The sequence below is a fragment of the Stieleria sedimenti genome (genome assembly GCF_025060895.1).
Lineage (GTDB): Bacteria > Planctomycetota > Planctomycetia > Pirellulales > Pirellulaceae > Stieleria > Stieleria sedimenti.
Window position 1 is genome coordinate 1 of sequence record NZ_JANZKV010000020.1, and the last position, 51,708, is coordinate 51,708.

Annotated in this window: 28 protein-coding genes; 11 read left to right on the forward strand and 17 right to left on the reverse strand. The window is 60.4% G+C overall.

Features of this window, described 5'->3' with window-relative positions; all coding sequences use genetic code 11:
* Window positions 1–90: 90 nt before the first annotated feature.
* The gene (locus NZK35_RS03285; RefSeq protein WP_259631174.1) at window positions 91–666 is read right to left on the reverse strand and encodes a hypothetical protein; all 576 of its coding nucleotides are present in this window, start codon (window positions 664–666) and stop codon (window positions 91–93) included.
* A 319-nt stretch (window positions 667–985) separates the two neighbouring features.
* On the opposite strand from NZK35_RS03285, the gene NZK35_RS03290 reads away from it, so the two are divergent.
* The gene (locus NZK35_RS03290; protein ID WP_259631175.1) at window positions 986–1,219 is read left to right on the forward strand and encodes a hypothetical protein; all 234 of its coding nucleotides are present in this window, start codon (window positions 986–988) and stop codon (window positions 1,217–1,219) included.
* Window positions 1,220–1,421: 202 nt separating this feature from the next.
* Window positions 1,422–2,783 (forward strand): threonine synthase, encoded by a 1,362-nt coding sequence (gene thrC / locus NZK35_RS03295; RefSeq protein ID WP_259631176.1) that lies wholly within the window; start codon window positions 1,422–1,424, stop codon window positions 2,781–2,783.
* Window positions 2,784–2,852: 69 nt separating this feature from the next.
* Here thrC and NZK35_RS03300 read toward each other — a convergent pair whose 3' ends face one another.
* Together NZK35_RS03300 and NZK35_RS03305 are read right to left on the reverse strand one after the other, a co-directional pair.
* Window positions 2,853–3,542, reverse strand: a complete 690-nt coding sequence (locus NZK35_RS03300; RefSeq protein ID WP_259631177.1) for a class I SAM-dependent methyltransferase — start codon at window positions 3,540–3,542, stop codon at window positions 2,853–2,855.
* Window positions 3,543–3,620: 78 nt separating this feature from the next.
* Window positions 3,621–4,085: a hypothetical protein gene (locus NZK35_RS03305; protein WP_259631178.1), complete on the reverse strand. Its 465-nt coding sequence runs from the start codon at window positions 4,083–4,085 to the stop codon at window positions 3,621–3,623.
* A gap of 253 nt (window positions 4,086–4,338) precedes the next feature.
* Between NZK35_RS03305 and NZK35_RS03310 the strand changes: the two genes are divergently transcribed.
* From NZK35_RS03310 to NZK35_RS03320, 3 genes are all read left to right on the forward strand, one after another.
* The gene (locus NZK35_RS03310) at window positions 4,339–5,964 is read left to right on the forward strand and encodes a PQQ-like beta-propeller repeat protein (protein ID WP_259631179.1); all 1,626 of its coding nucleotides are present in this window, start codon (window positions 4,339–4,341) and stop codon (window positions 5,962–5,964) included.
* A 142-nt stretch (window positions 5,965–6,106) separates the two neighbouring features.
* Complete coding sequence (locus NZK35_RS03315) at window positions 6,107–8,155, forward strand: protein kinase domain-containing protein (protein WP_259631180.1); 2,049 nt, start codon at window positions 6,107–6,109, stop codon at window positions 8,153–8,155.
* 202 nt (window positions 8,156–8,357) lie between these two features.
* The gene (locus tag NZK35_RS03320) at window positions 8,358–10,502 is read left to right on the forward strand and encodes a sodium:solute symporter family protein (protein ID WP_259631181.1); all 2,145 of its coding nucleotides are present in this window, start codon (window positions 8,358–8,360) and stop codon (window positions 10,500–10,502) included.
* Window positions 10,503–10,511: 9 nt separating this feature from the next.
* On the opposite strand, the gene NZK35_RS03325 is transcribed toward NZK35_RS03320, so the two are convergent.
* Together NZK35_RS03325 and NZK35_RS03330 are read right to left on the reverse strand one after the other, a co-directional pair.
* Window positions 10,512–11,909, reverse strand: a complete 1,398-nt coding sequence (locus tag NZK35_RS03325; RefSeq protein ID WP_259631182.1) for a DUF1501 domain-containing protein — start codon at window positions 11,907–11,909, stop codon at window positions 10,512–10,514.
* Window positions 11,910–11,917: 8 nt separating this feature from the next.
* Window positions 11,918–14,863 (reverse strand): PSD1 and planctomycete cytochrome C domain-containing protein, encoded by a 2,946-nt coding sequence (locus NZK35_RS03330; RefSeq protein WP_259631183.1) that lies wholly within the window; start codon window positions 14,861–14,863, stop codon window positions 11,918–11,920.
* A 115-nt stretch (window positions 14,864–14,978) separates the two neighbouring features.
* Between NZK35_RS03330 and NZK35_RS03335 the strand changes: the two genes are divergently transcribed.
* From NZK35_RS03335 to NZK35_RS03345, 3 genes are all read left to right on the forward strand, one after another.
* A complete protein-coding gene (locus NZK35_RS03335) occupies window positions 14,979–15,857 on the forward strand; it encodes an alpha/beta hydrolase (protein WP_259631184.1) in 879 nt (292 codons plus the stop codon).
* Between the two features lie 522 nt (window positions 15,858–16,379).
* A complete protein-coding gene (locus NZK35_RS03340) occupies window positions 16,380–19,079 on the forward strand; it encodes a PSD1 and planctomycete cytochrome C domain-containing protein (protein ID WP_259631185.1) in 2,700 nt (899 codons plus the stop codon).
* Between the two features lie 2 nt (window positions 19,080–19,081).
* Window positions 19,082–20,479 carry a DUF1501 domain-containing protein gene (locus NZK35_RS03345; protein WP_259631186.1) on the forward strand — a complete coding sequence of 466 codons (1,398 nt, stop codon included), beginning with the start codon at window positions 19,082–19,084 and terminating at the stop codon, window positions 20,477–20,479.
* Window positions 20,480–20,666: 187 nt separating this feature from the next.
* Here NZK35_RS03345 and NZK35_RS03350 read toward each other — a convergent pair whose 3' ends face one another.
* The 5 genes from NZK35_RS03350 to hypF form a co-directional block, all read right to left on the reverse strand.
* Window positions 20,667–22,559, reverse strand: coding sequence for a sulfatase-like hydrolase/transferase (locus NZK35_RS03350; protein ID WP_259631187.1), 1,893 nt, complete (start codon window positions 22,557–22,559; stop codon window positions 20,667–20,669).
* Between the two features lie 543 nt (window positions 22,560–23,102).
* A complete protein-coding gene (gene hypE / locus NZK35_RS03355) occupies window positions 23,103–24,215 on the reverse strand; it encodes a hydrogenase expression/formation protein HypE (protein ID WP_259631188.1) in 1,113 nt (370 codons plus the stop codon).
* The gene (gene hypD, locus NZK35_RS03360; protein WP_259631189.1) at window positions 24,215–25,342 is read right to left on the reverse strand and encodes a hydrogenase formation protein HypD; all 1,128 of its coding nucleotides are present in this window, start codon (window positions 25,340–25,342) and stop codon (window positions 24,215–24,217) included. The genes hypE and hypD overlap by 1 nt, the downstream gene beginning before the upstream one ends.
* On the reverse strand, window positions 25,339–25,572 hold the full coding sequence (locus tag NZK35_RS03365) for a HypC/HybG/HupF family hydrogenase formation chaperone (RefSeq protein WP_259631190.1): 234 nt from the start codon (window positions 25,570–25,572) through the stop codon (window positions 25,339–25,341). Before NZK35_RS03365 ends, hypD begins: the two co-directional genes overlap by 4 nt.
* A 441-nt stretch (window positions 25,573–26,013) precedes the next feature.
* Complete coding sequence (gene hypF, locus NZK35_RS03370) at window positions 26,014–28,371, reverse strand: carbamoyltransferase HypF (protein ID WP_259631191.1); 2,358 nt, start codon at window positions 28,369–28,371, stop codon at window positions 26,014–26,016.
* A gap of 216 nt (window positions 28,372–28,587) precedes the next feature.
* On the opposite strand from hypF, the gene NZK35_RS03375 reads away from it, so the two are divergent.
* Window positions 28,588–29,556 carry a 3-keto-disaccharide hydrolase gene (locus NZK35_RS03375; protein ID WP_259631192.1) on the forward strand — a complete coding sequence of 323 codons (969 nt, stop codon included), beginning with the start codon at window positions 28,588–28,590 and terminating at the stop codon, window positions 29,554–29,556.
* 58 nt (window positions 29,557–29,614) lie between these two features.
* On the opposite strand, the gene NZK35_RS03380 is transcribed toward NZK35_RS03375, so the two are convergent.
* Window positions 29,615–30,994 carry a Gfo/Idh/MocA family protein gene (locus NZK35_RS03380; protein WP_259631193.1) on the reverse strand — a complete coding sequence of 460 codons (1,380 nt, stop codon included), beginning with the start codon at window positions 30,992–30,994 and terminating at the stop codon, window positions 29,615–29,617.
* Between NZK35_RS03380 and NZK35_RS03385 the strand changes: the two genes are divergently transcribed.
* A complete protein-coding gene (locus NZK35_RS03385) occupies window positions 30,993–31,460 on the forward strand; it encodes a hypothetical protein (protein ID WP_259631194.1) in 468 nt (155 codons plus the stop codon). The genes NZK35_RS03380 and NZK35_RS03385 overlap by 2 nt on opposite strands.
* 294 nt (window positions 31,461–31,754) lie before the next feature.
* A complete protein-coding gene (fusA, locus tag NZK35_RS03390) occupies window positions 31,755–33,803 on the forward strand; it encodes an elongation factor G (protein ID WP_259631195.1) in 2,049 nt (682 codons plus the stop codon).
* Between the two features lie 21 nt (window positions 33,804–33,824).
* Here the strand turns inward: fusA and NZK35_RS03395 are convergent, their stop codons facing one another.
* From NZK35_RS03395 to NZK35_RS03420, 6 genes are all read right to left on the reverse strand, one after another.
* A complete protein-coding gene (locus NZK35_RS03395) occupies window positions 33,825–35,300 on the reverse strand; it encodes an isoaspartyl peptidase/L-asparaginase (protein WP_259631196.1) in 1,476 nt (491 codons plus the stop codon).
* 131 nt (window positions 35,301–35,431) lie between these two features.
* A complete protein-coding gene (locus NZK35_RS03400) occupies window positions 35,432–36,424 on the reverse strand; it encodes an aldose 1-epimerase (protein ID WP_259631197.1) in 993 nt (330 codons plus the stop codon).
* Window positions 36,425–36,523: 99 nt separating this feature from the next.
* Window positions 36,524–44,527 (reverse strand): type I polyketide synthase, encoded by an 8,004-nt coding sequence (locus NZK35_RS03405; RefSeq protein ID WP_259631198.1) that lies wholly within the window; start codon window positions 44,525–44,527, stop codon window positions 36,524–36,526.
* Window positions 44,528–44,626: 99 nt separating this feature from the next.
* Window positions 44,627–45,391: an SDR family oxidoreductase gene (locus NZK35_RS03410; RefSeq protein WP_259631199.1), complete on the reverse strand. Its 765-nt coding sequence runs from the start codon at window positions 45,389–45,391 to the stop codon at window positions 44,627–44,629.
* On the reverse strand, window positions 45,388–46,122 hold the full coding sequence (locus NZK35_RS03415) for a 4'-phosphopantetheinyl transferase family protein (RefSeq protein WP_259631200.1): 735 nt from the start codon (window positions 46,120–46,122) through the stop codon (window positions 45,388–45,390). Before NZK35_RS03415 ends, NZK35_RS03410 begins: the two co-directional genes overlap by 4 nt.
* Complete coding sequence (locus NZK35_RS03420; protein WP_259631201.1) at window positions 46,119–51,434, reverse strand: aminotransferase class I/II-fold pyridoxal phosphate-dependent enzyme; 5,316 nt, start codon at window positions 51,432–51,434, stop codon at window positions 46,119–46,121. Before NZK35_RS03420 ends, NZK35_RS03415 begins: the two co-directional genes overlap by 4 nt.
* Between the last annotated feature and the right edge of the window lie 274 nt (window positions 51,435–51,708).

Consider the following 51,708-nt stretch of genomic DNA (forward strand, 5'->3'; position numbering starts at 1 on the left):
ACGACGGCCCTTCCGGGCGGTCGCGTGTCGCTGCTTTGCAGCGACCGGGAGATCGCCTAAAGGCTAAACGCCAACGTACGCTACGATCGATCAACCATTTTCCCCCTGCCCATGCCACAGCGAATCCTCCGTCGTCAGTCCCGAGAGGGCTCGGGCGACGATGGCGGTGCGGCGAAGGGCGTCGTGCAGCGGTTCGGCCCAGGGGCCGTGGTGGGCTCGTTGCCAAGCGTCCCTGGCCAAGGCGATCGCTTGAACGTCGCCGTCGCCGTCGAGCGGATCGGCCGGAAGCTGGTCGTAATAGGATCGAAACATGGTCGTTGCGGCAAAGAACGAACGCATGCCGTATCGGTCGGCCAATGCCGCTTGAAGCCTGAGGCAGGCGTGCTCGTGGAACTTTTTGGACGGATCAAAACTTTGCAGCCCCCAGTCCGGCTGGTGCACACATTCGGGGCCTTCGCAGAGGGCGTGGCAGATTTCGTGCAGAATCATCTGCGCCAGCGAGTCGTCCGGGTCCAAGGTTTCGGGCGTCCCGATCGTCAGCACGCCGCACCCATCCCACGATGCGTTCACTTCCGCACTTCGCTCGATCCGTATGCCCATGCGGCCGGCGGCGTGAATCCAGATCAGCCCCAGGGGGTCGGCGTAGCTCTTGTCGATCTTTCGCAACGGGCACTCGTCTGGTCGGGTGGCACAATCAGGCCTGCAGTCGGACCGCCATCGTGTGCCGAAACCTGCGGCCGCGTCAACGGGAGCGCTAGCCAGCAACGGTTGTTCGTTTCGTTCACGACCGTTTTCAGTTTGTCGATCGATTCGCTTGTGGTCGCGTTGGCCACGCAAGCGACGCTGTGGGGCGGCAATTCAACACGTGTAGTGAAAACGACTACATGAAAATCGCCTTTTTTGAGACTTTCGGCTGCTTCAGACAGCGGTAGTTTCCTTCGGTATTCGCTCGACCTCGCCGTTTCCCAGTCACAAGAGGGAATTCATGAGACAAGAAAAAGCAGCATTGCCGCGGAACAAGACGATTGCGCAGCTCAGGCGATTGCGAAAAATGGGTTGTGAATTCATCCGGACCGACGACGACGGTGAATCCTGGATCGGGACCACGGACGCGGACGACGGGGTTCCAATCGACTTGCTGATCATCAGCGGGGGATTCCGAGGGAAGATCGTGATGCCATGCGAAACGTTGCTCAAATTATCCGAGACGTTTGACTGAAGGTCGTTTCTGCGACGACAGCGCTCAGGCGACAGCGCCGCGTCTGGGAGGGCATCAGCCGGGATCGTCTTGTCTCGCCCAAGCCACGCTGTGGGGCGTGCAACACGGCTGATCCGGCGGTCATTCAATTCACTTGCCCTTTGCCAGATCTGGTCGGTTTGGACATAATGCGGTCTTATTCTGCACTTACCGGGATTTCACCATGTCGTCCGCTGTCGAGTCCAAGTCGGATCTAGAGAACCAGACTGTTTATTTTCGATGCATCGCGGGTTGCTCCGCCAAGCACTCGATCTTCGACGTCATCTATACCTGCCCGTCCTGTGGCAGTCTGCTGGAGGTGCATCACGAGCGAGAGCCACTGCGGAAACGCAACCCCTACCAGTGGCAGCAACTGTTCGACTCCCGCGCCAGCACCTCGGATTGGCCCTACGGCAGCGGCGTCTGGGGCATGCGTGAGTGGGTGATCCCCTCGCTGGCTGACGAAAACGTCGTCAGCATGTTCGAAGGAAACTCCAATTTATTCTGGGCCGAGCGATTGGGTCAGCAGTTGGGCGTCCCGGACTTGTGGATCAAGTTGTGCGGCAACAGCCACACCGGAAGTTTTAAAGACCTCGGCATGACGGTCTTGGTCAGCGTCGTCAAGCAGATGATGGCACAGGGCAGTCCGGTCAAAGCGGTCGCCTGCGCCAGCACCGGGGACACCAGTGCCGCGCTGGCCGCCTACGCGGCCTATGCCGGAATCCCCGCGGTCATCTTCTTGCCCGCCGGCAAGGTCAGCACCGCACAGCTGATTCAGCCGGTCGCCAACGGCGCCCACGTCCTGGCACTGGACACCGACTTTGACGGCTGCATGAAAATCGTCCAGGAAGTGACCCAGGACAATTCGATCTACCTGGCCAATTCGATGAACAGTCTGCGGATCGAAGGCCAAAAGACGGTGGGCATCGAAATCGTTCGGCAATTCGATTGGGAAGTGCCCGATTGGATCGTGATCCCGGTGGGCAACCTGGGCAACATCAGCGCACTCCACAAGGGATTTCGGTTGATGCTGGACTTGGGGTTGATCAGCCGCATGCCCCGCCTGGTCGCCGCCCAAGCGGCCAAGGCGAATCCGTTTTATGAATCCTACAAGAACGGATTCAAAGAGAAGATTCGCGTGACGGCCCAGGACACACTGGCCAACGCCATCCGGATTGGTGACCCGGTCAGTTACGCCAAAGCGGAACGGGCGATCGTGGAAACCGACGGAATCGTGGAACAAGCGACCGAAGACGAGTTGGCCGCGGCGGCCGCCCACGCGGACTTGACCGGCATGTTCACCTGCCCCCATACCGGCGTCGCACTGGCCGTGCTGAGTAAGCTGATCAAGCGGGGCGTGATCAAGTCGGACGACAAGACGGTCGTGATCAGCACCGCCCACGGTCTAAAGTTCACCGATTTCAAGGTCGCCTATCACGAATCCCGGCTCGACGAGGTGACCAGCCAATACGCCAACCCCGCGGTTCATCTGCCCGCCGACGCCGACGCGGTGAGAGCCGAAATCGAAAAACGCCTCGGTCATTAACCCAGTGGCGTAAGCTTCCAGCTTGCGATCCGTGGTGCAAGCTTCCAGCTTGCGAGTGCCATGAAACGGCTACTGCGTTGCCGCTTTCGTCGCGACGACGATGTAGTGTGGCGTTCGGGCGGTCTGGTTCCAATGATGAGTCATCTGAACCGACTCGATCGTGAACCCCACCGATTCCAGTAAATACGGGATCGTCGCCATCGACTGGCTGGCCGACAACGGCAACACGTCGACTTCGTCGGTCCAGTCGCCGACATAGGAATCGCGTCCGAACAGGCCGTCGATGATCACCACGTGACCGCCCGCGCGTAACCAATGGTGCCAGTTGCGAAACGCGGCCAGCGGATCAAACAAGCTGCTGACCACTTTTCGGGAAGTGATGACGTCAAAACTTGAGTCGGCGAACAGCGCTCGGTCGTCGTCGTGGTCGCAGGAGCCAACGATTGGTTTCACACGTTTGAGTTTCGGTTTCGTTTTTAGCCGCTCCAACATCGATGGAGATGGCTCCAACGCCGTGATCGCTCCGACCGGCAATTCGATCAACGCAGCACACATGGCGCCCGTGCCTGCCCCGACGTCCAAGACATCAGCGTTTTCGGGCAACGTGCAAACGCATTGCAAATCCGCCAACAAAACAGACTGCATCTCCGCGGACAAGGTTCCCAACCCGAGGAAGTGATCGTATTCCTCTGCAGCCGATCGGTCGTACCTGCCTACACTGCGGCCCCGTGCGGCCTGTCGATCGTTTTTCCAATCCATTGCATCGAAGTGTTGGCTGAGGCGGCTGACTCTGCACGGACAGGCTGGAAGCCTGGTCCGTTTGGCATCCCTTCGATGTCACTTGGCCGAGAGTGCCGGTTTGGGAGTGTAGCCGCGCAGGGCCGGCCGGGGCGTGTAACCGCGGAGCGCGGGTTGGGGTGTGTAGCCGCGCAGCGCGGGACCGGGAGCGTAACCATAGAGTGCCGGTCGGGGCGTCCAGCCGTACAGTGCCGGTCGCGGCACGTAACCCTGCAGTGCGGGGCGAGGTCTGTAGCCGCGGAGCGCCGGTTGCGGCACATAGCCACGCAGCGCCGGTTGCGGCACGTAGCCATCGAGTGCGGGACGAAACCGATTGGTCTGGGCCGACTGCGTAGCCTGCGTAGCCGTCTGCTGAGACAGCCGTTGTTGCCGGCGCATTTCCAACGCATCCTCGCGACGCTGCTGGAGCCGAGCTCGATATTCAGCAAACTTTTGTGGATCTCCCTCGGCCCAGGCGTCCTGGCTGAGGATTGCGAGTGCAGTGATCAATAAAATCGATCTCATGGCTCAATTCCAGGGTCGTTTGGGGGGCGGGGCGGGACGAGGCTGCAAGGTTGCCGCAGCCCGTAGTGGGGGATCGAGTTTGTTCTATTGTAGGCGCGCGGCCAGTCCGGGATCCACTCCGAAAAGCCGGCGATCACCGAAACACGGGGCCGGCAAACGCGGCGCACCCCACTCGAGGGCATGTAGAATACGACGATTGCTGTCGTTTTTCATGCCCCGATGGCACTCACGTATCACTCGCTTTGGACCTCCGATGATTGTCAGAACCGGATGGCTGATCGCTGGACTTTTACTTTTTGGGGACGGTCTGCTGCGGGCCGACGATCTCGGGGGCGACGACCACTGGCATCAAGCGGCCGGGCCAAACGGCAACTGGCAGACCGACGGCCGCGCACCGTTGCGTTGGAGCGTGACGCGGGAGGAGAGCATTCGCTGGCGGACCGCTCTGCCCGAGGCCGGGATGAGCAACGTCACCGTTTGGGGAGACCGCTTGTTTGTGACGACCCATGTGCCGATTCAAACGCCGGAGCAGAAGAACGCGGTCACCGACATCATCGGTTTCTGCCTGGACGCAGACACGGGCAAAAGGCTTTGGCAGGCGACGTTGCCGGGTAGCGTCTTCATCTCGCTGGCCGGCGGATTCACCGACGGAACGGTGTTTGCCCCGATCACCGATGGCCGACACGTTTGGTTTTTCAATCGATGCGGATCGATGGCGTGTTTCGATTTCGAGGGCAACCAGATCTGGATGCGGGAGTGGACGCCGCGTTTCAAGCACAACAATCGCCAGGCGGAACCGTTTCTGGTGGGCGACACGATCTTGTACGTCGAGGTCGCGAACAAAGAGGCCGGGGCGAAGATTCAGAAATGGATCGCACCGGGGAAAAAGTCCGCCGGAACCGCGGTGCCCGCAGGCGTCGATGAGAAAGACGTTTGGACGTATCTGCACGGCATCGACAAACGAACCGGCAAGGTGCTTTGGCGAGAACAGGTCGGGACCTCGGTGCACAACACGCCAACGGTTGGCTTGACCGCCGAAGGAAAATGGGCCGTCGCCCATGCCCGCGGTGGGCCCCACGGTCCATTGGAAAAACCATTCGGCCAAAGTCTCACCAGCCTAGCACCCGGTGAAGCGGGGAAGACGCTTTGGAGCACCGAACTTCAGGGGTACGATCCGTCGTTCGCCTGTCACTGGAACGACCGTTATGTCTTTGGATTCCAAAAGGGCAATCATCTGGTGATGGATGCGTCCTCCGGTAAACTGCTCCGCACGCAGCCCTTGTACGACGGTGCGACGGTTTGGAAGTTCGAGCCGGAACGCGGAAGCTGGACCAAACAAACCGATGTGGCGGTCAAGGCCGGCAAGGGGCATCCGAACACGAATCAGGCCAATCTGGCGGTCGGCCAATGGCATTGGTTTCTCTCGCACAACGTTCACTACCTGGGGCGGGTGAACGTCGAAACCGGCGCCGTGGAATATCTGGAATTGCCGGCGCAGTTGATGCCCAGTCCGACGTCACGCCAACAGGATGTGTTGTTGTGGGGAAAGGGGAATCCCAACAATCGGCCCACCAATGCGTCTGGATTTGTCGTTGGCGACAAAGGGCACAACGGAACGGGCTGGGGCCACATTTCGGCGGCCAGTCCGACATTGGTGGGTCGCTATTTGTTTTTACCCGTCGTGACGGGGACGGTCTACGTGATCGACACTCAGGTCGAACAACTTTCGCCGGATGCCCTCGTCGCCGTCAATGACCTCGGCCCTGGCGGAGAAACCTGGACGCTGGCATCACTGACCTATGCAACGGGGCGTCTTTACGCTCACACGATGAAAGAGATCGTCTGCATCGAAGCCGACGATGGATCGCTGGGGAAATGAGCGGGGACGGGAAACGCAGTCCGCTCGCGTCGGCCACGCCGGATTCTTCGTAACACCCACGAAGTCTGGCCGCTTGGTGCATCGTACGGGAGCGTTCGGCGACGCTCATCTCTCCAAAACCGACGATTGCAGGCCCGGCGATATGGTCATACTCCAACAAGGCTGCGAGCCGATTCCGGGCTACGTTCTCGCTGAAAAGCTCGGTGAAGGTTCGTTCGGCGTGGTCTGGGCGGCCGATGGACCCGGCGAAACCCGCGTCGCGCTCAAGTTTCTCGATCTGCACCAAGCCGGCGGTGCCAAAGAATTCGAGTCGATCTCGGCGATCAAGAACGTTCGCCATCCCAATTTGTTGCCGATCACCGGTTACTGGCTGTTGGATCAGACGGGAAAGCCGATCCGTGATGGACGAACGAACCGGTTTCGAATGACGCCCTGTGAGCCGGCGACGTTGGTCATTGCGATGGTGGTCGGCGAAAAAAGTCTGGACGACGTGCTGCAAGACTATCGATCGCGGGGGCAGGCGGGGATTCCCCTGGCGGAGCTGCTCGACTACGTGGAAGACGCGGCACGCGGATTGGATTTCCTCAATGCGCCCCGCCACGATCTCGGCGACGGACGACGGGTGTCGATCGCCCATCGCGACATCAAACCCGACAACATCTTGCTGGTCGGTGACGCCGCGGTGCTCTGCGATTTCGGTGTCGCCCGACCTTGTTATGCCGAATCGATTCGCTCGACGGGCATGATCGGTTCACCCGCCTTCATTTCACCGGAAAGCATTTCAGGACATGGTTCGGTCGCCAGTGATCAATACTCCTTGGCGCTGACGTATTACTACCTGCGCACCGGCGACCATTCGGTCCAGGCGATCAATCAAGCCACGGCGATCCATTGTCACGTCAGCGGCGAACTGGATTTTTCGAAGGTCGGTGTTGACGAACAGAAAGTGCTCGAGCGGGCCACCAGCCTGGACGCGGCATCGCGTTTTGATTCGTGTCGCCAAATGGTTCGCGCCTTGCATCAGGCCGTCGCACAATCGTCTGCTGCCGGATCAACGGATCCGGCGTCCCCGATCGCCAAACCCGACGCGATTGCCACCGCGATCGATCCGCGGTTTCAGTCGACGACAGCGGCCGAAGGTAACGAATTCGCAGCGGTGTCGCCGTTGCCGGGTTCGCACGTCGCACGGACGGGTTCCTGGCGGAAACGAAAGACGGTCAAGCGTCGGCGTTCCCGCCGCCTGGTCGCGTCGACCGTCATGATCGCACTCGCAGCCCTCTCCATCCAACTTGTCTCGCGCGGTCCCCTGCTGCAAGGTCAACCCCACGCGGGCGACAAGCTGCCGATCGCCACTGAACATCCGCCGGTCGACGTAAGTCCCCGTGCCTCCATGCCGATCGATGAATCCGAGACGGGCGAGCTGCTTCTCGCCGATGACAGCGCTGCCGTTTTCGCAGTGCCTGTCGTGAGCGAGGACCGCGAGGTGACGCCGCAGAAAGAAACTGACCCTGCCATCGCCGATGCCGATGCCGATGCCGATGCCGATGCAGAGCAGATCGCGGGTCGCGATCCGACGGTCCTTCAGGTCGTCACCCACATCACGGCTGAGCCAGACGGCGCCACCACCGCCACCGCGGCCGCGACGGTTGTCGAGCGCTTGCCAGAAACGCTTGCTCCCGCCACATCGACCGACCCTGTCAACGAGACAGATCGAACCATCATTGCCTATCAAAAGCTCGGCGGGGCATTTTCCCATGATCAGACGGAATTGGATTTATCAGGAACCAAGGTGACGAACGCCGATCTGTCCCGCTTGCGATCCTTGCCGTCGCTGATTTCGTTGTCACTCGAAAACACCGCGATCGACAATGAAGGCTTGGCGACGATCGTCGAGCTGCAACCGAATCTGGAAAAACTATTTCTCAGCCACACGAAAGTGACAGATTCGGGACTGAAGTGTTTGGGGCGGCTTGGCGAATTGGTCTGTTTAGACCTTGCCGGTTGCAAGATCAACGACGCCGGACTGGTGTATTTGCATTCGCTGGACGAATTGAAAGCCGTCGGACTGAAATCGACGCGGGTTTCCCGCACCGGGATGGAGCGACTGAGCGAAGCCTTGTCACACCGGGCGGTGATTCAAGGACCCGAGTTCAGCCTGTTGGGTGGCAAGCGATTCGATGTGATGCACTGAGTATCGCATACGTCAGCGTTTGTCGAGGAGAAACAATGGAACTGACAAAGGGGCTCCTGATGTGCCGCTGATCATCGCACCGGCGCGTCGGAAGAGTGTATTCTGTGGGCCCTTCCAAACGATTGCTCACGGTTCGGCAGCAGCGTCACTGCGTCTTGCTCAACCGCGACGGGTTTGGACAACGCCCACCGGAGTAGAGCTGATGACCTGGATCGACTACGTCGTTGTTGCCGTTTATTTCATCGTGATGATCGCCATCGGATTGTGGGCGATGGGGCGTGTCAAAGGGCAGGAAGACTACTTCATGGGCGGGCGTGGGTTCGGCAAGTTGTTGCAGACCTTCGCCGCTTTCGGTGCCGGGACGGGGGCTCATGAACCGATCCAGGTCGGCCGTACCGGTTGGACCAGCGGGCTCAGCGGGGTGTGGTCGGCGCTGATGTGGTTGTTCGTCACTCCGGTCTATTGGATCACCGCGGTGTGGTATCGGCGGATGAGGCATTTGACGCTCGGGGACTGGTTCGTCGAGCGTTACGAGTCCAAGGCCTTGGGCGCCGCCTACGCCGTCTTCGCCATCATTTTCTACATGTTCTATCTGTCGACGATGTTGTCGGCGATCGCAAAATTCGCGGTGCCGTTGATGGGGCTCGATGAGATCGCTGGGTTGGACTTGAAGTACGTGTTGATCCCCGGCTTGGCCGGAATTGTGATCGTCTACGGCGTGTTGGGCGGTCTGACGGCGGCCTACTGGACCGATTTGATTCAAGGGATCTTTATCATCTTGTTGAGCGTGTTGTTGATTCCCTATGGACTTTGGGCGTTGGTCAAAGAGTTCGGCGACCCGTCAACGCAGGGGGTCATGGACGGATTCACGATCATGCACCAGCGGGTTTCGTCGGATTATTTCAGCCTGTTTGCCGGACCGAGTGCGGGCGAGTTTCCGCTGCAGTACATCGTCGCCTTGACGCTGTTGGCCCTGGTCGGAATCGTCGTCCAACCGCACTTCATCGCCACCGGCGGCGGTTCGGCAAAAAGTGAAAACGAAGCACGAATCGGGCTGGTGGTCGGCAACTTTCTCAAGCGTCTGTGCACCGTCGGTTGGGCGATCACGGCGTTGATCGCACTGGCCCTGTTGGCCAGTCGCCCCGAGTTGGCCGTGGATCCCGACCTGGTGTGGGGAATCGCGGCCCGCGAGATCCTGGGGCCGCTGAATCTGGGGCTGGTCGGTCTGATGCTGGCCTGTCTGATGGCCGCGATGATGAGTTCGGCCGACACGTACATGATTGTCAGTTCCGCGCTGATCACCCGCAACCTGTATGCGGCCTATGTGAATCCGTCGGCGACGGACCGCGAGAGTGTGAAGGTGGCCCGCGTGACGGGGTTGGCCATCATCGTGGGAGCGTCGATCGTGGCAATCACCATGGCAGACGTGTTCGCTCAATTTACCTTCGCGATCGAGTTGCCGATCCTGTTTGCCGCTCCGTTCTGGATCGGAATGTATTGGCGGCGTGCCAATGGCACTGCGGTGTGGATCACGATCGCGTTTTCGGCGTTGTTCTTTTTTATTCTGCCGCTGGTGATTCCAATGCTTTCACCCGAGATGCGGACCGATCCGGCATGGACGACCACGACCAACCGCATCGTCAAGTCGATCAAGCGGACGGCGACGCCGGCCGATGTGGCTCGCCATGAAGCTTGGGTCGAAGCGATGGAGCAGGCGAAGGATGATGAAACAGTGCGTCAGAAGCTCGGCGCCGAACCGCAGCGGTGCGAGGTCGGCGATCCGATCGAGGTTATCTTGATTTCCGGCGACAAATCGATTTTTTGGAGCGGCGGCGTGAAGCCGGTCGGCGAAGAGTCGCTGCAGATGATCAGCACGGTGCAAGACGGTCCCACGTCCATCTTGACTCAACGACGCACCGGTGAGTTGCAGGGTGAGGGACAATTGAAACTCGATTTCGTGCTCTATCACTACATCGGAGTCGATCTGGCGAATGTCTCCAAAGCGACGCTGGAAACCTTGCGGCTGCCGACCCGCGTCTTGTTGCCGTTCCTGGTGCTGATCGTGGCCAGCTTCCTCACGCCCCGCACGAGCGAGTCGGTGTTGGATCGCTATTACGCCAAGATGAAAACGGAAGTGGATCCCGACCCGGAAACCGATCGCCGCAACCTGGAAGAGTCGTACAGCAATCCGAAACGCTTCGAGGACCGCAGGCTATTTCCCGGCACGGACATCGAAGCGCTGCGACCGCGCAAGTCCGACGTGTATGGATTTGCCATCTCCGTCGCGGTTTGCTTCGTCGTCATCGCCCTGCTGGTCTGGCTGGCCGGCATCGGCAGTGTGGGATAGGCTTCCAGCCTATCCCACGTGACCTGCGAAGACTTCCCCAACGGCCTCGCCTCCGAACACCGTCGGTACTTCATCGCGGCCGTGATGGTTGTAGGTCAATCGGTTTGCGTCGATCCCCAACGCGTGCAGAATGGTCGCGTGAAAGTCGTGTGGGGACACGGGGCGTTCGGTCGCGACGTAACCAAGCGGGTCGGTCGCGCCGATGATCTGCCCGCCTTGAACGCCGCCGCCGGCCATCCAGATCGAGTAGCCGGCCGGAGAATGATCGCGGCCCTTGCCCCGGCCTTCCATCGTCGGCGTGCGGCCGAACTCGCCGGCCCAGACGACCAGCGTCGATTGAAGCAAGCCGCGTTGCTTGAGATCCGCCAGCAGCCCGGCGATCGGAACATCGGTCCGCGCAGCCATTTTGGAATGGTTGCCCTTGATGTTTCCGTGGGCGTCCCAGCCGCCGACGCGGACTTGCACGAACCGCACGCCGCGTTGGACCATGCGTCGGGCAAGCAGGCACGCGCGGCCGACCGTTTTGCCGTCGGGATGGTTCAAACCATACAGATCTCGCGTCTGCTGCGTTTCCTGTCCGATGTCAAACAACTCCGGCGCCGACGTCTGCATTTGAAACGCTGTTTCATAGGAATCCAATCGCGCCCGCAGTTCGCTTTGGCCTCCGGATTGATCCAAGTGCCGTTGGTTGAACCAACGAATCAATTCAAGCTGATCGCGGCGTTGTTGCTCGGACGTCTGTTCCGGCATGTTCACATGCCGAATCCCCTTCGCCGGGTCGATGATGGTGCCTTGGAACCCCGACGGCAAAAAGCCCGATCCCCATCCGGCACCTTGGGGAAACTGCATGCCGTCGGTGTGCAGGTTCATTCCGATAAACGCGGGCAGGCTTTCGTTGGCCGTTCCCAGACCATACAGCGACCAGCTGCCGATGCTGGGGCGATCGCCGGCGGCGGTGCCCGTCAGCGCGACGCATTCACCGGGCCCGTGCACCGGATTGTTGTGCTGCATCGATCGAATGACACACAAATCATCGACATGTCTCGCCGTTTTGGGCAGCAAGTCGGAAACCGGAATTCCGCTTTCGCCGTACGGTTTGAACGACCACGGCGAACCCATCAAGTTCTTCAGCCCGGCTCGTTTGATTTTGGGGATCGTTTTGGCAATGCTCTCGGGAACGTCCTTTCCCTCCAGAACACCCAGATCCGGTTTGGGGTCAAATGTGTCGACTTGGCTCGGACCGCCGGACATGAACAAGAAGATCACGCTCGATGCGGTGGCGGGGTGGTGCGTCACATTGGCTCCTTCCGCTTCGGCGTGACGCAACAGCTGCAGCGCCATCGCACCGGCGCCGAGTCCGCCGCCGTACAGGAATCGTCTTCGGTCGATCCAAGGGTTTGACGTCATGCGTCGCTCTAATTTAGGTACAAAAACTCGCTCAAGTTCAGGATGACCAGGCACAACGATTCGAGCGAATGATCGTGCAGGTATTGTGTCATCTTCTGCGCCTCCTCATCGGACGCGTCTCTGCCGAGCGTGAGTCGCAGCGCGGTCTCGGCGTATTGGTCTTCTGTGGCCATGTTGCGGACGCGATCGGCAAAACGTTGGCTGATCGTATTCATGAATTCGCTGTTGAGCAGGTACAGCGGCTGCAGCGAGACGGTCGACACGCGTCGCCGCGAACAGGTTGCCACGGCCGCAGGGCTATCGAACAGCATCAACGATTCTGCGATCCGTTCGCGTTGCTGTGGCAGGTAGACGCTGCGCCGGTAGGCCTCGTCCGCATCCTCGTCGCTTACACTCGGGCCTCCCATGGTCCTGTCCAGCCGGCCGGCGACGGACAACGCCGAGTCCCGAATCGCTTCGGATTCCAGTCGTCGCGGGGTCCAACGCCACAGGGATTGGCAATCGGGATCCGAGTCATGGTTTGGCTGTGAGAACGCCGCGGATTGTCGATAGGTGTTCGAACGGAGGATCAGACGATGGATGTGCCGCGTGCTCCAGCCGCTGGCGACCAATTCGTCGGCCAGCCAATCGAGCAGTTCGGGATGTGTCGGGGCAGTGCCCTGAGTCCCAAAATCCCCGGAGGTCGCAACCAGACCGGTGCCGAAATGCCACTGCCAAATCCGATTGACCCAGACGCGCGCGGTCAACGGGTGGTCCGGCGACGCGATCCAGTCGGCCAAGTCGGTCCGTGAAGTCGCCTCGTCAGGTGTCGGTCCGAAAACCGCCGGCCAGCCGGCGCGAACTTCCGGGCCGACCGACTTGGCATCACCGCGCAACCGCAGATAGGTTTTCATCTCCGCGACCGTTTGAAGATCACGCGGCAACGGCCAGCGCATCTCGTGGGGCGCAACGATCACTCCCGCATCGCTTCCGCTCCAGCCCCAGACTTGTGGGATTGACGCGATCGCCGAATCGAGTGCGGAAAACGCTTGGCGTTCCTGGGCATTCATTCCGCCGATCACCGACTTGGGAATCACCAAGACAGGTTCGGGCACGCCGGCACTGCGTTTCTGGGCGACCATCCGCGAGTGAACGGAGTCGAACAATTGCCAACGCGCGTCGATCCAAGATTCCGTTTCGGCGGGGGCATCGGCCAGCAACAGGTTCCCCGGTTGCCCGCGCGTAAAGAACGCTTGCAATCGGTAGTAGTCGCGAATCGTAAACGGGTCGAACTTGTGCGTGTGACACTGGGCGCATTCGAGCGTGACGCCCAAGAACGTTTTTGCCGTGGTGTTGACCACGTCCACCAGAATGTCCTGGCGTTGAATCTCTTTGTCCAGCTCATTGCCGCTGTATCGGGCGGCGGCCAGGAATCCCGTCGCCTCCAAACAACGCGATTCCTCCGGCAATTCGTCGCCGGCAAGTTGTTCACGAATGAACTGGTCGTACGGTTTGTCGTCTTGGAAACTCTGGATCACATAGTCACGGTATCGCCACGCGTGCGGCCGCGGTCGATTGTGTTGATGGCCGTTGCTCTCGGCCCACCTGGCCAGATCCAACCAGTATCGTCCCCAGCGTTCGGCATAGGCCGGTGAACACAGCAATTGATCGATCCAGCGATCGAGTGATTCGTGACTGGTCGCTTGCTCCAGCCCCGGGAACGCAGATGATGGAAGCCCCGTCAGATCCAATGCCATTCGACGTTGCAGCGTCGACCACGAGGCCGTTTCCGCCGGTGTCGTGCCCAGGTCTTGTTGTTTGCGGGCAGTGAACGCATCGACGGGTGTCCGAAACGGTCGAGCCGACGGTACCACAGGGATCTCAGGTCGACGGACGGGTTGTAGCGCCCAATGATCCGACTGCATCGCGGGAGTCGGCAGCAACTGATGGTCCCAGACGACGCCTTCATCGATCCAATCACGAAGCACGCGGATTTCGTCCGCACTCACTTGCGCGTGGTCATCCTCTGGCGGAGGCATCTGCTTTGCCGGATCGGAAGATTCGATCAACGCAATCAAATGGCTGGCATCGGCATCGCGAGGAGACAGGTGATTGAGGATCTCGTCGTAATGGTCCAATCGCAAGCCGGATTCCGGATCCTCGCCGCTGTGACACTCAAAGCAATGTCGGTGGAGAATCGGATAGGCGTCATCGGCAAAATTGACGGTTGCGGTGAGCGTCTGCACCGTCGCGGGTTTCGGCGTCGTCGGCGTGGGCGCAACCGGGGCGGGCAACCCGAAGGATTCCAGCCAGGTGGTCGCCAGCGATACCTCGGAGACCAAGATTCGATCGTCGCGTTCGGTCTTCATCCCCGTCGAAAATCCGATCCAGCCGATCGACCCAATCGCATTTTTTGCAGCGACCTCGATGGCGGGAGCCTTCGCGTCAAGGATTTCAGGATCGATCCAGACGCTCAACCGGTCATAGGGTTGTCCGCTGCCCGAACGCGATCGCGAGGCTTTGGCCAGGATCGTGTAGACGCGATCGCCTTGCAGTTCGATGTCGGCAAAGTGCTGGGACGAGGAAACGTAGCGTGCCATGAAGGCGTTTTTGTCTTCGTCGACATGCAGCCCGATGTTCGGCACACCGCCGTTGTGTCCCGCCGCGTCGCCTCCGTCCTGCTCGTCGAGCCATAAAACCAGAAACTCACCGTTTCCGTTCGAAGGCGTGTCGAGACTGGATGAATCGTAGCGCAGCTCAAAACGAACGAACAGCTGGTCGCCATCAAAGGGTGCCTCGAGCCGTCGGCGCAGCGGATTGTTTCGCCCGCCGGTCCCGCGGATTTCGAACCACTGCGCCGACCCGCCGGAACGCGACCGTGTCCAATCGCCCGACCAGCCGATCGGATCTCCCGCCATGACCGGCGTGTCATGCCAGATACAGGTGAGTAGCAATGCGATCGCGAGAAAACGCATTTTGGTGAATCAACGGTGGGCGAGTGACTGAGGGGGCCGCTAGTATAGCCCATTCCAAATCACCGCGGTCATGAATTTGGTTTGTTCCACCACCGACGCCCTTTCGGAGACTCCGATGCGAATTAACTTTCCGATGCGACTAAGGTTCTTGTCGATGATGCTGATCGCTGGCTGCGTCATCGTTTCTCAGGGCCGTCATGCGCAAGCCGGCGACTTCACGGTCGTGCAGGGCTTGCATTTCAGCGAGGCCGCGGCATCGCTGACACTGGATCTGTACCTTCCCCCAGCGTCTGCCGATCGGTCGCCCTGTGTCATCGTTATTCAAGGCGGTGGCTTTCGTCCGCAGAACGGACAGCGATTCAAACCCTTTGCCGAGCACTTGGCGAAGCACGGTTTTGCAGCCGCGTTGATCTCGTATCGCGGCAGTCCCGAGCATCGGTATCGCGACACCCTGGCCGACGTGAAAGCCTCCGTCCGATTCATCCGTAAGGTGGCCGACAAATATCAAATTGATGCCGAACGGATCGGCGCGACGGGCCGGTCGGCCGGCGGAACCCTCGCCGCGCTGCTGGCGGTCACCGGCGACGACGACGATCCCGACAGCCGTATCCGAGCCGCCGTTTGTTTCGCCGGCGTGTTCGATTTCGTATCGCGGTTTACCAAACAAGAACAGCTTCACCTCCAACCGAACTCCAAGAATAAACTCAAAACCAACGGAGAGTGGATCGGCCCCGCTTTTTCAACCGACGATCCGGAATGGTTGGCCGCTTCGGCGATCACGCATGTCGATCCGAGTGATCCGCCGATTTTGTTCCTGCACTCCCGCGATGATTCCACCGTGCCCTGGCTTCAGTCACGCGACATGCACCGCGCGATGACGGACGCCGGACTCGCCGCGGAGATCCGGGTCTATGAAACGGGAGGCCACTCGGTGTCACCGAAAGACAGGAACTCACTCGGTGACATGGTCGAGTTTTTTCGAACGCGACTTTGAACCTCACCCCAGCGGGACGCGTCAGCGACCGGCGCGTGCCTTTCGCTCTAAGGGTTTTAGCGGAACGGCGCGAGCCGTCCGGTCGCGTTTCAAAAACACCGTGAACGACCGGAGGGCTCGCGCCCTACCGCTAACAAGCACTCCCACCGTTTTAGCGGAACGGCGCGAGCCGTCCGGTCGCGCTTCAAAAACACCGTGAAAGACCGGAGGGCTCGCGCCCTACCGCTAACAAGCACTCCCACCGTTTTAGCGGAACGGCGCGAGCCGTCCGGTCGCGCTTCAAAAACACCGTGAAAGACCGGAGGGCTCGTGCCCTACCGCTAACAAAAACACCCCGCTTGGCGTCAAAGTAGGTGGCATTGGGCTGACGCCCAATGCTGCAGTGCATCTCCCGGCACGCACCCCCTCTTGCACCGTGAGACGCCGTCTCCGTGGCGGGGGCGGGATTTAAGGTACAATACTCCATTCGTCACTTGAAATCCGAACTCTCAAATTTGAGATCACCCGCTTGGGTGAATGACCATGAGGACCATCGTCGTTATCATCTTGATCCCGTTGTGGATCCTCTCACCGCTCGTCGCCAACGATGACGTCAGCGAAGGTGAGAAACTGTTTGCGTTGCATGTCAAACCGCTGATCGCCGAGAAGTGCTTGGCGTGTCACGGCGCGGAACCCGATGACATCCAAGGTGGGCTGGACCTGCGAACGCGAGAAACCTTGATCGCCGGCGGCGACTCGTTCGAGGCTGAAGTGCTGATCCCCGGCAAGGGGAACGAAAGCTACCTTTACCGGACCGCCAGCCGATCGGAGGAAGGCTATGAAATGCCTCCCAAGGAAGCCGACCAGCTGACCGAAGCTCAAGCGTGGTGGATACGTGATTGGATCGATGCCGGAGCGCCTTGGCCCGATGAGCAACGTACCGCAATGATTCAGCAGCGATACGCCGAAGGTGAGCAGGTGGCGACGTCCAAGGCGTTGTCGGAGGATTGGCAGAACCGACGTTACCAGCCTCAGAAGCTGTGGGCGTATCGGCCGCTGCAGCCCGTCTCGGTGCCCGCCGGCAAACACCCGGTCGACTGGTTCATCGACGAGAAACTGACCGCGGCAGGACTCGCGCCCGCGCCACCAGCCCCGGCCGGTGAATTGGTGCGGCGGATGAGCTTTGGTTTGACGGGGCTGCCGCCGTCACCGGAGGACGTCAAACACTTTACCCGCGAGTATGCCAAGGACCGCGAAAACGCCGTGCGGACGCTCGCGCAGCAATTGATGGCGTCGCCGCACTACGGCGAACAGTTCGGCCTGCGTTGGTTGGACGTCGTCCGTTACGCAGACACTGCCGGATTTGCAAACGACTACAGTCGCCCCAACGCCTGGCGTTACCGTGACTATGTGGTCCGCGCGTTCAACGACGACCAACCCTACGACGTGTTCATCCGACAACAGATCGCCGGAGATGAGATTGACCCCGATGATCCAGAGAATCTGATCGCGACGGGTTTCTTGCGGATGGGGCCGTGGGAACAGACCGGCATGAGTGTGTTCAAGGAAACACGTCAGCAATGGCTCGACGACATCACCGATTCGGTCGGCCAAACGTTTCTCGCACACGCCTTGCAGTGTGCCAAGTGCCACGATCATAAATTCGATCCCGTGCCGACACGCGACTACTACAGCATGATGGCGGTGTTTTCCACGACCCAGTTCGCCGAGCGCGACGCACCCTTCCTGGACGTGGAAAACAAAGCGGGTTTCGAAGCGTCCGACGATTGGGTCCAAGCCAAAGTCGACGCCTACCAGCAACAGAAAAAGGAACTCAATCAGAAAGTCGCCCAGGCACGGAAGCAGGAAACCGGCGACGCGAAGGTCGGCGACAACGGGCTGGATCCCGGCGACGAAGCCTCGTTGGCAAGAATGTCGAAGAACATCGCGCGCCACAGCTGGGAACTCGACCGCACCCGGCCGATCGCGTTTGCCGTTTACACCGGTAAGACGATCCAACGCAACAACGTCGGCAATCGGATCGAGTTGCCCGAGAACCCTTGGGGCAAGGGGCAACTCGAAACCGACGCGATCTTGGCCGGCGGCAATGTCTATTCACCGACCGACCCAGTGCAACCGGGACCACTCAGTGCCGCGGTCGCACTCGGTCAGATGCAGCCCCCTTCGTTTCCCGCCGGCAAGGGGAAACGCCGCTTGGCGTTGGCTCAGTGGATCGCCGCCGAGGACAATCCGTTGACCGCCCGCGTGATCGTCAATCGTGTCTGGTCGTGGCACTTCGGCAAAGGACTGGCCGGCAACCCGAATAACTTCGGCGGCACCGGAGCCCTGCCGACACACCCACAGTTGCTCGATCACTTGGCACGCCGGTTCATGGATCAGGGGTGGAGCATCAAGAAGCTCAATGAGCTGATCGTCACTTCCCAAGCCTATCGCCGCAGCAGCCGTCATCCGCAGCCACAACGCCAAGCCGCTCTGGATCCGAAAGGGAATCTTTACGCCTCCTTCCTGCCGCGTCGCTTGACCGCCGAAGAGATCCGCGATGCCATGCTGGTCGCCAGCGGTGAACTCAATCGCAGCGTCGGCGGGGTTCCGGCGCGACCGGACGTGAACCTGGAAGTCGCGTTCCAACCACGGCAAATCATGGGCGGGGCGGCCTCGGTTTATGAACCCGATCCGACTCCCAGGCAACGCAACCGCCGCAGCCTGTACGCCGAAAAGATCCGTGGGTTGCGGGATCCGTTCCTCGAATCCTTCAACCAGCCGGGACCGGACAAATCGTGTGAGTTGCGGGAGACGTCGACGGTCGCACCCCAGGCGTTGACGCTGCTCAATTCCGAAGAGGTCTTCGACCGATCGATCGCGTTCGCCAAACGGTTGGTCGATCAACAGCTCGACGATGAAACGACAATCGATCGTGCCTTCCAATGGGCGCTGGGACGATCGCCGACGGCTGAGGAACGTGCGCTTTGTCTCGTTCAATGGAACGACGCGATCGCTGAAGAATCGTCGCGGTCCTATCAAGCCAGAACCTGGCCAGATCGGATTGAGCGAACGGTGATGGCGGAAAAAACGGGGCAACCCTACGACTTCATCGAAACCATGCCGGCGTACACCCATTACCAACCGGACCTTCAACCCGCCGACGTCGACGCGAAAACGCGCGGACTGGCGCACGTCTGTTTGGTGATTTTTAATCTCAACGAATTTGCCTACCTGGATTGATCATGGCTGCTCACCCTCCACATCGACTGGCGATGCCGACCCGCCGCGAAGCGTTGTATGGCCTCGGCGCGGGGCTCGGTTCGGTCGCGCTGACGTCACTCTTGCAAGCCGACGAGTCGGGACAGACTCATCATCCGGCCAAGGCCAAACGCTGCATCTTTTTGATGATGGAAGGCGGGCCGTCGCATCTGGACACGTTCGACCCGAAGCCCGAACTGACCAAACAGCATCTCAAAGCGTTTACCCGCAGCGGCGAGATGGAAAGTGCAATGTCGTCGGGAAAACGCTACTTCGTCAAAAGCCCCTTCGAATTCACCAAAGCAGGCGAGTGTGGAGCAGACATTTGCACCGAGTGGAAACACTTGAGCCAAATGGTCGATGACATCTGTTTCTATCGCGGGGCGCAGGTCGAATCGGTCAATCACCCGACGGCTTGCTACCAGCTCAATACCGGCAATCAGTTCGGCGGCGATCCCGGAATCGGCGCCTGGGTGACGTACGGTCTGGGCACGATGAACGAGAACCTGCCGGGGTTTGTGGTCTTGCCGCGGTCGAGTTATCCGCAGGGCGGTGCGGGAAACTGGTCCAACGGGTTTCTGCCCGCCAGGTTTCAAGGCACGCCGCTCCGCCCCGAAGGCAGTCCGATTCTGAATTTGAACCCGCCGGCAGCGGTGTCGCCCCAGCGGCAGCGCGAGAATCTTGATCTGCTGGGGCAACTCAACCGCCAACACCTCGCCTCACGTCCCGGCCGGGGTGAGTTAGAAGCGCGAATCGCCAGCTATGAACTGGCCTACCGGATGCAGACCGAAGTCCCCGGCGTGCTGGATTTGGACGGGGAGTCCCAAGCGACGCTCGACGCCTACGGTGTGGGGGAAGCGGCGACAGACGCCTTTGCACGAAAATGTTTGTTGGCTCGGCGGTTGGTTGAAAGCGGTGTGCGTTTTGTTCAAGCCTATGCCGGCAACTGGGATAGCCACGACTACATCGAAAAAGCCCACGGGGCGTTGATCCGCTCGGTCGACAAACCGATCGCGGCGCTGTTGCGCGATCTAAAGCAACGCGACATGCTCAAGGACACATTGGTGATCTGGTGCGGCGAATTCGGACGGACACCCGACAACGGATTGCGCGGCGGGGGGCAGTCCTATGGCCGCGATCACAACGCCAAGGCGATGGCGATGTGGTTCGCCGGCGGCGGAACCAACGCCGGACACACGATCGGGGCCACCGATGAGATCGGTGCCAACGCGGTCGAGTGCGTGCATCACATTCGCGACGTGCACGTCACGCTGTTGCATCTGCTCGGCCTGGACGACAACCGGCTGACCTACTTCCACGCCGGCCGCCACAAACAACTCTCCCAATTCGGCGGCCAGCTGATCAAGGAACTGCTGGGTTAATTCAAAAAGGGGAAAGGGGTTTTATTGAAAAGGGGAAAGGGGTTTTATTTTGTCCTCGTTGGGGTTCCCGACGAATAGTATCAGCCTCCACCTGGCAGAACTCTTCATTTTTTGACCAGCAAATCTTTTGACCAATTCCCCGTCGTCCAACGGACGCACCATTTTTCTGCCCTTGTTCCGCAGAGCCTCACCAGCCGTTCAGTTCGGCGATGCGGCCGAAGATCCCGATGCCGTATTTGCCTTGACGCGTTCTGCCCTGGTCGATGTACTTCTTGATCAGCGGAAGAGCGGGCTCGCCGATCCAGTCGATGACGTTTTCGAGCATCGTTTCGTTGTTTGTCCCTTTGAACAGCAATGCATCCAGGCAGGCGAGCCCCTTGTCCGTGTGGCCGAGATTGATCAGCGTCCAGGCGGCCATCATGCGGACTTCATGGGCGTCGTCTTGTAGAGCTTGCTTCAGCTCAGCCGCGGCGGGGCGGGCGTCGTCGCCCAGCAGGTGGATTCCGACGACCGCCCACCAACGCATCGCTTCGTCAGAATCGGCCATTTGTTTGACAAACGTTTGCAACTGGTCTTTGTCCCGGGCGAGCGCCACGTCGGCGGCGTCCAGGTATTTTTCCAACGGGTACAGCGATTCGTCACGCACCATTGCGTAGAGCGTCATGTCGTTGGCCGCGGCGCGACGTTCACGCATTTTTTCGGGCATCAATCCCGAGTCACGCAGCTCCAATTGTTTTTCCCGCAGCGCCTGCTTCAGCTCGGCAATCTTTCGCTGATGCTCGGGCGCGTCGATCAAGTTGTGGACGTTGTCGAAATCGGCCTCGGTGTCATAAAACTCTTCGGAGACACGTGGACGGAAGAATCGTCCGGTGATCGCGTCGGTCTTGCCTTCGCGGTGGTGCTGTTCCCAGGCGGGGGTCAGCGGTGCTTTCCACAGATACGCCAGGTGTTGTCCGGCGGATGCGTAGGGCATGTAGTTTTTGTGATAGGCGAACCGCTCGTCTCGCATCAACCGGACGTTGTCCAACCGTTCGTCGGCGCGCTCGCGAAAACCGAGGTGATACCTCGGCGCCGATTCGGTGCCGTCGCCCAAGAAAATCGTTCCCTGAAATTGTTCTGGGATTTCGGCACCGGCCAGACTGAGCCAGGTTTTGGGCATGTCGACAAAACTGACGATCCGATCGACCGTCATGCCGGGTTTTTCTGCCGGATAAAGCTGCTTCCATTTCTCCGGAATCCTGACGACCAGCGGGCAATGCACACCGCTGGAATAAAGAAACCGTTTGCTCCGCGCCATCACGCCGCCGTGGTCGGAGTTGTAGATGACGATCGTGTCTTCGTAGAGGCCGTCATTTTTAAGCGCATCGATCGTGTCTTGAACCTTGCGATCCATGTTCTCGACCGCATCGGCGTACTTCGCGTAGTTCTTGCGGATGACGGGCAGATCCGGATGGTAGGAAAACAGCTTCATCTTTGCCGGATCGTTCTTGGTGTTTTCGACGTCGCCGTGGGCGCGACTTTCGTGGCTGTCACCGATGTTGACGACGGCAAAGAACGGCTGTCCGGGATTGCGATGTTTCCAACCGTACTGTGACTTGCCCTTGGCGCCCTTGAAGTCCCAGCACTCTTTGTCGCCACGACCACCGATGTTGTAATCCGTCTTGCCCGGGTTGGACGTGTGATAGCCGGCCTGGCGTAACAGGTCGGGATAGTATTTGATCTTATCGTGCGGGATCTCATTTCGGCTGCGCATCGGCTGGGTGCCGTTGGAGATCGCGTACATGCCGGTGATCCAGCACGATCGCGTCGGAGCGCAGACGGCGGCGTTGTCAAAGCAATGCGTGTAGCGAAATCCTTCTTTGGCCAGTTGGTCGATCGCCGGCGTCTGCGCGTTGGTGCCGCCGTAGCAGCTGACCCAGGAGATGCCGTTGTCCTCGCTGGTGATCCACAAGATGTTAGGCCGCTCCGCTGCCCCAGCGACATCGCCGACGCCCGCGATCGTCAGCAAGCAGGCGAACAAGATGGCCCAGGGTGATCTGGTGGAAAAATGATTGAGCGAATGAAAGCGAATCGAAGACAAGGCGGGGTTCCTGTGTGGGGGAGAACGGTGCGGCGTGCGGTCTTGAGAGGCCCCGCATTGTCACCGAAGCCCATTCGCCCGTCAACAAAACACGGAAGGTCTCATGCCGGCATTCCGCGTTCTCAGTCGGGCGACGTGGCCCGTCCGGAGTTCGTCGGTGCGCCGTGGCGTTTTCAACGTCGGTCGTGGCCACCGACGCGCGCCGGCATCGCCGGTTCGGCATAGAGATTGGTCCAACCGAAGCGCCGAAAGGAATCGCGGTCGATAGGACCAATCGGACAGATGGGACCCATACGTCCTATGTGTCCTATTGGTCCCATTGCACGATCGTTGCCCCGGACGGCAAGCTTCAAGCAAAACCTTCGGCGCGGCGGTTGCATCGACCGAGGCGAGTTGAATGGAATTGTTGACTGCAAGTTGTTGCGAAATCTGGGACCAGAGGGGGCGAAGTGTGCGTTCCAACGCAGAAACTGTAGCGGCGTCTCGACCGAATCGTCGGCACAACTCGGCTTCGTCCAGGTGACTGGTCGGAGGGATGTAACATCAACAGATCCGCGGCAGCTGCTCACCGATCGCGGTGACGACCACTCGTGACGCTCCGATCGCGGTCGTGGCAACGACGACTCCGGGGTGTTCGGCCACGACGCGGCCGATGATCGCTGCGTCGGATCCGTGCTTGTCGGATCGGATCGCGGTCAAGACCGCGACCGCAAATTCCGCCGGCACCATGCAGACCAATTTGCCTTCGTTGGCCACCAACAGCGGGTCGAAACCCAAAATCTCGCAGGCCGATTGGACGATCGGGTGGATCGGTACTCGGGTTTCTTCGATCACGATCCCGCACTCGCTCGATGCCGCGATTTCGGTCAAGGATGCGGCAAGCCCGCCACGGGTCGGATCGCGCAGCACGTGGACGTCGGGGCAAACCCGGAGGATCGCCGCAACCATCTCCGCCAACGGTGCCGAATCGCTTTGAATCTCCGCTTCGAACTCCAGCCCCTCGCGGACACTCATGATTGCCATCCCATGGTCTCCCAGTGTGCCGCTGAGGATCACGGCATCGCCGGGACGCGCGTTGTTGGGGGCGACGTCGATTCCGTCGGGCACGACCCCGACTCCGGCGGTGTTGATGTAACAGCCGTCACCGTGCCCTTGCTCAACGACTTTGGTATCACCGGTGATGACGGTCACCCCGGCGATGCGGGCGGCCGCGCCCATCGCGTCGGCGATGCGTTTGAGCTCGGCGATCGGAAAGCCTTCTTCGATGATGAACGCCGCACTCAAGTACAACGGTATCGCGCCGCTCATCGCCAGGTCGTTGACGGTCCCGTTGATCGCCAGATCGCCGATCGATCCGCCCGGAAAAAACAGCGGCCGAACAACGTAAGAATCCGTCGACATCGCCAGACGTTGGCCGATCGCCTGGAGACTTGTGGCCTGGAAAACGGCGGAATCACCCAGCCGATTCAGATGATCGTTTTGAAACGCCGGCAGAAAGACATGCTCGACCAATTCGCCCGACAGTTTTCCTCCCCCGCCATGGCCGAGCACGATCTTCGGGTAGTCTTGCAGCGGCACCGGACAAACCGCCCCGCCGAACTCGATCGGATGAGCAGTACTGTCATGCCTTCGTTTCTCGGGTTTGTCGTCCTCCATCAAGCTTGCTCGGCCACATTCTTGTTGGGGGCTTCCAACGGCACCAAACGGCCGTAGTTGTAGTAGGCCGCGCAGGCGCCTTCGGCGGAAACCATCGTCGCGCCGAGCGGGCTTCGTGGGGTGCATTGAGTTCCAAAGGCGGCACACTGATTCGGTTTGATCGCCCCCTTGAGCACGTCGCCGGCACGGCACAGCGACGACTCTTGCGTGCGGATGGTCGAAACATCGAACTTGGATTCCGCATCAAGTTGTCGATACGTGTCACGCAGACGCCAACCGCTCTGCGGGATCGATCCAATCCCACGCCAGTTTCGATCCGTCGTTTCGAACACTTCGTCCAGCAGCGTTTGTGCCGCCACGTTGCCTTGCTCGGACACGACACGGGGGTACGCGTTTTCGACCGAGGCGGATGCTGATTCCAACTGGGCGACGCAGCGGCGGATGCCTTCGAGCAAGTCCAGCGGTTCAAAGCCGGTGATCACGATCGGAACCTTGTAACGATCGCAAAGGGGCCGATAGTGGTCAAACCCGGTCACCGAGCAAACGTGGCCGGCGGCGAGAAATGCATTGACGCGGTTTCCCGGTGAGTTCATGATCGTTTCGATCGCCGGTGGCACCAACACGTGCGAGACCAACGCGGAGAAGTTTTCGACACGTTGATCGTGGGCCAGCTTGACGGCCATGGCATTGGCGGGCGCCGTCGTTTCGAAGCCGATCGCCAGAAACACCACTTCACGATCAGGGTTCTCGCGAGCAATCTTGACGGCATCCAGCGGGGAATAGACGACTCGCACGTCTCCGCCGTCCGCTTTGACATTGAATAAGTCACCTTCAGATCCGGGAACACGCAACATGTCACCGAAGGAACAAAAGATGACGTCGGGGCGGGATGCGATCGCCAGGGCTTTGTCGATCACGTCCAGCGGTGTCACACAGACGGGGCAGCCGGGACCATGAATCATTTCGACCAGGTTCGGCAGGATCTGGTCGATTCCGTTGCGGATGATCGAATGGGTTTGCCCGCCGCAAACTTCCATGATCGCCCAGGGCCGAGTCACCCGACGCGCAATTTCGCCGGCAAGGCGTTTGGCTTTTTCGCCATCGCGGTATTCGGTCAAGTGTTTCATGAATCAAGATGCTCCATGGCATCAAACGTTCGCAACGTCTCCTCCGCCGAGGCTTCGTCGATCTGGCTGATCGCAAACCCGGCGTGGACGATCGCGTAGTCCCCCACTTCGATGTCGGGCAGAAACGCCAAGCAGACCTCTTTGATGACGCCGCCGAAATTGACTTTGCCCATCCGCATCTGGTTTTCGTCGAAGATCGATTCCACTTTTCCGGGCACAGCCAGGCACATCAATTCACACCGTCGTTGAGGGGAGTTTATGGGGTTGGTTGTCCTTCGTACCTCATCCGCATCGCCTCGTCCAGCATAGCGGTTTTTCGATGTGGCGGCGGTTCATTAGTCGTTTCCCTTGTTCCCCGGCTCCGCCCCACGCCGTGAACGGTTTTTTTGGCATGGGGCTTGCGTCCAATGTCACGTCCTTTGGCTCTAAAGGTGTTAGCGGAACGGCGCGAGCCGTCCGATCACGCTTCAAAAATACCGTGAAAGACCGGAGGGGTCGCGCCCTACCGCTAACAAATCGTTCACGGCGTAGGGCTCCGCCTGGGAACACACCGTCCAAGAGGCTCCCGCCTCCCGGCCACCATCGGTGGGTGGCGGGAGCTACACCGGCCGTGCGTTCCAAGGCAGAGCCCTGGAACGCGTTGACGAGTTGATGTGGGATTGGCTTTCAGCCTATCCATCCAGACGCTGCCTGGCGACGACCGCTTGGCCGAGCGAAAGTCCGCCATCGTTGGGCGGAACCTGTTGGTGAACCAGTACGTTGAACCCGGATGCTTCCAGCAGCTTGGTCAGCGACGTGGTGAGCAAGGCATTTTGGAAAACACCCCCGGTCAAGCCGACGACATCGATGCCGGTTTGCTCACGCCCCAACCGGCACACGTCGCTGATCATCCCCGCGACGGCGTGATGGAATTGTGCGGCGATCTGGCGTCGGTCCACTCCGGCGATGACGTCACGGCAAATTGAACCGATCAGATCGTGAGATCGGATTTGCATCGACGTGTGGTCCGATGCTTCGGCGATCTGAAAGCGGTAGGCATTGGAATCCACCTGGCCGATCACCTCGGCTGCCAGTGCTTCCAACTCGATCGCCGCCTGCGCTTCAAAGCTGACTTCGTGGCGAATCCCGATCAGCGACGCGACCGCATCAAAGAGCCGCCCGGCGCTGCTGGTCGGAAAACAGTGTAGGTTCGATTCGAGTTGTTGACGCAACAGTCGCCGCACACCAGTTGGGCAAAACGAAACGCAGGGCAATCGCTCGTCCCACGGCAATCCATGGGCGTTCAGCAAAGCGAGCGCCGCGCGATACGGCCGCCTGATGCTCGCGTCGCCCCCAGGTAGCGGAAAGTATTTCAAGTGGGCGAACCGTTCGAAGCCCTTGCAGTTGACGGTCAAAAATTCTCCGCCCCAGATCGCCCCATCGGTTCCGTATCCGGTGCCGTCCAAACAGCACGCGAGAATGGGTTGATCGGCGTCGAGCTGATGTTCAGCGATCAACGACACCGCGTGGGCAACGTGGTGCTGAACACGGATCAGCGGCACCCGGAGAGTTTTGGCAAGGTCTTCGGCAAACTGTCCAGAGAGAGACGAGGGGTGCAAGTCGGCGGCGACGGCATCCGCGTCGATGCGGAACAGTTGCAAGTAGTGATCGACGTTCCGCTGCAGGGCACCGAGTGTCTCCAGATTGCCGACATCGCCGATGTGTTGGCTGATGTAAGCGTTCTGCCCCTGTGTGATACAGAACGTGGCTTTCATCTCCCCGCCGACCGCCACCACGCTCGGACCGTTCTGGCTGAGCTTGATCGGCATCGGGGCGAAACCACGCGAACGCCGGATCGGCAGCACGGACGCACCGAGTCGTCGGGTGACGGAGTCATCGCAAACAACGTGGATGTCCCGGTCGTGAAAGAGGAACCCGTCGACCAGCGGGCCGAGTCGCCGAACGGCTTCGTCATTCGTTCGAGCGATCGGTTCATCGGAGAGGTTGCCCGAGGTCATCAACAATGGGCAGACCGCTTCGATCAACAGATGGTGCAACGGAGAATAGGGCAGCATCACGCCGAGGCAGTGGTTTCCTGGGGCAACCGCAGCAAGCATGTCAGAGTACCCGGCGGCATCGACGTCGGGCTTTCGTTTCTGCAACAGCACGATCGGCCGCTCCTTGCTTTCCAGCAAACGTCGTTCGTCGCGGCTGATTTCCGCGAACAACTCGGCACGCTCGCTGTCGGCGACCATGATCGCAAAGGGTTTGTCGATTCGGCCTTTTCGCTGGCGAAGTTTTCGGATCGCATCGACGTTGGTCGCATCGCAAGCCAAGTGAAAGCCCCCGATGCCTTTCACGGCGACAATCCCTCCGCCGAGAACGCATGCCGCGAACGACTCGATTACACGTGATGATTCGTCATGCTTCGACGCGCGGATTGAGGCTTCGGGCGTTAATTCGTCGGAGGCAACAAACCAGATCTGCGGCCCGCACTCCGGGCAGGCGTTGGGTTGGGCGTGAAAACGTCGGTCCGATGGATCGTTGTATTCTTCGCGACACCGATCACACATTTCGAACGACTTCATCGTCGTCTGGGCACGGTCATAGGGAATGTCTTCGACGATCGTGAACCGTGGGCCACAATTGGTGCAGTTGATAAACGGGTAGCGATGGCGGCGATTGTGTGCGTCTTGCATCTCCCCCAGGCAATCCAGACAGACGGAGATGTCGGCCATCACCGCAGTGCTCGCGTGTGGCGATGTGGCGCTGTCACGGATCGTGAATCGAGATTCCTCGATCGTCGGCAAGTCAGCGGTCTCGAGCGAATCGATGGTCGCCAGGGGCGGCAATCCCTGTTCGAATCCACGTAAAAACGTTGCCAGATTGTGTCGCTCCCCTTGGGCCTCGATCGTGACGCCCTGGGAATCGTTTTGGACCCAGCCGGTCAGCCCCGCGTCGCTCGCGCGGGTCCAGACGAACGGTCGGAACCCGACCCCCTGGATGCGCCCCGTCAGGCGAATGCGGATTCGTTTCAAATGCTCGTTCACGGTGCTTTTGTTAGCGGCAGGGCGCGAGCCCTCCGGTGTTTCAATCTGAAACGGGACGGCCTACGCCGTTCCGCGAATTTCTTCCGTGCCAAAGTAGGCGGCATCCGCGGGATGCCTCGCTATCCGCGGTCGTTAAAAAACACACGGGCCGGGATCGGCACGATAAACTCTCACGTTCTCCCCTGACACCAAACCTTTTCGTTTTTCGAGGATACCATGAAATCAGCACTCAGCCTTTTGATCGTGATGGCGATCGCGACCGCATCGATCGCGAAAGAGGACGGCCAAGACGTTTACACCGAACCCGACGCGACACCGCTGTCGTACAGTTTGCAGGGCGAATACGAGGGGCAAGCCGGTGACAACGGCGACACATACGCCGCGCAGATCATCGCGCTGGGCAATGACCAGTTCCATCTGGTGGCCTACAAGGGTGGACTACCCGGCAACAACCAGAGCCACAAAGACATCTTCTTTGAAACCGACGGAACGCTCGAAGGCGACGCTGCCACGTTCCAACATGAGGATTTCACAATCTCCGTTTCCGGCGGCGAATTGCGTGTCATCAATGCCGATGGAAAGCAAGTCGCGACGCTGGAACGCATCGTCCGCAAGAGTCCGACGCTCGGCGCTAAGCCGCCCAAGGACGCTTTGGTGTTGTTTGACGGCAGCAACGGTGACGCGTTCGAAGGCGCCCAAGTCGACGATGGGTTGTTGCTGGCCGACACGTTCAGCAAAGAGAAGTTTGCGGACCACACGTTGCACCTGGAATTTCGCACGCCGTTCAAGCCCAGTGGACGTGGCCAAGGACGGGGCAACAGCGGCGTCTATGTGCAAAGCCGGTACGAAATCCAAGTCCTCGATTCGTTCGCGCTCTCAGGCAAGAGCAACGAGTGCGGCGGGATCTATCAGATCGCCGAGCCCAGGGTCAACATGTGCCTGCCGCCGCTGCAGTGGCAAACCTATGACATCGATTTCACCGCGGCACGCTATGATGCCGAGGGCAAGAAAATCGCCAACGCCCGGGTCACTGTCAAGCACAACGGGGTGGTCATTCACGACGACCTGGAACTGCCCAAGCACACGCCCGGTCGTCACCAGGAAGGCCCCGAGCCGGATGCCCTGTATCTGCAAGGCCACGGCAACCCGGTCTACTATCGCAACATCTGGGTGGTCAAGGAATAGACGTTGGCCGCCAGTTTGTAAGATCGGATTTGGAGCCGCAGTCGGTCTGCCCACCGGGTCACATTTCGATCTCAAATCCTTTGCGTCGGTCGCGGGCGATCAAACTCTGGGCCAATGGATCGCCCACGACTTGTTCCTGTTTCGGATCCCAGTGGATCGTACGGTCAAGTCGTGCGGCGATGCCTGCCAGATGGCACGTCGACAAGGCGCGGTGGTGACTGAAGACATCCGAGATCGGTTCCGTCTGGTCGCGGGCGGCTTCAAAGAAGTTGCCGAAGTGGTCTGTCAACGGCCGGTTCTTGTAAGCTTCTTCGAGTGCCCCGGCGGGCAACGGATTGGTTTTTAGATCTTCGACGGGTTTTCCGGTGATCCGTCCGCGATTGACGAACAACCGACCTTCGGTCCCTTCGAACAGAATTCCGTTGTCACGGTCATGGCGGATTTCGATTTCCTTGCCGTCGGCAAACGTTGCCGTAATCAGAAACTCTGTTGCGGTGTTGTAACGCGTGCGATCGACCGGGTAGCCGTCTTTGAATTCGACCGGGTGCTTTACCTTCACCGGATGAACGGAAATCGGTCCGGTTTCGGTCAACCCGAGCCCCCAAGTTGCGATGTCCACGTGATGGGCGCCCCAGTCAGTCAACTTGCCACCGGAATAGTCGTACCACCAGCGGAATTCGTAGTGACCGCGTGACCAACTTTTGGTTTCTCCATAGTCGCCGGCCAGATAGTGGAATTCGGATTCCGCCACCGGACCCTGCCAGAGATTCCAATCGAAGTGTTTCGGCGGTGCGACCGCGGGCAACGACGGGCTGGTCGGTGCGCCGCCAATACTGCACGTCGCCTTTTTAACTTCGCCGAGACGCCCGGCTCGGATCAGGGCGATCGCCTGGATAAACTGTCGACTGCTGCGTTGCTGCGTGCCGATTTGCACCACCCGTCCGGTGGTCTTGCAGACGTCGCTCATCAACCGGCCTTCTTCGATCGTCAGCGTCATCGGTTTCTCACAGTACACATCCTTGCCCGCCAACATCGCTTCGATGGCGATCTTGGCGTGCCAGTGCTCGGGCGTCGAGATGTGAACGATGTCGATGCGGTCGTCGTCCAAAATCGATCGATAATCGGCTGAGGCCTTGGGTTTCGTTCCCGACCAATCCTTGACGAGCTCCGATGCCATTGCAAGTCGATTCGCGTCGGCATCGCAGATCGCGACGTAGTCACCGTACTTGCGGAAATCCGGCGCCGACCCATACGGCCGGTCGATCCCGGTCGCTTTGATGCACCAGCGACTACCGGTTCCCACCGCGCCGACTCGAGGCCGCTCGTTGGCCGCAGCGAAGCCGAGGGCGCGTTGACCGCGACCGGCCAGCACCGCCGCACCGGCAAACGAAAGTGAACTGGCAAGCGCACGGCGTCGATTGAGACGAATGGGTTTCATGTTGGTGTTCTTCAAAAAAGTTCTTGAGTCAAGTGGCGTAAGCTTCCAGCTTGCGATTGAGCCGCTGCCAAGCGGCCCTTTCGCACTGGAAGGGCTCGCGCCTTGCCGCAAACAAGAAACACCCCGGTTGGTGAACGAGTCGGTGGCGTTCAGCGCAGGCCAACATTCTAGTGGTGCGTCAGCGTTCAATGTTTCGGGTTGCGTTTGTCGAGTGGAAAAGGGGGCAGGTGCGATTGGCACGAGGACCAGCGCTGGTGTGCAGGCGTTAGCCCAATACCGCTACGTTAAGCTCGACGGGGAGGCCGCTCGCGCTGGCGCGAGCCGGCTGATGTCAAACGAATATCAGCCGTTTGCCGCCAGCCTACGGGCCCCAGCTCTTTTCACCGGCACCCGTCGTTTAAAAGTTGACGCACCACTCGCCCATTCGCGCGACAAAGAGGCACACCGCGTGCAGGGAACCCCGTGACCAGGTCCGTTGCGTCCGAGAGAGACGGTTCGACCGCCGCTGGAAACGTTCTGTCCATTGCCCATGAAGACAAGGGCGCGCGTTATCGCACAAGGCGTGACGTATCCACGCGCTTCAGTCGCCTTGGGAATCGGTGTCGGTGCACATGACGCACAGCGTTGCAACGACACTTCGTCTCGGGGGTGTCGAAGTTGCCGTAACGGGCCTGCGTGACCTGATGACTTTGCGATAGATTGTCGACCCCCGGCGCGCACGTCCAAATCTGTGCGGCCCTACTTGATAAGGAGCTCTTTGATGGCCGTCCCCAAGCCAGAACTGATTCGAAACCTTTGCTTTTGTGGTCAGACCGGATCTGGCAAGACCACGCTTTGTGAACGACTTTTGTTTGCCGCCGGTGAAATCAGCCGACTCGGCACGGTCGAAGAAGGCAACACGGTCAGCGACTTCGCGGAAGAGGAACATCGATACCAGCATTCACTTGCCCCGAGCGTCGTTCATTTTGATCATGAACACCATCGCGTCAATTTGATCGACACGCCGGGCATGTCGGATTTCATCGGCCACGCCATCGCCTGTTTCCCCGCCGTCGAAACGGTGGTCATCGTGATCGATGCGGTCAAAGGGATCGAAAGTGAAACGCGGCGGCTGATGAAAGTGGCGACCGACCGAAATCTGCCGCGAATGATCCTGGTCAACAAGATCGACGCCCAGGAGGCCGATCTGGAGAAACTGACGAAGCAGATTCGATCGGTGTTCGGCAACGTCTGTCTGCCGATCAACCTTCCCAAACCCGAATTGTCGGGCGTGGTCGAAGTGTTCGAGACCGATGCACACGATGTGACCGCGTTCAGTTCGGCCGAAGCGGCCCACACCCAGATCGTCGAACAGGTGGTCGAGGTCGACGAGCAACTGACCGAGACGTATCTCGACGCCGGTGCCGACCAACTTGACCCGAACCGACTGCACGATGCCTTCGAATGCGCCCTTCGCGAGGGCCATTTGGTTCCGATCGTGTACGCCTCGGCCAAGACCGGTGCGGGGATCGAACACTTGCTCCACGTCACCGCCTCGTTGTTGCCAAGTCCCTTGGAAGGAAACCCGCGGCCCTTTGTCCAAGGCGGCCAACCGCTGAAAACGGAATTCGACGCGAGCAAGCCCACGATCGCGCATGTGTTCCAAGTCGCCACCGACAAACACGTCGGAAAGCTGGGCATCTTCCGCGTGCACCAGGGCATCGTGCGTCAGAAATCGGAGCTGTTCATCGATGACGGCCGCAAACCGCTTCGCATCAGCCACGTGATGCGTCTGCAAGGAAAAGAGCACAAGGAAACCGAGGCGATCGGACCCGGTGAGATCGGTGCGATCTCAAAAATCGATGAGATCCATTTCGACGGCGTCCTGCATGACGGGGCGACTCCCGAAGATCCGCCACTCTTGCTGCCGCTAGAATTGCCCAAACCGATGTACGGATTGGCGGTCGAACTGAAAAGCCACGCCGACGAAGCCAAATTTTCCGCCGCAATGCACAAGCTGCAGGACGAAGACCCCTGTCTGAAACTGGAGCGTGTGGCCGCGACCAAGCAGACGGTCTTGCGCGGATTGGGAGAACTGCATCTCAGAATCACGCTCGAGAAGTTGTCCAACCAGTACGGTATTGATCTGGAAACATCAGAGCCCAAGGTCGCTTACAAAGAAACGATCACGCTTCCCGCTGAGGGGCACTATCGCCACAAAAAGCAAACCGGCGGTGCGGGGCAGTTCGGCGAAGTCTACTTGCGCGTCGCGCCCCTGCCGGAAGGTCACCCCACGGGGTTTGAGTTCGAAAACAAGACCGTCGGCGGTTCGATTCCGAAACAGTTCATGTCGTCGATCGAAAAAGGAATCCGGCAAGTGCTCGACGACGGTGCCGTCGCCGGATACCCGATGACGGGCGTTCGCGTCGAAGTCTACGATGGCAAACACCACGAGGTCGACAGCAAGGAGATCGCCTTCATGACCGCGGGACGAAAGGCGTTCATCGATGCGGTCTTGAAAGCCAAACCGGTTTTGCTGGAACCGTACGGCAATGTGGAAGTCCACGTGCCCGGTCAATATCTCGGTGATGTCACCAGTGACTTGTCCGTTCGCCGCGCCCGTGTCACCGATACACAAATGCAAGAGGACAGTTGCGTGATCAAGGCCATCGCGCCGCTGAGTGAATTGCAGGCGTACTCGAACCAGTTGAAGAGCATCGCCGGCGGAGCGGGGGCATTCTCCGTGGAGCATAGCCACGAAGAACCCGCACCGCCCAACGTTCAAGACGAAGTGATCGCCGCCTATCGGCCCCGTCAAGACGACGACTGATTGGTCAAAAGATCGGGACGCTCAGGGCGCGTCACGGACCGAGGTGTGGTCGTGCACGATTCGCCAGCCTTCGTCGAATCGACGGAACACCAGGGTGAAACGACCACCGGTCGGAGTGACGTCGCGTGTCAGTTGCCAAACGCCCAGCACTTGAAAGGCGTCGTTGCCGAGACGTTGCAACTCAAGGTCCGAGAACGAGAGGTTGCCCATCGTCGTTGGGTCGGGATAACGTCGTTTGTAGCGCTGCAACGTTGCCGTCCAACCGCGGGTGACGTGACCGCCAGAACAAAACGTCAGCCCTTCGTCGTTCCAGTAGACGTCCATGAAGCGATCGATGTCGCCGGCATTCCAGGCGTCGGCTTGTTGGCCGATCAGACGACGAATCTCGGCCTCGTCGATGTCGGTTGGCTTCACGGCGTCGATCGGCTTCGCGGCGTCGATCGGCTTCGCGGCGTCGATCGGCTTCGCGGCGTCGATCGGCTTCGCGGCGTCGGCTGCGGGGCGACCGCCGTTGTCGAGCATCAGGTGGGTTTCGAATCGACCGTTGCTATCGGCCGCCGCACAACTCATCCCCGGCGTGTTGTGCTGCATCACGATTTGGCCGTCGTGGGAGACGCCGATCAGACCGCCGACCCCCGGCTGAAGTCGCTCGGTCATGATCTCCGTAATGGCGGTTTCCAGCGATCGTTTGGCATACAGCATCTGGGCGGCGATGTCATAGGCGACGGCGTTGCGGATGTATTCCTCGCCGACGCCGGTTCCCGAAACGGCGCAGGACGCATTGTCGGCGAACGTGCCCGCGCCCACGATCGGCGAATCGCCGACACGGCCGGGCAGCTTTTTCGGCGTGCCACCGGTGCTGGTTCCCGCGGCCAGGTTGCCCTCGGAATCGAGTGCGGCGCAGCCCACCGTGCCCAGGTGCGGATGCTCCGACGGATCCGGTTCCTGCGGCGTCCGCTGACGCTGGCTCAAAAAGTACTTCGGGTCGACCAGCGGCACGTTTTCAGACGCCGCGAAGGCCTCGGCGCCGCCGCCGACCAGCAACACATGTTTGGTGTCGGTCATGACCAATCGCGCCGTCGAGATCGGGTTCTTGATGGTCGTCACGCCGGCGATCGCACCACAGGCACGGTTGCGTCCGTCCATGATCGACGCATCCAGCTCCGCGTTTCCTGCTTGGGTCAGCACCGCACCCCGACCGGCGTTGAAGCTGGCGTCGTCTTCCAACGACCGGATCACCGCTTCCACCGCATCGAGGGACGAACCACCGCTGGCGAGCAGGTCGCGTCCGATGTTCAGCGCCGCCTCCAGTCCATCCAGACGCGCGTTGCGTTTTTCTTCACTCCACCTCGACGGATCTCCGCCCGCACCGCCATGGATCACAATCGCCCATTGCTTTGGTTGTGCGGTTTCGGCGTGAAGAGGAATGGCTGTCGGTAAACCGATCAACGAGCTAGCCATCGAGACAACCATCATCAGGCTGAGTGTTCGAAACATAAAAGCTACCGGGGGCGAGGACTGATGGAACCATGGCCGGATTCTAATCCATCTCGACGGACCAACCGACCCGGCCAAACTCCCTATCCTGCCAAAAAGGTGTCGGACACCTTTTTTAGATTCAAAGCTACCTATTCTTCCAAAAAGGTGTCGGACACCTTTTTGAGATCGAATCGGTATTCGACCCAGCCGCTGAGGGTTTGGCCGGGTTGGCAGATCTGCAGGTGCGCTTCACTGGCCTTGCCCGCCGCGTGCAGATTGTGCGCGTCGGTGCTGCAGGTCTGGCTTTCTACTCCGAAATACGGTCGGTCCGGCGTCCAGACCACCAGGTGCGTGAATGCTTCGGATGCAGCGATGGTGATCTTTCGGTTCACGTCGCGATAGTCGATGACGGTGGGCTGATCCGGTTTCATGCCCCAGAACACGTCATCGAACGTCGTTCCCTCAAGTGGCATGAACTCGCCGAGCGGAAAATCCAATTGGTCCTTGGGAACCAGCTCTCCCGATGGCAGCTGCTTGTCCGATTCCATCCAATGCGTCGCAGGGATTTTTAGGTGCGTGTTTTCACGCCGGCCCTGGTAAACGAAATACGGATGCAAGGCAAATCCGAAGGGCACCGCGACGGTGCCCTCGGTGTTGTCAACCTTGTATGTCCAGCGGACCGCACCCTCGCGGACCGTCACGGTCAAGTAAAGCTGATGCGGAAACGGGAACTGCGAGTGCAACGCGGTACCGGCACGGAAATCAGCCACGCAGGTGATCGCCGCATGCGTTGAATCGGAACTGGATTGGACGAATTGCCAAGCATGCCGATTGACCAGGCCGTGAATAAAATTGCCACCCGCGTTGGGCTGGAAGCGAACCGTCTTGCCGCCAAATTCGAACGCCGCATCCTTGACTCGATTCGGAGTCGGATACAAGACGGGGTTTCCGAATCCGACGCCGGGCAGCTTGTCCAGCGACTCCGGTTGTCGCAGGAATTCGACGTCATCGACGCGTATCGAGTAAGCGTTGGCGCCCGCGCCGGGAGCAAATTTGACCACCGTTGTTCCCTGCCGCAGCGTGAAAACCCGGGTTCCCGAGTCGTTGCCGATCGAGATTTCGCCGGCCACGACGTTTGACACGACAGCGCAAAAGGCGAAATAACAAAGAAGTGATCGAAGCTTCATTGCTCCGCAAGTGACCGTCTGAAACATGTTTTGCAACCTCAATGCGATGGAGTGTCAATCGGCTGATTGTGCGCGATCGAGTGGGATCGTCGCAACAAGCACGTTCGCGCGATAGTTTTCGATCTGCAGCACCGGCTGCTTGTGTTGGTCCCAGACGTCGATGTTGAAGGTCGCGTGTTTGTCGGTCGATTCGAGCGGGACGATCCGGGCCGTGACCTGCTCACCGACCACGGGTGGCGCGAACATCCGCAATCGATGAATCGAATGCGGCAGCGCGATCGCTGTTCGATCAATCGTCCATTCATGGACTCCCGCCGAAAACACGCAGGTGTCAATCAGCACACAGGGCAGCATGATACGATCGCCGCGACCAACCGAAAAGAATTCCGCCGGGTCGGCGATTCTGATCTTCGCCCACGACTCCTGTCGGGAATAATAAAAGTGTTCCAGCTGGCGATAGATCGGACCGTGATACACCGACAATTTGTGTTCTAAGTAATGGACCGGAATGTACGGGGCATCGGGAAAGTCAACCGTTTCGGCGGTGCGATCATCGGGCCGGTCCGATCGGATGATGCAGTCGGCGTGTACACGATCTTTGCGGAGCACCTGTCCTTTGCGGTTTTTGAAATCGCTGAGCAATGAACAGCGGACTCGGTCACCGGTTCGCTCGGCGCGGACACGAATTTCCTGAGGCTGGTCGGTGAAGAACCTCATCGCTTCGGCAATGCGAAAGTTTTCGATCGTTGTCACCGCTCGGCCACCGGTCAGCAGACTCGCCGCTTCGGCACAAGCTTCCGCGGCGGCGACGAAGGGCAAGATCGGTCGGCCACGCAACAGGTGCTGGCTTAGAAAGTTGTCATTGACTGGGTCGACCACGTGCGAGGTCGTGATACCGCCGCCGTTTTGATCATCCCCACATTCGATGCGGTCGATCATCGGGTAGGGGCTGAAGGAAGCGACGTAATGGTCGGTGTAGTATCGCTTGTAGCGGTCCCAGTCCGTGATCAAGACCTCCGCTTCGGGACAGCCGCGTCGCAATTCGTCGATGAAGTGTCCGACGCCTTCCTCGACGGGCATGTACTTGGCGTCGACGATTGTCTTGGCGAGTCGAGATTCCGGACGCACGGCCATGCCGACTTCATCCCACGAGGGCCAATCAAAGGCGACCGCATGCACCTCGGGACGCGTCTGGCGGAACCAGCTGACCAGTTTGCACAGCAGTTCGTTGGCCGAGCAGTAATCGGTTTGGCCGACGCCACCGAAGCGACCCGAGATGGATGCAAACGCGGCAAAGAATTTTAGGTCGTCTTGTCGTGTCAATTCCATCAGCGAGATCGCGCCGTCGACTTTCGAGGCGATGGTCCGCTGGACCGAGGAGAGCTTCTTTTTGGTAAAGCGGGTCGCCTTTTCATAGCCCGCACCGTGCACGATGCCGTCGATTGAACCGTCCGCTCGACGGATCTGGTCTAGCAAAGTTGCTAGCGCTCGATGGTCGCTGACGTCACAGGCGTGGTAGGTAACGTCCAGTCCTGACTCGTCGAAGTCCCGCAGGTTTCCGTCGATCTCCAAGGCTTTTTCCACGCGCGACCAGGCATCGATGGGCACCTGCCCCGCTTCGAGCGCCTTGCGAACGACTTCCGCACGTAATTGCTTTCGCTGGTCGGGGTTCAAGTTTCGCCAACCGTCGTCGATTTCCGGTAACGGACTCGAACCGATCAGATGCAGCTTGACGCCGAATTGCTGACCGACGGCTTTGGCGATCTTGGCGGTGACACCTCGGGCTCCGCCGGTGATCACCCAGACCCGGCCGAAATCCGGGCTGAGGGTGGGCAGTTGGTTGACGGGCAGAATCACGGGTGCGACGGCGTGACGTGTGCCGCCGCGATAAGCGATCTCTGCCGTCCGTCCGGCTGCCGCGGCGGATTCGTCGATCAATCGAGTCGCGACAAAACCCGGATCGGCATCGGCATCAAAATCGACGACGCGGGCTCGAAACGAAGTCCGCGCGGCGAAACCCATTTCGATCAACAGACCTTTGATCAGCCCTGTCGCGAATCCGCCTTCGGGCGAGGTCACCCGGTCGTCAAATCCCAACAGTCCGCCCAGGCGGACACCGCCGACGATCGTTCCCTCGCCGACGAGTTCGTTGTCGCCCAGCAGCTTCAGCCAACGCTGGCAGATCTGGTACGGAACCAACATGCCGCTCTGTCGGCGTTGTTGCCAACGCTCGTTTGAAACACCCTCAGCGGCGTTTTCATCCCATGCCGTCAACAAGAACAGGTTCGTCGGCACACCGCTCTGGCAAAAGGATTCCAGTTCGGACACCGCGGCGGCCACATCGTCCGGGCGGCGCAGTTGCAGACAACGCACGCCCGAGCCTTGCAGCGTTTGGGCAAGTGTGTCGGCAGCGGCGTTGTCACCGAGCAACACGACGCCGCCGTGGAGCGCCGTCGCCGCCTCTGCCCGGGGAGCGGGCGGAACCTCGATGCACCGCAATGCGAATCGATTGCAGACCTTGCCCTCATCATCGAACGGTGATCGACCGTCGACACCGGCGGAGCGTTGCGAAAATGCTTGCCAGGAGATCACTCGGTCGGTTGTCGATTCTGGTTTCTTTCTGGCATTCGGCCTCGCGGCAGCACGTCGAGGTTGTCGCCCGTCCGGCTGCAATCCGATCAGTTGCTTCAAATCGAGTTCGAAAAATTGATTCGCGTCCGCCCCGGTCGCGTGATTGCCCGGCGTCGCCCAGACCCGTGCGGAACGGACATCAAACAGAACGCTGACCTGGTTGTCGACTCGCCGGATGGTGTTCATGGTTGCAAAGCGGACTTCCCGGCCACGGCCTTCGTCGTACTGATCTCTCAACCATCGCTGCAGCATTGCGGTCGACGGAACCTCGTCGCCTTTCTGCCGCCACAGTGATTCGAGCCGTTGTTGGCGCAACAGCGAGTGCTTGGGTTTGTCGATCAGGGGGCGTAGCAGTTGGGCATGGTTGCTGACCAGCCGGTGGTCATTGAGTCGCTCGGATCGGAACGTTCCGCAATCGTATTCGACGTAGGCCGGATCGCTCCCGCACGAGTCTGAAATGCACATCCCCCATCCGCCGGTGGTGCGTTCGCGGCGCAGCATGTCGACGGCGTCGTCGACCGATTCGGCGGTTTCCAGCACGCGCCGGATGACGATCGAGTGAAGCAGTCCGTCAAGGGTTGCGGTGCGGCGGGGCCGGTCCAACAACATCGAACCGGTGACGACGACTCCGGCCGCATTGACGCCGTTGATCCCTAAAACGTGACCTGCGGCGGAGAACAGCAAGTGCGGCAACCCATCGGTCGGTCGCCGGACTTGGACGCAGCGCTGCATCGTGTCCCGAAGAAACAGCCCCAGCGGCATGTCTTCATTGGCTCCATGCAGCCACTGTGTCTCGCGCAGCCACTGTGTCTCGCGCAGCCACTGTGTCTCGCGTGGTTGTCCGCTCGATCGAGAGGTGGGCGATGGTCGGCCGGCGAGGATTTGCGTGCAACCGGCGCCGATCTCCGGATAGGCGTAAAGGTTGTGTTCCAGCAGCGCGTCGACGGGGACGCCCGCGGCATCGGCCATCCCACGCATTTCCTCCGACGCGGATTCGTCGACCAGCTTGTCCAACATCGATTTGGCGAGCGAAAGATCCGGCAGTGTTCTGCCAAACTTACCCGTTGCGATCTCTTTGTAGCGATCGAGAATGCGGCGTATCGCCACCGCCATGGCTCGACCGTGTGCGGCACCCATCGCGTGAGGCGAACCCTCCAAGAACAAGAGCTGAAGCCCCGCTTCGGAATTCGACGCCGTGGTCTGCACGCCACCCCCAGTGCCCGGACGCTGCCGCGAACCGGCTGATGTCGTTTCAGCATCAGCCGTTCGGTGCCAGCCTACGGGCCCATCCGGTTGCCCGACCGGAACACCGGCGGCACGCAGCGCGGCATCCAGCCGGGTCAGGGTCTCTTGGTAGTGCCGTTTCTTGTGGTCCGTCGCAATCCACAGCAATTCTTCGCCGCCGATCTGGCCGACGATCTGCTCGTGCAGCCGTGTCAGAACCGGGCTGGGGCCGATTTCTACCAGCACGTTCACGCCTTCACCGGCCAGTCGCCGGATCTGATCGGTGTACAGCACCGGCTGCACCAACTGCCGGACCAGGTTTTCGCGGATCGCGTCTGGTTCGGCGACGTAACAGTTGTCGACACTGCTCAGCAACGGAGTCCGCGGCGGGGCGATTGCCACTTGGTCGAGGCTCTGTCGAAACGCCGGTTGAATCGGCGCCATCAACGGTGTGTGATAGGGGCGCGGCACGCCGAGAATCTTGGCGTGGACCCCGGCTTCGAGCATCCGGCGTTTTAATTTCTCGATCACGCCACGACGGCCGGCGATGACAGTTTGTCGGTCGCTGTTGCAGTTGGCGACAAAGGCTTCACCCGGATAGGCGTTGCAGTGTTGTTGCGTCTCACTGCGATCCAAGTCGACCGCTAGCATCGCGCCGTCGATTTGCGTGGACTCGGTGATCAACCGACATCGATGAAACGTTGCCAGCGCCGCGTTTCGGAAATCCCAGGCGCCGGCTGCCACCAATGCCGGGAACTCTCCATAACTGTGCGCCGAGATTCGATCAGGCCTGATATCCATCGCATCGACGACTTCCATCAGGATCGAGTCGGCGACCAGCAATGAAAGTTGTGTGCGCCAAACGTCAGTGCCGAGGCGATCCGCTTGATCGACGACCAGGTCTCGATAGCTCGGGAAGTCCAAGGATTGCAAGATCGCATCGATGCGAGCGGCGGCCGCGGCGGCAACGGGATGTCCCTGGACCAGATCCGCCAGCATGGACGGGTACTGCGATCCTTGACCTGGAAACAAGAACGCCACCATCGGTCGCCGCGTTCGTTCGACACAGAAGATGCCCTGGCTTTCAAACAGGGCCGCGCGTTTGGGGTCGCAGTGGCGGGCTACAAACAGCCCCGCACGCTTGCGAAGTTCTTCATCGGATCGATAGACGATCGCCAGTCCGTGCCGGAGCGTGCCGTGGGCGACAGTGCGGTGGCGTGCGGCGACCGAATCGACTGACCCGCCCGCGGCAATCTGTTTCGCGCCGTCGATCAGACCGGACAGGGAGTCGGCTTCACCGACCCAGCTTCGATAGCGGTGATCGGGCTTGGACACAATGCGAATCGTGTTGTCGCGACCGGATGGAGACGTCGTGCTCGGGACGGGCTGCCCCCGCTCGATCACGACGTGACACGCCATGCCCCTGGCGTAGGAATTGAGGGTGGAGAAGACACGGCCGGAGGGATCGACCAACGGCAAGGCTTGGTTTACAGCAGGGAGCTCACACCACGCTTGGTTGGACAAGGCGTCGATCGGCTGATCGGCAGGCAGACCGACCGGTGATTGGAGGTGCTTCAACGACAACGACGACTTGACCAGCCCGATCATTCCCGCTGCGCTGCCGGTGTGACCGAGTTGTCCGGCCAGCGATCGCAGGTGGAGCGGTCGCTCACGCTGCACGGCGTACGCTTGAGCGATCGCGTGAAATTCGTCACGGTCTTCGTCGGCGACACCGCTGGCGGAAAGTTCGACGGCGGAGACCTGTTCGGCGGTGACCTCCGCTCCCGAAAGGGCGCGACCGATGGCCAGTCGCTGTGCGGTTTGTTGATCGTCGTGACGCGCGACACCGATCTCGCGGATCACCGACAGGATTTCGTCGCCGTCGGCTTTCGCGTCACTCAATTTCTTCAGCAACACGACCGCAACGCCTTCGGCCGGGGCCATGCCGTCTGAGTTTTGATCGAGCGACCGGACACGACCACGCGGGCTCAAACGCGATGACAAGCGGAGACATTCGAACGCATGGGGGCCGAGGTCACGCTGAGCTCCGGCAGCGATCACCATGCTGCACCCGCCCCGCAACAGGAACCCTCGGGCCGCGTTGACCGCCATGATGGACGAGTTGTCGCTGCTGTCGAGGGCAAACGCACCGCCCATCAGGTCATAGGTCTTGGTGATCCGCGAGGCCAACGAACTGTTGCTGAATCCACCGGTTTCGTCCAACAAGGCCGGCATCCGTTCGAGCAACACCTCGGCAAACGCCCGAGATGTTTCGGCGATCTGCGTCGGCGGAACGCCTTTGTCTCTCAGCACCGTTTCGATGACCTCTCGCAGCACCGGCAACCGTAGCCCGACCAGCAGCTGAGAGCTGGCCTCGCCGCCGACGAGATTTCCGACGATGACCGCGGTGTGCGCGTGGTCCAGCTTTGACTCGTATCCGGAGTCTTCGAGCGCTCGGGCGACCGTGTCCAGGATCATGAACTGAAGCGGGTCGGCGTTGGCGACCTGTTTCGGCGGAATGCGATGCCGTCGCCAATCGTATTGGTAATCCTGGATGAACCCGCCGACCCAAGATTGCCCTTCGTCTCCGTGATCCAGACGGACATCCCAGCGATCATCCGGGATGGGCACCTTGGGATCCTGACCCGTCGACAGCAGATCCCAAAACTCCGTGATCGTTCGCGCCCCGGGCGTCAGCAGCGCGGCGCCGACCACGGCGATCGACCGGTCCTCCGTGGACAGTTTGCTGGGCGAGCGAAAACGCCTTGGCATCGCGGTCGAGTGTTCTTCCAGCACGACGTGGACGTTCAATCCGCCAATGCCGAACGCGTTGACGCCTGCCCGCCGGGGTCTGCCCGGCGGCGGATCCGGCCAGGGGATCGCGGTCGTCGGTAATTGAAACGGCGCAGTCGCCCAATCCACCTTCGGGTTGGGCTGACGCAAATTGATCACCGGCGGAATCATCCGGTGCTGCATCGCCAGAACGGTTTTGATCAGTCCCGCCAGCCCGGCGGCCTCCAACGTATGGCCGATGTTGGCTTTCACGCTGCCGATCGGGATCTTGTGATCCTGTTCATTTCCGAATGATTCGTTGAACGCTTCGGCCAAGCTGTTGATCTCGGTCGAATCGCCGACCGGGGTCGACGTCGCGTGGGCTTCGACATACTGAACCGAGCTCGGGGCCACGTCGGCCGAATAGGCGCGACGGACGGCGGCGATTTGACCTTCACGTCGCGGCGCCCACAGGCTTTTGCCTTTGCCGTCGGAGGAAACACCGATTCCACGGATCACCGCGCGAATCGGATCCCTGTCGGCCAAGGCACGTTCGAGCGTTTTGACCACCGCGACGACGTAGCCTTCCGCGGCGACCAGTCCGTCCGCGTCGGCATCGAATGGGCGTGAACCGGTGCCGCTGACGGTCTGTGCTTGCGAAAACAGGATCAACGCGTCCAGCTTGCAATAGGACAGCCCGCCGATCACGGCCAAGTCGATGTCACCCATTTGTAGCGCATGGGCGCCGGCGGCCAACGCGACCAGCGAAGAACTGCACGCCGCGTTGATCGACAGACAGGGGCCGTCCAACCCGAACGCTTTGGAGATCAGCCGCGACGCTTCGGAGCTTTCCAAAAACGGTCCGCCTCCGGGACGTCGCTCGGGCAGATCCCGCCGCACCCGCGCGGCCATCTCCTCGACCAAGGCGGCTTGGTCGTGGGCGGACATTCGTGAAACATAATCGGTTTGCCGAAGACAATCCATCGCCTGGTTGGCCATCACGCCAAGTGTCAATTCGCCGATCACGTTGGAACCGCGTTGATGGCCGACGAACACGCCGCCTCGCTGAGACTTGGTGGCGTGCGGATCGAGGCCGGCGTCGCGAATCGCCTGACCGGCGACCTGACACAAATCCAAATGCGAATGGTCCGCGTTGTCGATGTCGTGGTCCGAAAGACGAAACGGTTCGATCGGCGTCGTGCGGTTGCCGACGATCCCGCCGATTTTGGAGTAGGTCTTGCCGAAGCGTCCGATTTCGGGGTCGTAGTAACGTCGTTGATCCAACCGCTCGGGAGGCAGTTCTGCGATCGCGCTGCGGCCTTCGATCATCAGCGACCAGTATTCATCCAAGCCGTCCGCGCCGGGCAAACGACAGGCCATGCCGATCACGGCAAGCGGCGTGTCAAAGTCTTGATGGTGGTTCACGTTCATGGTTCGGCTCCGCAGCGGCTGGCACGCGGCGAGTGACACGCAGCGACTGACACGCAGCGACTGACACGCAGCGACTGACACGCAGCGATGCGTGTGCGATTACACGTGTGCGGCGGCTCCCCCGTCAACGGTGATGGTTGTCGCTTGAATCAAATCGCTGATCGGGCTGGACAAAAACACGACGGCGTTGGCGACGTCGGCCGGCTCCAGCTGTCGCTTTCCCATCATGGTCTTGGCCGTTCGGGCGGCAAACATCTGTTCCGCCCCCGGGATGCGACGCGTCGAATCCGTTTCGACCAGTCCCGATTTGACCACGTTGACGTTGATGCGACGATCCCCCAGTTCCAACGCCAAGTGTCGCGTGATGCTTTCCAACGCCGCCTTCGATCCTCCGATCAATCCGTACATGGGAAGCGCCATGTGCGATCCGTGGCTGGAGATCGCGATCACCTTGCCGCGGTCCTGCGCTTTCTCCAACAGCGGTGCCGCGGCTTTGACCAGATGGATCAGCGCGAGCACGTTGGTGTTCATTGCCGCGGCAAAGTGTTTTGGGTTGGAGTCCAGCAAGTGGCGGAATCCGCCGGTCGCCGCGTTGCTGACCAGAATGTCCAGTTGTCCGATTTCTTGCTCGATGAATTCAAGCATCGATTGAACATCGTCTTCTTCGCTGACGTCGGCGCGAACGATCCAGCATCGGCGGCCCAGCGATTGAACCGCTTTGGCGGTCGCCAACGCCTCGTTCTGTGACGTGACGTAATTGACGACCACGTCACAGCCCGCCTCGGCCAACTTGATCGCCACCGAGCGACCGATCCCACGCGAGCTTCCGGTGACCAATGCGACTTTTTCGTTGAGATCAATCATGATGCGGGATGCGAAACTTGAAACTTTGAAATGAGTGACACGGATGCTCGTGCAACTGCGATGATCGCGTCATCAAGCACGTCGATTCGCACGTCTGCCAGGCATCGAGACTTGTAGTCAACGGTGCAGCCGTCGGCTGTGAATTCGATCATCCGCAGACGCCCCGGCCGAAATGATTCGCCTTCGTTGCACGCTTTAAACACCGCCTCTTTCGCAGCCCATCCCGCGGCGATCGGCCAGCGATGGTCTTGCAACAGGCGGCGTTCGGCTGATGAGAACCAGGTGGATGCAAAGCTGCCGGGCAGTTCAGTCCGATCGACCGCATCGACGCCAATCCGAGGGGCATCGCGTCGATCCACAGACAGGCGACGCTGACCTGCGACGGCAACGGTGATCGATGCACAGTGGGCGAGCGACAGATCAATCGGTTGTTGAACCCCGTTTCGAAAGACGGTGGGGCGGCACCCTCGACGCTTTGACATGCGTGAGTAAATCTGCCACTGGAGAAGTGAGTCGGTCGTTTCGGAAAACATCAGGCACAGAAGTTGTTTCATGCACCACCGTCCCCTGATCCAGTCAAGCCGCCGATTCGTCGCGCGAAAGCCGTTCAGTTCCTCGAGCTCGGGCGGCGAAAGCCACGACGGCAGCGCCGACGGCCAAGCCGGTGCGGAATCGCGTTGATACAGCCGCATGCTCACCGGTTTCCAGAATGCGTTGCAACGGCTGATCATGCGCCGATTCCTATTTGGTCACCGATGTAATCGAAGACTTCCTGCAAGGTTGGGAAATCGTCCAGCGTCAGGTTCTCGTCCGGCGTGATCTCAAAGTGCTGTCCGAGTTCGCCGAACAATTGCGCTTTCTTGATGGAATCGATCCCCAAGTCCGCTTCCATGTCGGCGTCCATCTCGACGAACTCCGGCGGGTATCCGGTTTGCTCGACGATGAAATTGACCAAGTAATCCTGCAAGTCAGTCTTCGTCCAATCGTGTTGCCCGATCGACGTGGAGGGTACAGCTTGTGATGGCGCGGACAATGCCGGTGCGGTCGCTGCAGCGGTCGCCGCCACGGTCGCCGCCACGGTCGCCGCCACGGTCGTCTGCCCGGCCGGAGGTTCCTCCGCGATCGGATCCGGCATCGGGCTCTTGCCCGCCAACAACGATTGCCATTGGGCGATCGGAACGCTTTCGGATTGGACGGCTTGCAAGTCTTGGGCCAGGGCATCAATCGTCGTGCGAATCTGTTCTTCGCTGTGCCGTGCGGTGATCATGAAACGCAACCGCGCCGCGTCGTTTTCCACCGCCGGATAGACGATCGGTTGGATATCGATGCCGCGGCTGAGCAGGCGACGTGAGAGCAGCAGCGCGGTGTGCGAATTTCCGACCATGATCGGAACGACCGGTGTGTCGCCCGCCGGACCGGTGTCCAATCCACGCTGCCTGGCCAGTTCGAGCAACAGCCGGGCGTTGCGTTGCAGTTTGGCGACCCGCTGGGGTTGTTGCCGTAACAGACGCAGCGCCGCCAAGGCGGCTCCGGCGCTGCCCGGTGAGAGAGCGACCGTGTAGATAAATCCGGGCGTGCTGTACTTGAGGTACTCGACCAGCTCGCGACTGCCGGCGACGAATCCTCCGCCGCTGCCGAGCGCCTTGCTGAGCGTTCCGACCCACAAGTCGATCTCGTTCGGATCACGATCGAAGAACTCGGGGCTGCCGCGACCCGTTGTGCCCATCGTGCCGATGGCGTGGGCGTCATCGACCAACAGAAACGCGTCGTGTCGTCGCTTGATGTCCAGAAACTTCGGCAAGTCCGGATGATCGCCGTCCATGCTGTAGGCGCCCTCGATCGCGATCAACGTGCGCCGATATTTGTGCCGTATTTGATGCAATTGACGGTCCAACGCCCCGCTGTCGTTGTGCGGAAAACTCAGCCGTTGTGCCCCCGACAGTTCGGCACCCTGGATGATGCAATTGTGGGCGAGCGAGTCGTGAATGATCAAATCGCCGGGGCCGAACAGATGCCCGATGATCGATTCGTTCGCCGCATAGCCCGACGAAAAAACGAGAGTCGCTTCGACGCCCAAGAACGTCGCCAATTCGTCTTCCAGTTCGCGGTGCAACGGTTTGCCCGCGATCAGACGGCTTGCCGAAACACTGGTGCCGTAGCGATCGATCGCGTCTTTGGCGGCGGCCGAGACGATGGGGTCTCCGGACATGCCCAAGTAGTTGGAACTGCAGAACGTGACGACGGGTTTGCCGTCGACTCGCGTGGTGTCTTGGGTGACGCATTCGTGTTCGGCGAAATACGGCATCGACAGCCCCGCCAAGTCCAACAGATCCTTGGTGCGGCTGATCCGTTTGGCGTCGGGGATCAGATCCAGTGGTCGGTCCTGTTGCTCGTCCGTTGCAACGGACGACGCATTTTCGGGGCGGTCGGGTGTTGATCGACTGCCTGGAGGGGGCGGCGGATCGGCTGCCCGCAGGCTCGCGCCATGCGACGGATCGTTTGATGAGGTCCCGCGGTTCGCAGTGGTTTTCGTGCTCGCGATTGGATCGGGTGGGGCGACCGCTGTGGTTACGGAGTCGCGATTCGATTCGACGGGAGGTGTCGATGATCCATCCGACGCGGCGAGGTAGTCGAAGAGATGCTGCAGCGTGGGGAAGTCGTCCAGCGTGAGGGATTCGTCGGGGGTGATCGAAAAATGTTCGCCCAGTTCGCCGAACATCTGAGCTTTCTTGATCGAATCGATTCCCAGATCCGCTTCCAAGTCCGCGTCCATCTCGATGAACTCTGGCGGATAGCCGGTTTGTTCGACGACAAAACGCGTCAAGAACTCTTTCAGTGCTTCGTGGGACAGACCGGCCGGCGCAGTCTCGGTTGCGGCAGTCTCTGTCGTCACAGTTTCAACCTCGTTGCCGCGAGCCGGCGCTGGAGTGATCGGCGCTGGAGTGATCGGCGGTGCGACGACGCTCTGGCGAGGGTTGCTGACGGCCACGGAAGCATGCGACGGCGATTCCGGCGCGGCGACGGACTGACGCATCGCCTTGCCACGCATCAATTCCTTTCGGCGTCGCGTCGCGTCGACGATGGTGATACCGTCGACCACGCGGGAGTCGTACGAGGCGTCGGCGGTCGCCGGGGTCTGGGGTTTGCTGGGAGCATGCACTTTCGCATCTCGCTGGAGAAGGATGTGATAGGCGGTTCGACGTTCGGCGTTGTGAACGGCGGTGACGAGGCGGCCGCTGCGATCGGCCGCTTCCAGCGGACGGGGCTGGGTTGCGACATCGAACAACGGGGTGGATTCGATCAACGGCAACGCACGAGTCAGTCCGAACGTGGCCGTCGTTTTCAGTTGTTGAAGTTCCAGAGTCGACTTGATCAGCGCGACGATCGCCGAGGCGGCTCCGAGGTGACCAGTTTGTGTCATCAGACAATCGAGGGAAATGGGACGTTGCCGGGCGAGCTCGGCGTAGGCGTGGTAGATCCCATCCAATTCCTCTGCGGTTCGCCGTTGGCAGGCAACCGAAGTGGTTTCGATCCGTGTGACGTCGCCTGCTGCGAGCGGTTGGTCTTGGCGCGTTGTTCGCCGCAGCGCGTCGTCGACCGCGCATTCGGACGCGTCGGACTGGCTGTCCGCGGTCGCGGCCCCCACCCCCTGAATGACACCCAAAATCACGCGTTTTTGTCGTTTCGCGTCGGCTAGCCGCATCAACAGCAGCGCCCCACAGCCCTCCGCCGGCACCACCCCTCCGGCCGCGGCGTCCAGCGGCGACTTGGGCGTCCCCTTCGCGAGCAGGCCGGTCAACCCCAGCCGCTCCAAAAAGGTTGCACTGAGGTCTTCCTGGCCGCCGACGCAGACCATCATGTCGCAGGCACCTGTGGCGAGTTGATCGACGCAGCACATCAGTGCCGCCGCTGACGAACAATTACCGGCGTCGACGGCGACGCCACCGCCCATCAGGTCGAACGATTTGGTGATTCGCGACGCCAGACTGCTGCTGGTAAAGCTGCCGGTTTCGTCCAGCAGCGCCGGCATCGCCTGGATCAGCGATTCGGCATACTGCCGGCTGATCGCTTCACACTGCCGGGGATCGCACCCGAGCCGGCCGAGCAGACGGGTCAGGCGCCGTTGGAATTCGGGCAATCGCAATCCCATCAGCAACTGGGTCGCGAACTCGCCGCCGAACGGCGAACCGACCACCACGCCGATGCGATCGGTCACGTCACGGTCTAATCCGGCTTCACTGAATGCCTGGTCGACCGCATCCAAGATCATGAACTGCAGCGGATTGGCATTGGCGATCTGCTTGGGCGGAATCTTGTGCTTGCGCCAATCGTATTGAAATCCACGCACGACCCCCGCCAGGTTGTTGAGGCAGTGCCAATGTCTCGGGCCGGAGGGATCGAGGTAGATGTCGGGATGGAGGCGATGTTCCGGAATCGGCCCCTTGGGATCGTCACCACTGACCAACAACTTGGCAAACGCGTCGACGTTCAACGCGCCTGGCAACACGCTGCCTCTTCCGAGAACGGCGATGGCGTCGCCGGAGGATGGTCTGGCGCCGTAGACGTAGTCGATGGGTTGCCGACGGTCGGTCACTTGCGTTGTGTTCACACCGGCATGCATCGCCGTCCGGGCTCCGTCGCCGACGAACTCTTCGAGTACCACGTGGACATTTAGGCCACCGATACCGAACGCGTTGACGGCCGCGCGACGCGGCATGCCGTCGGAGGGCTCGGGCCAGTGCTCGGCTTGCATCGGCACGTAAAAGGGCAGCGATCCCCAGTCGATCGACTTGTTCAACTGCCTGACGTTGACCGCCGGGGCGATCGTCTGGTGACGCATGCAGAGCACGGCTTTGATCAGCCCCGCCAGACCAGCGGTCTCCAGCGTGTGACCGATATTCGCTTTGACGCTGCCGATCGGAATCCGACGGTCGGTGGGAAGTCTCAGCGCCTCGGCCAACGCCGTGACTTCCGTGGCATCACCGAGCTGCGTGGATGTGGCGTGCGCCTCGATGTATTGCAGATTTCCGATCTGTAGGTCATCTCCATAGGCCCGGCGGATGGCGACGATCTGGCCTTCCTTGCGCGGCGCCCACAGGCTTTTTCCTTTACCATCGGAGGAGACCCCGATGCCACGAATGACAGCGTGAATCCTGTCGCCGTCGCGGACCGCTTGCTCAAGCGTTTTGAGAATCACGACGGCGTAGCCTTCGCCGACGACCAGACCGTCGGCATCTTCGTCGAACGGGCGCGACATCACGCTGCTCAGCGACTGAGCCTGGGAGAACATCACCAGGGTTTCGAAGTGACAGACCGACGCGCCGCCGACCATCGCCATCTCGATGCGACCTTGCTGCAATGCCAACACCGCTTGGTGGAGGGCGCTCAGCGACGAGGCACAAGCGGAATTGAACGTCATGCAGGGTCCGCCCATCGCAAAGGTGTCCGCCAACATCGCGGAGGCCGCATGTGGCCCCAAGGCGGGACGCCCCTGTTCGTCTCGATGCGGCATGTCTCGGCGCACTTCCGTGACCAATTCGTCAATCACCCGCCCATGATCGAGGTTCAGCTCGCGAAACGATTCCACGTTGCCGATCAGCCGAGCCGACTGTGCGATGCAAGTTCCATAAGCCAGATCGCCCGCCAAGCCGCTACTTCGGGAGTGTCCCAGGTAAACGCCGCCGCAGCGCCGCTCGGACGGACAAAGCTCGACTCCGGCGTCCTCCAAGGCCTCGGCGGCCACATCACACAACGTCCGGTAGGGCACCTCGGGACAGGCATGAACCGACGTGGGAAGATTGTCGTAATGCTTGCCCCGAACGTCCGGGTTGACCAGGCATCCGATGTCGCAGTAGGAGCGATTGGGGATTCCCCGTCGCGGATCAAAGTACAGTGAGCGGTCGAAGCGAGCTTCCGGAAGCGGTTGGGCGGTCGCGACGCCATCGCGAATCACCCTCCAATAGCCGTCCAGATCATCGGCTCCGGGCAGGCGACACGCCATGCCGACCAACGCGATTTGCTTGATTGGCGACGACGTCTGCATGGGCTTTCGGTGTGTCTGCGAGCGAACTTGGCCTCCATGTTAATGGGGGGGCAGAACGCGTCAATGAAAATTCCTGGCATCGCGCCGATGGGTCACAGTCCGCTCGCGGTCGAGTCTGCGACGCTAAAATCACGGCCGCAATCGCTGATGTGCAGGCTAAAGCCCAATACCGCTAAGTTAACATGAATGAGGGGGCCCGGACGCTGGCGCGAACCGGCTGATGTCAAACGAATATCAGCCGTTTGGCGCGAGCCTACGGGCCCTCATCTGAAGA

Coding starts and splice junctions, on each gene's coding strand:
- NZK35_RS03290 (WP_259631175.1), top strand. CDS start 986: ATGAGACAAGAAAAAGCAGCATTGCCGCGGAACAAGACGATTGCGCAG.
- thrC (WP_259631176.1), top strand. CDS start 1,422: ATGTCGTCCGCTGTCGAGTCCAAGTCGGATCTAGAGAACCAGACTGTT.
- NZK35_RS03300 (WP_259631177.1), bottom strand. CDS start 3,542: ATGGATTGGAAAAACGATCGACAGGCCGCACGGGGCCGCAGTGTAGGC.
- NZK35_RS03305 (WP_259631178.1), bottom strand. CDS start 4,085: ATGAGATCGATTTTATTGATCACTGCACTCGCAATCCTCAGCCAGGAC.
- NZK35_RS03310 (WP_259631179.1), top strand. CDS start 4,339: ATGATTGTCAGAACCGGATGGCTGATCGCTGGACTTTTACTTTTTGGG.
- NZK35_RS03315 (WP_259631180.1), top strand. CDS start 6,107: ATGGTCATACTCCAACAAGGCTGCGAGCCGATTCCGGGCTACGTTCTC.
- NZK35_RS03320 (WP_259631181.1), top strand. CDS start 8,358: ATGACCTGGATCGACTACGTCGTTGTTGCCGTTTATTTCATCGTGATG.
- NZK35_RS03325 (WP_259631182.1), bottom strand. CDS start 11,909: ATGACGTCAAACCCTTGGATCGACCGAAGACGATTCCTGTACGGCGGC.
- NZK35_RS03330 (WP_259631183.1), bottom strand. CDS start 14,863: ATGCGTTTTCTCGCGATCGCATTGCTACTCACCTGTATCTGGCATGAC.
- NZK35_RS03335 (WP_259631184.1), top strand. CDS start 14,979: ATGCGAATTAACTTTCCGATGCGACTAAGGTTCTTGTCGATGATGCTG.
- NZK35_RS03340 (WP_259631185.1), top strand. CDS start 16,380: ATGAGGACCATCGTCGTTATCATCTTGATCCCGTTGTGGATCCTCTCA.
- NZK35_RS03345 (WP_259631186.1), top strand. CDS start 19,082: ATGGCTGCTCACCCTCCACATCGACTGGCGATGCCGACCCGCCGCGAA.
- hypE (WP_259631188.1), bottom strand. CDS start 24,215: ATGGAGGACGACAAACCCGAGAAACGAAGGCATGACAGTACTGCTCAT.
- hypD (WP_259631189.1), bottom strand. CDS start 25,342: ATGAAACACTTGACCGAATACCGCGATGGCGAAAAAGCCAAACGCCTT.
- NZK35_RS03365 (WP_259631190.1), bottom strand. CDS start 25,572: ATGTGCCTGGCTGTGCCCGGAAAAGTGGAATCGATCTTCGACGAAAAC.
- NZK35_RS03375 (WP_259631192.1), top strand. CDS start 28,588: ATGAAATCAGCACTCAGCCTTTTGATCGTGATGGCGATCGCGACCGCA.
- NZK35_RS03385 (WP_259631194.1), top strand. CDS start 30,993: ATGTTGGTGTTCTTCAAAAAAGTTCTTGAGTCAAGTGGCGTAAGCTTC.
- NZK35_RS03380 (WP_259631193.1), bottom strand. CDS start 30,994: ATGAAACCCATTCGTCTCAATCGACGCCGTGCGCTTGCCAGTTCACTT.
- fusA (WP_259631195.1), top strand. CDS start 31,755: ATGGCCGTCCCCAAGCCAGAACTGATTCGAAACCTTTGCTTTTGTGGT.
- NZK35_RS03395 (WP_259631196.1), bottom strand. CDS start 35,300: ATGTTTCGAACACTCAGCCTGATGATGGTTGTCTCGATGGCTAGCTCG.
- NZK35_RS03405 (WP_259631198.1), bottom strand. CDS start 44,527: ATGAACGTGAACCACCATCAAGACTTTGACACGCCGCTTGCCGTGATC.
- NZK35_RS03410 (WP_259631199.1), bottom strand. CDS start 45,391: ATGATTGATCTCAACGAAAAAGTCGCATTGGTCACCGGAAGCTCGCGT.
- NZK35_RS03415 (WP_259631200.1), bottom strand. CDS start 46,122: ATGATCAGCCGTTGCAACGCATTCTGGAAACCGGTGAGCATGCGGCTG.
- NZK35_RS03420 (WP_259631201.1), bottom strand. CDS start 51,434: ATGCAGACGTCGTCGCCAATCAAGCAAATCGCGTTGGTCGGCATGGCG.